At 71.3% G+C, this 57,671-nt stretch carries 54 protein-coding genes, 3 tRNA genes and 1 pseudogene (2 of these 58 cut by a window edge); 42 read left to right on the plus strand and 16 right to left on the minus strand.

All coding sequences use genetic code 11. The features are described 5' to 3' along the window. Window positions 1–137, minus strand: partial view of an FAD-binding oxidoreductase gene (locus D9V37_RS00975; protein WP_121804262.1) — the beginning only. It extends 1,228 nt beyond the left edge of the window; only the first 137 of its 1,365 coding nucleotides appear in the window; its start codon is at window positions 135–137; its stop codon lies off the left edge, out of view. Between the two features lie 23 nt (window positions 138–160). Here D9V37_RS00975 and D9V37_RS00980 point away from each other — a divergent pair, with 23 nt between their 5' ends. After that, window positions 161–1,582 (plus strand): amidase, encoded by a 1,422-nt coding sequence (locus tag D9V37_RS00980; RefSeq protein ID WP_121804263.1) that lies wholly within the window; start codon window positions 161–163, stop codon window positions 1,580–1,582. Window positions 1,583–1,600: 18 nt separating this feature from the next. On the opposite strand, the gene D9V37_RS00985 is transcribed toward D9V37_RS00980, so the two are convergent. Next, a complete protein-coding gene (locus D9V37_RS00985; RefSeq protein ID WP_121804264.1) occupies window positions 1,601–2,401 on the minus strand; it encodes a thioesterase family protein in 801 nt (266 codons plus the stop codon). Between the two features lie 66 nt (window positions 2,402–2,467). On the opposite strand from D9V37_RS00985, the gene D9V37_RS00990 reads away from it, so the two are divergent. The 6 genes from D9V37_RS00990 to D9V37_RS01015 all read left to right on the plus strand — a co-directional run bounded on the left by D9V37_RS00990 (window position 2,468) and on the right by D9V37_RS01015 (window position 4,712). Then, window positions 2,468–2,540: transfer RNA gene (locus D9V37_RS00990), tRNA-Thr, on the plus strand. 66 nt (window positions 2,541–2,606) lie between these two features. After that, window positions 2,607–2,680, plus strand: a tRNA-Met gene (locus D9V37_RS00995). Between the two features lie 38 nt (window positions 2,681–2,718). Continuing rightward, the gene (gene rpmG / locus D9V37_RS01000; RefSeq protein WP_121804265.1) at window positions 2,719–2,889 is read left to right on the plus strand and encodes a 50S ribosomal protein L33; all 171 of its coding nucleotides are present in this window, start codon (window positions 2,719–2,721) and stop codon (window positions 2,887–2,889) included. Window positions 2,890–2,905: 16 nt separating this feature from the next. Further along, window positions 2,906–3,304, plus strand: a complete 399-nt coding sequence (locus D9V37_RS01005) for an FAS1-like dehydratase domain-containing protein (protein WP_121804266.1) — start codon at window positions 2,906–2,908, stop codon at window positions 3,302–3,304. Then, complete coding sequence (locus tag D9V37_RS01010) at window positions 3,301–3,702, plus strand: MaoC/PaaZ C-terminal domain-containing protein (RefSeq protein WP_121804896.1); 402 nt, start codon at window positions 3,301–3,303, stop codon at window positions 3,700–3,702. Before D9V37_RS01005 ends, D9V37_RS01010 begins: the two co-directional genes overlap by 4 nt. Next, window positions 3,699–4,712, plus strand: coding sequence for a UDP-N-acetylmuramate dehydrogenase (locus tag D9V37_RS01015; protein WP_232524671.1), 1,014 nt, complete (start codon window positions 3,699–3,701; stop codon window positions 4,710–4,712). The genes D9V37_RS01010 and D9V37_RS01015 overlap by 4 nt, the downstream gene beginning before the upstream one ends. Before the next feature lie 6 nt (window positions 4,713–4,718). Here D9V37_RS01015 and D9V37_RS20350 read toward each other — a convergent pair whose 3' ends face one another. Genes D9V37_RS20350 through D9V37_RS01030 form a run of 3 tightly spaced genes read right to left on the minus strand, consistent with a single transcriptional unit; the run spans window position 4,719 to window position 7,701 of the window. Then, window positions 4,719–5,402, minus strand: coding sequence for a DUF4190 domain-containing protein (locus tag D9V37_RS20350; protein WP_198412312.1), 684 nt, complete (start codon window positions 5,400–5,402; stop codon window positions 4,719–4,721). Beyond that, complete coding sequence (locus D9V37_RS01025) at window positions 5,399–6,427, minus strand: adenosine deaminase (RefSeq protein WP_121804267.1); 1,029 nt, start codon at window positions 6,425–6,427, stop codon at window positions 5,399–5,401. Before D9V37_RS01025 ends, D9V37_RS20350 begins: the two co-directional genes overlap by 4 nt. Further along, complete coding sequence (locus D9V37_RS01030) at window positions 6,424–7,701, minus strand: aminotransferase class I/II-fold pyridoxal phosphate-dependent enzyme (protein ID WP_121804268.1); 1,278 nt, start codon at window positions 7,699–7,701, stop codon at window positions 6,424–6,426. Before D9V37_RS01030 ends, D9V37_RS01025 begins: the two co-directional genes overlap by 4 nt. Before the next feature lie 148 nt (window positions 7,702–7,849). On the opposite strand from D9V37_RS01030, the gene D9V37_RS01035 reads away from it, so the two are divergent. The 25 genes from D9V37_RS01035 (at window position 7,850) to D9V37_RS20575 (ending at window position 35,755) form a co-directional block, all read left to right on the plus strand. Then, a tRNA-Trp gene (locus tag D9V37_RS01035) sits at window positions 7,850–7,922 on the plus strand. Between the two features lie 51 nt (window positions 7,923–7,973). Continuing rightward, on the plus strand, window positions 7,974–8,237 hold the full coding sequence (gene secE, locus D9V37_RS01040) for a preprotein translocase subunit SecE (protein WP_232524672.1): 264 nt from the start codon (window positions 7,974–7,976) through the stop codon (window positions 8,235–8,237). Between the two features lie 26 nt (window positions 8,238–8,263). Continuing rightward, window positions 8,264–9,163 carry a transcription termination/antitermination protein NusG gene (gene nusG, locus D9V37_RS01045; RefSeq protein WP_158604335.1) on the plus strand — a complete coding sequence of 300 codons (900 nt, stop codon included), beginning with the start codon at window positions 8,264–8,266 and terminating at the stop codon, window positions 9,161–9,163. A 137-nt stretch (window positions 9,164–9,300) separates the two neighbouring features. Beyond that, a complete protein-coding gene (rplK, locus tag D9V37_RS01050; protein WP_121804270.1) occupies window positions 9,301–9,729 on the plus strand; it encodes a 50S ribosomal protein L11 in 429 nt (142 codons plus the stop codon). Window positions 9,730–9,829: 100 nt separating this feature from the next. Then, window positions 9,830–10,543: a 50S ribosomal protein L1 gene (gene rplA, locus D9V37_RS01055; protein ID WP_121804271.1), complete on the plus strand. Its 714-nt coding sequence runs from the start codon at window positions 9,830–9,832 to the stop codon at window positions 10,541–10,543. Window positions 10,544–10,547: 4 nt separating this feature from the next. Further along, a complete protein-coding gene (locus D9V37_RS01060) occupies window positions 10,548–11,399 on the plus strand; it encodes a LolA-like protein (RefSeq protein WP_121804272.1) in 852 nt (283 codons plus the stop codon). 249 nt (window positions 11,400–11,648) lie between these two features. Then, entirely contained in the window at window positions 11,649–12,311 is a 663-nt protein-coding gene (rplJ, locus tag D9V37_RS01065; protein WP_121804273.1) for a 50S ribosomal protein L10, read from the plus strand. 29 nt (window positions 12,312–12,340) lie between these two features. Further along, on the plus strand, window positions 12,341–12,736 hold the full coding sequence (gene rplL, locus D9V37_RS01070) for a 50S ribosomal protein L7/L12 (RefSeq protein WP_121804274.1): 396 nt from the start codon (window positions 12,341–12,343) through the stop codon (window positions 12,734–12,736). A gap of 248 nt (window positions 12,737–12,984) precedes the next feature. Further along, entirely contained in the window at window positions 12,985–13,938 is a 954-nt protein-coding gene (locus D9V37_RS01075) for an ABC transporter ATP-binding protein (protein WP_121804275.1), read from the plus strand. A 4-nt stretch (window positions 13,939–13,942) separates the two neighbouring features. Next, window positions 13,943–14,728, plus strand: coding sequence for an MlaE family ABC transporter permease (locus D9V37_RS01080; protein WP_121804276.1), 786 nt, complete (start codon window positions 13,943–13,945; stop codon window positions 14,726–14,728). A gap of 3 nt (window positions 14,729–14,731) precedes the next feature. Continuing rightward, window positions 14,732–15,559 (plus strand): MlaE family ABC transporter permease, encoded by an 828-nt coding sequence (locus D9V37_RS01085; protein WP_121804277.1) that lies wholly within the window; start codon window positions 14,732–14,734, stop codon window positions 15,557–15,559. A gap of 17 nt (window positions 15,560–15,576) precedes the next feature. Beyond that, the gene (locus D9V37_RS01090; RefSeq protein ID WP_158604336.1) at window positions 15,577–16,929 is read left to right on the plus strand and encodes an MCE family protein; all 1,353 of its coding nucleotides are present in this window, start codon (window positions 15,577–15,579) and stop codon (window positions 16,927–16,929) included. Then, a complete protein-coding gene (locus D9V37_RS01095; RefSeq protein WP_232524673.1) occupies window positions 16,929–18,020 on the plus strand; it encodes an MCE family protein in 1,092 nt (363 codons plus the stop codon). The genes D9V37_RS01090 and D9V37_RS01095 overlap by 1 nt, the downstream gene beginning before the upstream one ends. Then, complete coding sequence (locus D9V37_RS01100; protein ID WP_121804279.1) at window positions 18,017–18,970, plus strand: MCE family protein; 954 nt, start codon at window positions 18,017–18,019, stop codon at window positions 18,968–18,970. The genes D9V37_RS01095 and D9V37_RS01100 overlap by 4 nt, the downstream gene beginning before the upstream one ends. Before the next feature lie 13 nt (window positions 18,971–18,983). Continuing rightward, the gene (locus D9V37_RS01105; RefSeq protein WP_121804280.1) at window positions 18,984–20,162 is read left to right on the plus strand and encodes an MCE family protein; all 1,179 of its coding nucleotides are present in this window, start codon (window positions 18,984–18,986) and stop codon (window positions 20,160–20,162) included. Beyond that, window positions 20,159–21,694 (plus strand): MCE family protein, encoded by a 1,536-nt coding sequence (locus D9V37_RS01110; RefSeq protein ID WP_158604337.1) that lies wholly within the window; start codon window positions 20,159–20,161, stop codon window positions 21,692–21,694. Before D9V37_RS01105 ends, D9V37_RS01110 begins: the two co-directional genes overlap by 4 nt. Next, window positions 21,691–22,986: an MCE family protein gene (locus D9V37_RS01115; protein WP_121804282.1), complete on the plus strand. Its 1,296-nt coding sequence runs from the start codon at window positions 21,691–21,693 to the stop codon at window positions 22,984–22,986. Before D9V37_RS01110 ends, D9V37_RS01115 begins: the two co-directional genes overlap by 4 nt. An 18-nt stretch (window positions 22,987–23,004) precedes the next feature. After that, the gene (locus tag D9V37_RS01120) at window positions 23,005–23,628 is read left to right on the plus strand and encodes a hypothetical protein (RefSeq protein WP_158604338.1); all 624 of its coding nucleotides are present in this window, start codon (window positions 23,005–23,007) and stop codon (window positions 23,626–23,628) included. Continuing rightward, on the plus strand, window positions 23,625–24,545 hold the full coding sequence (locus D9V37_RS20125) for a J domain-containing protein (protein WP_158604339.1): 921 nt from the start codon (window positions 23,625–23,627) through the stop codon (window positions 24,543–24,545). Before D9V37_RS01120 ends, D9V37_RS20125 begins: the two co-directional genes overlap by 4 nt. A 247-nt stretch (window positions 24,546–24,792) precedes the next feature. Next, the gene (gene rpoB / locus D9V37_RS01130) at window positions 24,793–28,341 is read left to right on the plus strand and encodes a DNA-directed RNA polymerase subunit beta (protein ID WP_121804284.1); all 3,549 of its coding nucleotides are present in this window, start codon (window positions 24,793–24,795) and stop codon (window positions 28,339–28,341) included. A 124-nt stretch (window positions 28,342–28,465) separates the two neighbouring features. Continuing rightward, window positions 28,466–32,344 carry a DNA-directed RNA polymerase subunit beta' gene (locus D9V37_RS01135; RefSeq protein ID WP_121804285.1) on the plus strand — a complete coding sequence of 1,293 codons (3,879 nt, stop codon included), beginning with the start codon at window positions 28,466–28,468 and terminating at the stop codon, window positions 32,342–32,344. A gap of 185 nt (window positions 32,345–32,529) precedes the next feature. After that, the gene (locus D9V37_RS01140; protein WP_121804286.1) at window positions 32,530–32,808 is read left to right on the plus strand and encodes a hypothetical protein; all 279 of its coding nucleotides are present in this window, start codon (window positions 32,530–32,532) and stop codon (window positions 32,806–32,808) included. A 4-nt stretch (window positions 32,809–32,812) separates the two neighbouring features. Next, window positions 32,813–33,484 (plus strand): DUF429 domain-containing protein, encoded by a 672-nt coding sequence (locus D9V37_RS01145; RefSeq protein WP_158604340.1) that lies wholly within the window; start codon window positions 32,813–32,815, stop codon window positions 33,482–33,484. Window positions 33,485–33,642: 158 nt separating this feature from the next. Continuing rightward, a complete protein-coding gene (locus tag D9V37_RS01150) occupies window positions 33,643–34,875 on the plus strand; it encodes a geranylgeranyl reductase family protein (RefSeq protein ID WP_121804288.1) in 1,233 nt (410 codons plus the stop codon). A gap of 16 nt (window positions 34,876–34,891) precedes the next feature. Further along, window positions 34,892–35,755, plus strand: coding sequence for a lysophospholipid acyltransferase family protein (locus D9V37_RS20575; RefSeq protein ID WP_121804289.1), 864 nt, complete (start codon window positions 34,892–34,894; stop codon window positions 35,753–35,755). A gap of 40 nt (window positions 35,756–35,795) precedes the next feature. On the opposite strand, the pseudogene D9V37_RS01160 reads toward D9V37_RS20575, so the two are convergent. Then, window positions 35,796–36,899, minus strand: a pseudogene (locus D9V37_RS01160) (acyltransferase family protein); the annotation flags it as partial. Here D9V37_RS01160 and D9V37_RS01165 point away from each other — a divergent pair. Genes D9V37_RS01165 through D9V37_RS01175 form a run of 3 tightly spaced genes read left to right on the plus strand, consistent with a single transcriptional unit; the run spans window position 36,898 to window position 41,527 of the window. Then, complete coding sequence (locus D9V37_RS01165) at window positions 36,898–38,163, plus strand: hydroxyacid-oxoacid transhydrogenase (protein ID WP_121804291.1); 1,266 nt, start codon at window positions 36,898–36,900, stop codon at window positions 38,161–38,163. The pseudogene D9V37_RS01160 and the gene D9V37_RS01165 overlap by 2 nt on opposite strands. After that, a complete protein-coding gene (locus D9V37_RS01170; RefSeq protein WP_232524674.1) occupies window positions 38,160–40,895 on the plus strand; it encodes an FAD-binding and (Fe-S)-binding domain-containing protein in 2,736 nt (911 codons plus the stop codon). Before D9V37_RS01165 ends, D9V37_RS01170 begins: the two co-directional genes overlap by 4 nt. After that, window positions 40,892–41,527, plus strand: a complete 636-nt coding sequence (locus tag D9V37_RS01175; protein WP_121804293.1) for a pentapeptide repeat-containing protein — start codon at window positions 40,892–40,894, stop codon at window positions 41,525–41,527. The genes D9V37_RS01170 and D9V37_RS01175 overlap by 4 nt, the downstream gene beginning before the upstream one ends. A 9-nt stretch (window positions 41,528–41,536) precedes the next feature. Here the strand turns inward: D9V37_RS01175 and D9V37_RS01180 are convergent, their stop codons facing one another. Continuing rightward, window positions 41,537–41,815 carry a hypothetical protein gene (locus D9V37_RS01180; RefSeq protein ID WP_121804294.1) on the minus strand — a complete coding sequence of 93 codons (279 nt, stop codon included), beginning with the start codon at window positions 41,813–41,815 and terminating at the stop codon, window positions 41,537–41,539. Window positions 41,816–42,134: 319 nt separating this feature from the next. Here D9V37_RS01180 and rpsL point away from each other — a divergent pair, with 319 nt between their 5' ends. The 4 genes from rpsL (at window position 42,135) to tuf (ending at window position 46,435) form a co-directional block, all read left to right on the plus strand. Further along, window positions 42,135–42,509: a 30S ribosomal protein S12 gene (gene rpsL / locus D9V37_RS01185; protein ID WP_121804295.1), complete on the plus strand. Its 375-nt coding sequence runs from the start codon at window positions 42,135–42,137 to the stop codon at window positions 42,507–42,509. Next, window positions 42,509–42,979 (plus strand): 30S ribosomal protein S7, encoded by a 471-nt coding sequence (rpsG, locus tag D9V37_RS01190; protein ID WP_121804296.1) that lies wholly within the window; start codon window positions 42,509–42,511, stop codon window positions 42,977–42,979. The genes rpsL and rpsG overlap by 1 nt, the downstream gene beginning before the upstream one ends. Before the next feature lie 80 nt (window positions 42,980–43,059). Then, complete coding sequence (gene fusA, locus D9V37_RS01195; RefSeq protein ID WP_121804297.1) at window positions 43,060–45,171, plus strand: elongation factor G; 2,112 nt, start codon at window positions 43,060–43,062, stop codon at window positions 45,169–45,171. Between the two features lie 70 nt (window positions 45,172–45,241). Next, window positions 45,242–46,435 (plus strand): elongation factor Tu, encoded by a 1,194-nt coding sequence (gene tuf, locus D9V37_RS01200; RefSeq protein WP_121804298.1) that lies wholly within the window; start codon window positions 45,242–45,244, stop codon window positions 46,433–46,435. A 101-nt stretch (window positions 46,436–46,536) separates the two neighbouring features. Here tuf and D9V37_RS01205 read toward each other — a convergent pair whose 3' ends face one another. Further along, window positions 46,537–47,886 carry a transaminase gene (locus D9V37_RS01205; protein WP_121804299.1) on the minus strand — a complete coding sequence of 450 codons (1,350 nt, stop codon included), beginning with the start codon at window positions 47,884–47,886 and terminating at the stop codon, window positions 46,537–46,539. 48 nt (window positions 47,887–47,934) lie between these two features. Between D9V37_RS01205 and trmB the strand changes: the two genes are divergently transcribed. Beyond that, entirely contained in the window at window positions 47,935–48,693 is a 759-nt protein-coding gene (trmB, locus tag D9V37_RS01210; RefSeq protein WP_121804300.1) for a tRNA (guanosine(46)-N7)-methyltransferase TrmB, read from the plus strand. Here the strand turns inward: trmB and D9V37_RS01215 are convergent. The 3 genes from D9V37_RS01215 to D9V37_RS20585 are packed head-to-tail and all read right to left on the minus strand — an operon-like array spanning window position 48,644 to window position 50,693. Then, window positions 48,644–49,054 carry a hypothetical protein gene (locus D9V37_RS01215; protein WP_121804301.1) on the minus strand — a complete coding sequence of 137 codons (411 nt, stop codon included), beginning with the start codon at window positions 49,052–49,054 and terminating at the stop codon, window positions 48,644–48,646. The two genes, trmB and D9V37_RS01215, sit on opposite strands and share 50 nt — an antisense overlap. An 11-nt stretch (window positions 49,055–49,065) precedes the next feature. Further along, window positions 49,066–49,887: an RDD family protein gene (locus tag D9V37_RS20580; protein ID WP_121804302.1), complete on the minus strand. Its 822-nt coding sequence runs from the start codon at window positions 49,885–49,887 to the stop codon at window positions 49,066–49,068. Beyond that, on the minus strand, window positions 49,884–50,693 hold the full coding sequence (locus D9V37_RS20585; protein WP_121804303.1) for a glycosyltransferase 87 family protein: 810 nt from the start codon (window positions 50,691–50,693) through the stop codon (window positions 49,884–49,886). The genes D9V37_RS20580 and D9V37_RS20585 overlap by 4 nt, the downstream gene beginning before the upstream one ends. A 35-nt stretch (window positions 50,694–50,728) precedes the next feature. Between D9V37_RS20585 and D9V37_RS01230 the strand changes: the two genes are divergently transcribed. Beyond that, window positions 50,729–51,724, plus strand: coding sequence for a stage II sporulation protein M (locus D9V37_RS01230; RefSeq protein ID WP_121804304.1), 996 nt, complete (start codon window positions 50,729–50,731; stop codon window positions 51,722–51,724). Between the two features lie 250 nt (window positions 51,725–51,974). Here the strand turns inward: D9V37_RS01230 and D9V37_RS01235 are convergent, their stop codons facing one another. The 5 genes from D9V37_RS01235 to D9V37_RS01255 are packed head-to-tail and all read right to left on the minus strand — an operon-like array spanning window position 51,975 to window position 57,104. After that, window positions 51,975–53,303 carry a DUF58 domain-containing protein gene (locus D9V37_RS01235; RefSeq protein ID WP_121804305.1) on the minus strand — a complete coding sequence of 443 codons (1,329 nt, stop codon included), beginning with the start codon at window positions 53,301–53,303 and terminating at the stop codon, window positions 51,975–51,977. Window positions 53,304–53,306: 3 nt separating this feature from the next. Continuing rightward, a complete protein-coding gene (locus tag D9V37_RS01240; protein ID WP_121804306.1) occupies window positions 53,307–54,296 on the minus strand; it encodes an AAA family ATPase in 990 nt (329 codons plus the stop codon). Continuing rightward, window positions 54,293–55,363, minus strand: a complete 1,071-nt coding sequence (locus D9V37_RS01245) for a DUF4350 domain-containing protein (RefSeq protein ID WP_121804307.1) — start codon at window positions 55,361–55,363, stop codon at window positions 54,293–54,295. The genes D9V37_RS01240 and D9V37_RS01245 overlap by 4 nt, the downstream gene beginning before the upstream one ends. Next, window positions 55,360–56,001: a DUF4129 domain-containing protein gene (locus tag D9V37_RS01250; protein ID WP_121804308.1), complete on the minus strand. Its 642-nt coding sequence runs from the start codon at window positions 55,999–56,001 to the stop codon at window positions 55,360–55,362. Before D9V37_RS01250 ends, D9V37_RS01245 begins: the two co-directional genes overlap by 4 nt. Further along, a complete protein-coding gene (locus tag D9V37_RS01255; RefSeq protein WP_147455831.1) occupies window positions 55,998–57,104 on the minus strand; it encodes a hypothetical protein in 1,107 nt (368 codons plus the stop codon). The genes D9V37_RS01250 and D9V37_RS01255 overlap by 4 nt, the downstream gene beginning before the upstream one ends. A 498-nt stretch (window positions 57,105–57,602) precedes the next feature. Here D9V37_RS01255 and rpsJ point away from each other — a divergent pair, with 498 nt between their 5' ends. After that, a protein-coding gene (gene rpsJ, locus D9V37_RS01265) for a 30S ribosomal protein S10 (protein ID WP_008360994.1) crosses the window boundary here: on the plus strand, window positions 57,603–57,671 show its beginning. The gene runs 240 nt beyond the window's last position; only the first 69 of its 309 coding nucleotides appear in the window; its start codon is at window positions 57,603–57,605; its stop codon lies beyond the right edge, outside the window.

A 57,671-nucleotide genomic window follows, 5' to 3' on the forward strand; every position in this document is an offset into this window, starting at 1 on the left:
GCGCGCACGACCGCGGCAGGGGTTCCGGCGGTGACGTCGTGCGACCAGTCGTGCCGGTAGCGCTCGAGCGCGTCGGGGTCGGTGAGCACGACGCCGTCCGGGAGCGCCTCGGTGAGCTCGATCACAGAGGGGTGCATGGCGCCCCACTATCGTCCGGGGCGTGGCACGAGTCCATGCCTTCGGTGACGACGCGCTGGCCGACGACGACGCCGTGGGGCTGCGCGAACGGCTGCAGGCCGGCACGGTCTCGCCTCGCGAGCTGGTCGACGCGGCCATCGCGCGTGCGGAGCGGGTCGACCCCGAGCTGGGCGCGGTCGCCTACCGGGCCTACGACCGTGCCCGGACCGACGCCGCCGAGCAGCGGCCCGGCTGGTTCTCCGGCATCCCGACCCTGGTCAAGGACAACGCCGACGTCGCGGGCCTGCCCACCCAGCAGGGCTCGCGGGCATGGGTGGCCCGGCCGGCCGCGCGCGACGGCGACGTCGCCCGAGTGCTCGGCGCCCTCGGCCTGGTCACCCTGGGCAAGACCCAGCTCTCCGAGTTCGGCTTCAGCGCCTCCGCCGAGTTCGCCCCGGACTCCGGCTGGCCCCCCGTGCGCAACCCGTGGGACCCCGCCCGCACCGCCGGAGCGTCCTCGGCCGGGGCCGCGGCGCTGGTCGCCTCCGGCGCGGTGCCGCTCGCGCACGCCAACGACGGCGGTGGCTCGATCCGGATCCCGGCCTCGTGCTGTGGCCTGGTGGGGCTCAAGCCCACCCGTGGCCGCACCCCCACCGAGGCGCTGAACCGGCAGATGCCGGTGCGGCTGGTCGCCGACGGCGTCCTCACGCGCAGCGTCCGCGACACCGCCGCGTTCCTGCGCGAGTCGGAGAGGGTCTACCGCGAGCTCTCGCTGCCGCCCGTCGGCGACATCCGCGGCCCGAGCCGCAAACGCCTGCGGGTGGGGGTCGTCACCGCCAGCATCGGCGAGCGGACCGTCGACGCCGAGAACGTCGCGGCCGTCGAGTCGCTCGGCGGCCTGCTCGACGACGCCGGCCACCACGTCCGAGCCACGACGGTGCCCGCGCCCGAGACCTTCGCCGACGACTTCGTGCTGCTGTGGGGCTTCCTGGCCGCGCTCATCTGCGACACCGGCCGGGTCAGCCTCGGCCGGCATTTCGACCGCCGGGCCACCGACCACCTCACGCAGGGGCTGGCGCGCCACTTCCACCGCCACGGCTGGCGCTTCCCGGCCGCCGTACGCCGGCTGCGGTCCTCCACGGCGGTCTCCCAGCGCTTCTGGTCCGACCAGCGCTTCGATGTGGTCCTCAGCCCGGTGCTCGCCCACCCGACGCCGCCGCTGGGCGTGCTCGACCCCGGCCAGCCCTACGAGACGGTGCTGGCCCGCCTCCTCGAGTGGGTCGCCTTCACTCCGTGGCAGAACGCCACCGGCGAGCCCGCGATCTCGCTGCCCACCGCCACCTCGGCCGACGGCACCCCGATCGGCGTCATGGCCTCCGCGCCCACCGGCGGCGAGGCGACGCTGCTCGGGCTGGCCTTCGAGGTCGAGCAGCTCGCCCCCTTCCGGCGGATCCAGGACCGCTGACCTGCCCAGAGGTGCGGCTCAGCGGCCCCGGGAGCCCTCGGCGTTGGGCACCACCAGCAGGGTCTGCCGGGTCCAGCCGACCAGCCCGGTCTCGTCGTAGATCGTCGACGCCGCGACACCGACCGCGCCCGGGCCGAGGGTGGTGACCGCGTCGAGGCAGATCCACTCGCCCTCGGCGGGGCGCACCAGGTGCACGGTGAGCTCGGTGTTGAGGAAGTTCCAGGCGTCCGCGTCCAGCGCCGAGGAGACGCCGGAGGCCGAGTCGGCGCACACCAGCACCCGCTGCAGCGGGCTCAGCGCCTCGCCCTCGAGCAGCGGCAGCAGCGGCCGCATCCACACCACGCCGGGGCCGGGCCGGGAGACCGCGCCGTTCACCCAGCGCCACTCCACCGACTCCATGTAGCCGTCGCGGTGCCAGGTCGCGGGCGGCTCCTCGTGGCGGCCGTCGCCGGGGGCGTGGCCGGCCATCGGGAGGGCGTCGCCGGGGCCGTCCGCGGTCAGCGGCATCGCCCACGCCTGAGCGCGGGCCACGACGCGTCCCGAGGAGTCGGCCAGTGCGGCGCCCACCAGCGCGACCGTGCGGCCGGGCCGGAGCACCTCGGAGGTGACCTGCAGCGGGCCCACGGGCACCGGTCCGAGCAGGTCGAGGGTGAACCGGCCCACCGTGCGGCCGGGCTCGACGAGCGCCTCGACGGCGCGGGCGAGCAGCGCCGCGGGCGGGCCGCCGTGCTGCGCCGCGGCGGTCCACGGACCGGCGGTGCGAGGCGTCGCGACGACCTCGCCCGGGGTGTCGCCGGCGAGGTAGTAGGCGGATTTCACGTTCCTCCGAGGCGCTGTGTAGTCTGGGGCGTCGCGTACGCGGGTCCCCACGGGCCCTGTGTGCCTGCCCCTTTAGCTCAGTCGGCAGAGCGTCTCCATGGTAAGGAGAAGGTCTACGGTTCGATTCCGTAAAGGGGCTCCGGGACGACGTCGGCAGCAGAGGAACCCTCGCGGGAATCTCTGAGGCCGGACGCCTGTTCCACGCGGCGGGGTAGCTCAGGTGGTGAGAGCGCACGACTCATAATCGTGAGGTCGCGGGTTCGAGCCCCGCCCCCGCTACCGACTAGGTCCCACCGCAGCAGGAAGAGGCACCAGAAGTGGCCAGCAAGTCCTCCGACGTCCGCCCCAAGATCACCTTGGCGTGCGTGGACTGCAAGGAACGCAACTACATCACCAAGAAGAACCGTCGTAACGACCCCGACCGGCTCGAGCTGGCGAAGTTCTGCCCGCGCTGCCGCAAGCACACCGCGCACCGCGAGACCCGCTGAACCTGGGGTCCAGCACATGGTCGACAGCTCTCTGGCCGGCCGCACGTTCCCGCCTCCGCCCTCACTGCAGGTGACCGCGGAGGCGGTTCGTGCGTTCGCCGCCGCCACGGGCACGCCGTACGCCGAGGGCGAGCCGGCGCCGGCGACGTTCCCCATCGTCGTGGCCTTCGTCGCGATGCAGGCCCTGATGGGCGACCCGGAGGTCGGCATCGACCTGAGCCACGTCATCCACGGTGAGCAGCGCTTCGCCTACGAGCGTCCGGTCGTGGTCGGCGACGAGCTGACCGCCACCCTCACCGTCGACACGCTGCGCCAGATCGGCGGCGCCGACATCATCGGCACCACCAGCGCGATCACCGACGCCGACGGTGCGCTGGTCTGCACCGCCAAGGCCACCTTGGTACACACCGCATGAGCCTGGAGGCCGGCGAGGAGCTCGCCACGCAGACCTTCCGGGTCACACGCGCCGACCTGGTCGCCTACGCCGCGGCCGCCGGCGACCCGAACCCGATCCACCAGGACGCCGACGTCGCCCGCTCGGTCGGGCTGCCCGGCGTCATCGCCCACGGCATGTACACGCTCGCGCTGGCCGCCCGCGCCGTCGACGGCTGGGCCGGAGCCCCCGGACGCGTGGTCGAGCTGGGGGCGAAGTTCACCAAGCCGGTCGTCGTGCCGGCCGGCGAGGACGGCGCCGAGGTCGTCGTGGCCGGCACCGTGAAGAAGGTCGAGGACGGCCGGGCCACCATCGGCCTCACCGTGACCTGCGGTGCGGACAAGGTGCTCGGCATGCCCACCGCCGTCGTCGCCCTGTGAGGCTCGCCGAGCACACCACCCTGCGTCTCGGCGGCCCGGCCGACGAGGTGGTCGCCGCCACCGGCTCCGAGGAGCTGGTCGAGGCCGTCCGCTCCGCCGACGCCGCCGGCACCCCCGTGCTGCTGCTGGCCGGCGGCAGCAACCTGGTGGTCGCCGACGCCGGCTTCGGCGGCCGGGTGGTCCACGTCGCCACCCGCGGCGTGCAGGTCGAGTCCGACGCGTGCGGCGGCGCGATGGTGCGCGTGGCCGCCGGCGAGCCCTGGGACGACCTCGTCGTCCGGGCGCTCGCCGAGGGCTGGCTCGGCCTCGAGGCGCTGTCGGGCATCCCGGGCTCCGTCGGAGCGACGCCGGTGCAGAACGTCGGCGCCTACGGCCAGGAGGTCGCCCAGACGATCGCCTCGGTGCGCACCTTCGACCGCGTCGAGCGGGCGGTGCGCACGCTGGCGGCCGCCGAGTGCGGCTTCGGCTACCGCACCAGCCGCTTCAAGGTCGACCCGCTGCGCTACGTCGTCCTCGACGTCACCTTCCAGCTCCGGCTCGGCACGCTCGGCGGTCCCGTCGCCTACGCCGAGCTCGCGCGCTCACTGGGCGTGGCGGCGGGGGAGCGGGCGCCGGCCGCCGACGTCCGCGAGGCCGTGCTGACGCTGCGCCGCGGCAAGGGCATGGTGCTCGATGAGGCCGACCACGACACCTGGAGCGCCGGCTCGTTCTTCACCAACCCGGTGGTCGAGCCCGAGCGCGTGCCCGCCGGCGCCCCGGCCTGGCCGCAGCCCGACGGCAGCGTCAAGACCAGTGCCGCCTGGCTCATCGAGCACGCCGGGTTCGAGCGCGGCCACGTCCGGGGCCACGTGGCGATCTCGGGCAAGCACACGCTCGCCCTGACCAATCGAGGCGGCGGCACCACCGCCGAGCTGGTCGCGCTGGCCACCGAGATCCGCGACGGCGTGGAGCTCGCCTACGGGGTCCGGCTGGACCCCGAGCCGACCTTGGTCGGCTGCCGCGTGGGCTGACCCGGCTCAGGAGTTGTAGCTGTAGCTCGAGCTGGAGTTGAACCCGCCGGCGATCGCGATGATCACGATGATCACGATGAACGCCACGATCAGGGCCAGCAGCACCGTGCCGATGATGCCCATGACGAAGCCGGCCGTGGCCGAGCCCTCGCCGCCGAGCTGTCCTCCGGACTCGCGGATCTCGCGCCGGGCCTTCGCGCCGATCCACCAGGCGAACGGCGAGACCAGCACCGGCAGCCCGCACAGGAACGTGCCGACCAGGGCGATGATCCCCAGCACCATGGCCGTGGTGGCCTGCGGGTGGTTCGGCCGGGCCGCGTAGCCGTATCCCGGCTGCGGCTGCCCGTACGCCGGTGCGGGGTAGGCGCCCGGCTGGGCCGGGGGCGGGGGAGGAGGCGGCCCGCCCGACGGCTGCCCGTAGCCCGCCCACGGGTTGTGGTCCTGCGGTTGCCCGGCCTGTTGCCCGGCCTGTTGCCCGGACTGCTGACCGGACTGCTGACCGGACTGCTGACCGGCCTGCTGGGCCGCCTGCTGCTCCCAGTAGCCCGGCTGCTCGGGCTGCTCGGGCTGCTCGGGCGGGGGTGCCGCCGGGGTGGGCGTGATCGGCGCCGTCTCGTCGCTCCCGGGCGCCTGCTCCTTCGGCGGCTTGGCGAACGGGTCGTCGGGATCCGGGCCGGGGTACTGCGTCATGAGGGGGATTGTGCCAACCAGGCGTCGACGTCGGCCAACGCCGTCGCCACCAGGTCGCTCGGGGCGCGGCTGGCGCGAAACGACATCCGGGCCAGCTCGGCCAGGTCGGCGTCCTCGAGCGCGTGGGCGGCGCGCATCGTCGCGTACTGGGCGTTGAGCCGGGAGCCGAACAACAGCGGGTCGTCCGCGCCGAGCGCGACGGTGGCCCCGGCCTCGAGCAGCTGGGGGAGCGGCACCGAGGCCAGGTCGGTGTAGACCCCGAGGGCCACGTTGGAGGTCGGGCACACCTCCAGGGCCACGCCGCTGCTCGCGATGCGCTCGAGCAGGGCCGGGTCCTCGGCCGACCGGACGCCGTGACCCAGCCGCTGGGCGTGCAGGTCGTCCAGGCACGCGCGGACGTGGGAGGGGCCGACGAGCTCGCCGCCGTGCGGGTCGAGCATCAGCCCGGCGCGCTCGGCGATGCGGAAGGCCGGTGCGAACTCCGCGGTGCGGCCGCGGCGTTCGTCGTTGGAGAGCCCGAAGCCGACGACGCCGCGGTCGACGTACTGGGTGGCCAGCCGCGCCAGCGTCCGAGCGTCCAGCGGGTGGCGGGTGCGGTTGGCGGCGATGACCACGGCGATGCCCAGCCCCGTCCGGCGCGAGGCGTCCGCGACGGCGTCGAGCACCAGGTCGGTGAAGGCGGTGACCCCGCCGAACAGGGTCGCGTAGCCGCTGGGGTCGACCTGGATCTCCAGCCAGCGACCGCCGTCGGCGACGTCGTCCTCGGCGGTCTCGCGGACCAGGCGCCGCACGTCGGCCTCGGTGCGCAGCACGGACCGGGCGACGTCGTAGAGCCGCTGGAAGCGGAACCAGCCCTTCTCGTCGGCGGCCGAGAGGGTCGGCGGCCAGTCCTCGACCAGCGCGTCGGGCAGCACGTGACCGTCGCGCTCGGCCAGCTCGAGGAGGGTGGCGTGGCGCATCGACCCCGTGAAGTGCAGGTGCAGGTGAGCCTTCGGCAGCGCCCGGAGCTCCCGCCGCGCGCTCACTCCGCCCGCTTCTCGGCGGCGGCCAGCAGGACGCAGGTGGTCACCGCCTCCATCGCCGCGGTGACGTCGGCCAGCGGCGGGAAGGTCGGTGCGAGCCGGATGTTGCGGTCGCGCGGGTCGTCGTTGTACGGGAAGGCCGAGCCGGCGGGCGTCAGGGCCACGCCGGCCTGCTTGGCCAGCTCGATGACGCGCGAGGCGGTGCCGTCGACCACGTCGAGGCTCACGAAGTAGCCGCCCGCCGGCTTGGTCCAGCTCGCGACGCCCGTGCCGCCCAGTCGCTCGGTGAGCACGCGGTCGACCTCGTCGAACTTGGGGGCGATGATCTCGCGGTGCTTGACCATGTGGTCGCGCACGCCCTGCGGCGAGCCGAAGAACTGCGCGTGCCGCAGCTGGTTGAGCTTGTCGGGGCCGATCGAGCCCTGCGAGAGGTTGCCGACGTACCAGCCGATGTTGTCCACCGAGCCGGCCAGGAACGCCACTCCGGCGCCGGCGTAGGTGATCTTGGAGGTGGAGGCGAACACCAGCGGCCGGTGCGGGTGGCCGGCTGCGGTGGCCAGCGAGGTGATGTCGGCGCTCTTGGTCTCCTGCGGCGTGAGGTGGTGGAAGGCGTAGGCGTTGTCCCAGAACAGCTTGAAGTCCGGCGCCGCGGTCGGCATCGAGGCCAGCCGCTCGGCCACCTCCTGGGTGCACACCGAGCCGGTCGGGTTGGCGTAGGTCGGTACCAGCCACATGCCCTTGACGCTCGGGTCCGACGCCGCCAGCGCGGCCACCGCCTCGACGTCGGGGCCGTCGTCGTTCATCGGCACGGTGACCATGTCGATCCCGAACCACTGCAGCAGCGTGAAGTGCCGGTCGTAGCCGGGGACCGGGCAGATGAAGGTGACCTTCTCCTCCGCGCCCCAGGGCCGCTCGCCGTCGACCGCTCCGCGGAGCCAGAGGAAGCTGAGGACGTCGCGCATCATCATCAGGCTGGAGCTGCCGCCCGCCACGACCTGCTCGGGCTCGACCCACAGCAGCTCGGCGAACATCGCCCGCAGCTCGGCGATGCCCTCCAGGCCGCCGTAGTTGCGGGTGTCGACGCCCGCGGCGTCCGTGGTGCTCGTGGGCAGCGAGAGCAGGCCATCGGACAGGTCGAGCTGGGAGGCGGACGGCTTGCCCCGGGTCAGGTCCAGTCGCAGGTCCGCGGCGCGCAGCTCCTCATAGGCCGACCGGAGCTGGTCGAGGTCGGGCGGTTCGGGGGCAGACTGGTCGGGGGCGGCAGGGTCGAGGCTCACGTCGCCATGCTCCCAAACCCGCGCGCTCGGTTCGACTTCGCCTGGGAGCCGCCCGTAGACTCGCCCGTGGCGATGGTGTGGCCATGCTTCGGCATGCCCCGGAAGCGGCACTGATCCGGGCCAGACTGATCCGGGCCAGACCCGCCGTAGGGCACTAGCTCAATTGGCAGAGCATCGGTCTCCAAAACCGAAGGTTGGGGGTTCAAGTCCCTCGTGCCCTGCAGAGCAGACCACCATCCACCGCGACCGCACGACGACGAAAGGGCAGTGGCGTGACCGACAGCAAGTCCCTGGGGTCCTCCAGCGGACGCTCCGCGCGCGGACGCTCGACGCCCACCGGTCGCGAGCGCACCAGCCCGGCGACCTTCTACCGCCAGGTCGTGGCCGAGCTGCGCAAGGTGGTCTGGCCGACCCAGCAGCAGCTGATCACCTACTTCATCGTGGTGGTCAGCTTCGTGCTGTTCTTCATGGCCGTGGTCTCGCTGCTCGACCTCGGCTTCGGCAAGGCGGTCTTCGCCCTGTTCGGGCACAAGTGACGATCGGAAAAGGTGACTCAGCAACCGTGTCGCAGTACGAAGAGGACCAGCACCCCGCGTCGGCCGAGGCCGAGGCGCTGACCGGGACGACCCCCGTGGTCGAGCCGGTCGTGGAGCTGCCCGACCTCGAGCACGCCGCCGACTCCGAGGGCGAGAGCGACGACGTCGTCCTGGGCGCCTCCGACGAGGAGCTCACCGACGAGGAGTCCCCCGAGGACCTCCTCGCCTCCGAGGAGGAGCACGTCGAGGAGCAGGAGGCCACCGATGCCACCGATGTCGCCGACGTGCCGGCCGACCCGATGGAGGAGTTCCGTCAGGCGCTGCGCGAGAAGCCGGGTGACTGGTTCGTCGTGCACACCTACTCCGGCATGGAGAACCGGGTGAAGGCGAACCTGGAGAACCGCACCACCTCGCTCAACATGGAGGACTACATCCACGAGATCGTGGTCCCCACCGAGGAGGTCGCCGAGATCAAGAACGGCCAGCGCAAGATGGTCAAGCGCACCGTGCTGCCCGGCTACGTCCTGGTGCGCATGGACCTGACCGACGAGTCCTGGGCCGCGGTGCGCCACACCCCGTCGGTCACCGGCTTCGTGGGTCAGAGCCACCAGCCGATCCCGCTGAGCCTGGACGAGGTCGAGGGCATGCTCGCCCCGGCCGTCCGCGCCGAGGCCGAGGCCGCTGCGGTGGCCGTCGCCGGCTCGGGTGAGGGCGGCACCACCACCACCGCCACCCCGCGCAAGCCCATCGAGGTGGCCGACTTCGAGGTCCAGGACTCCGTCATGGTCGTCGACGGCCCGTTCGCGACGCTCCACGCGACGATCACCGAGATCAACGCCGAGTCGCAGCGGGTCAAGGCCCTCGTCGAGATCTTCGGCCGGGAGACCCCGGTCGAGCTGTCCTTCTCGCAGATCGAGCGAGTCTGACTGAGCGCCGGTCGAGGAGGTCGCGCAGCGACCGTCTCGAAATCCCGCAAGGAACACAGCAGCCGGCACCACGGCTGACCAGCACATGTGGAAGGGGCACCAGCCCCGTCATCACCACGAGATAGAGAAGAGAAGCAATGCCTCCCAAGAAGAAGATCGCTGCCCTGGTCAAGGTGCAGCTCCAGGCCGGCGCAGCGACGCCGGCCCCGCCCGTCGGTACCGCGCTCGGTCCGCACGGCGTGAACATCATGGAGTTCTGCAAGGCGTACAACGCCGAGACGGAGTCCATGCGCGGCAACGTCATCCCCGTCGAGATCACGATCTTCGAGGACCGGTCGTTCTCGTTCATCACCAAGACCCCGCCGGCCGCCGAGCTGATCAAGAAGGCAGCCGGCCTGGCCAAGGGCTCCGGCGTCCCGCACAAGGAGAAGGTCGGCAAGCTCACGAAGGACCAGGTCCGCGAGATCGCCACCACCAAGCTCCCCGACCTCAACGCCAACGACGTCGAGGCCGCCATGAAGATCGTCGAGGGCACCGCCCGCTCCATGGGCGTCACCACCGACTGAGCGAGCGTCTCGACACCCAGCACCACCGAGTCATCGATCGCACAGTGGCAGGGCCGCGCTGGCCCGCATCACCACACCTGGAAGAGAAGAGAGACCAGACATGCAGCGCAGCAAGACCTACCGGGCCGCGGCCCAGACCATCGACGCCGACGAGCTGTACGCCCCGCTGGCGGCCATCAAGCTCGCCAAGGACGGCGCGAAGCGTAAGTTCGACGAGACCGTCGACATCGCCATGCGCCTGGGCGTCGACCCCCGCAAGGCCGACCAGATGGTGCGCGGCACCGTCAACCTCCCGCACGGCACCGGCAAGACCGCCAAGGTGCTGGTCTTCGCCGTGGGCGACAAGGCCGAGGCGGCCCGCGCCGCCGGTGCCGACGAGGTCGGCGGCGACGAGCTGATCGAGAAGGTCGGCGGCGGCTACCTCGACTTCGACGCCGTCGTGGCCACGCCCGACCTGATGGGCAAGGTCGGCCGCCTGGGCCGCGTGCTGGGCCCCCGCGGCCTGATGCCGAACCCGAAGACCGGCACCGTCACGCCCGACCCGGCCAAGGCCGTCACGGACATCAAGGGCGGCAAGATCGAGTTCCGCGTCGACCGGCACGCGAACCTGCACTTCATCATCGGCAAGTCCTCGTTCTCGCCCGAGCAGCTGGCCGACAACTACGCGGCCGCGCTCGAGGAGGTGCTGCGGCTCAAGCCCGCCAGCTCCAAGGGCCGCTACATCAAGAAGATCACGGTCTCCACGACCATGGGACCCGGTGTGCAGGTCGACCCGAACCGCACGCGCAACCTCTCCGTCGAGGACGAGGCGTAACACCATGCTGACGCGGGTCTCGGGACGCGTCGTCGCATCGCTGAGCGCCGCCGCGCTGCTCGCCCTCACCGCCGGTTGCGGCGGGGGCAGCAGCGACGGCGGCTCGTCCGCGTCGAGCGGCTCCAGCACCACGGCCGCCTCGCCGGACAGCAGCTCGTCGGGCAGCAGCTCGCCCAGCACCGTGAGCGCCGGCGGCCAGGGGCTGTCGAAGACCGACCTGTTCAGCCGGCTGCTGGCCGCGCAGCAGAAGGCCGGCAGCTACCACTTCACGCTCACCACCGGGGTCGCGGGCCAGACCGTCACCGGTCGGGGCAGCGCCGACACCTCGCGCACCCCGCCGTCGTCCCAGGTGGCGATCGGCGTCGCGAACCAGCAGTTCACCGCGCTGCAGGTCGCCGGCGTCTACTACTTCAAGGGCGGCCCGTTCGGCACGAGCAAGTGGCTCAAGATCGATCCGAAGGCGAGCAGCAACGGGCTCGGCGCGCTCGTCGGCCAGCTCGGCAGCAGCGACCCGGCCTCCGCGCTGGCCGCCCTGCAGGGCGCCGCGAGCGTCACCGAGAAGGGCAGCGCCCAGGTCGACGGCACGAGCACCACCGAGTACGACGTCACGGTCCCCAGCTCGGCGCTGGTGAAGTCCTCGGCCGTGTCCTCCCAGCTGCAGTCCGTGCTGCCGAAGCAGATCACCTACCAGGTCTTCGTCAGCAGCGACGACCTGTTGCGGCGGCTCTCCTCGAGCTACGCCGTCCAGGGCAAGCAGGCGACGACCCGCATCGACTTCTCCGACTACGGCGCGAAGGTCTCGATCTCCGCGCCCCCGGCGTCGCAGACGACCACCACCTTCACCCCGGGTGGCTAGGCCCGGGGCAGCGCGGGCGGATTTGGAGCCGACGGCGTGCTCCCCGTACGCTTGCCCCTCGTAACCGAAGACCGCCGGTCCCTCACCTGGTGAGGCGAAGGCTCCGCGACGCGGGCGACCAGCGCAGGTGACAGAGCCGAGCACCAGCTCCCGCGCCCTGTGGCCCGCGCTGTTCGATGAACACCGCGCCCGGGGCGCCTTCTCGTTCCTGCGGTCCTCACCTGTGACCACAGCGAGGGAAGGAGTGCCATGGCGACGTCTGAGAAGACCGCTGCGGTGGCCGAGATCGTCGAGGCGTTCAACGACGCCAGCGGTGCCGTCCTCACCGAGTACCGCGGCCTCACGGTCAAGCAGCTCAAGGACCTGCGCCGTTCGCTCGGCGAGAACGCCCAGTACTCGGTCGTGAAGAACACCCTCACCAAGATCGCGGCCAAGCAGGCCGGCGTCGAGGGTGTCGACGACCTGCTGGTCGGCCCGACCGCGATCGCGTTCATCAACGGCGACCTGGTCGAGGCGGCCAAGGGCCTGCGCGACTTCGCCAAGGCCAACCCGGCCCTGGTGATCAAGGGCGGCTACGTCGACGGCGCCACGCTCGACGCCGGCGAGATCGCCAAGCTGGCCGACCTGGAGTCGCGCGAGGTGCTGCTGGGCAAGCTGGCCGGCGCCATGCTCGCGTCGCTGAGCCAGGCCGTGTACCTGCTCAACGCGCCTCTGGCCCAGGCCGCCCGGCTGGCGGCCGCGCTGGAGGCGAAGAAGCAGGAGGAGGGCGGCCCCGAAGCCAGCCCCGAGGCCAGCACCGAGGCCAGCACCGAGGCCAGCACCGAGCCGGCCGAGGCGGCCGAGGCCACCACCGAGCCGGCCGAGGCCACCACCGAGGCCACCGAGTCAACCGAATCAACCCCTGAGGCCTGAGGGCCTCCCCAGAAGGAAGGAACGCCACCATGGCGAAGCTCAGCACCGACGAGCTCCTGGACGCCTTCAAGGAGATGACCCTCCTGGAGCTCAGCGAGTTCGTGAAGCAGTTCGAGGACACCTTCGGCGTCACCGCCGCCGCTCCGGTCGCCGTCGCGGCCGCGCCGGCTGCGGGCGGCGCTGCCGGCGGCGGCGACGCCGCTGCGGAGGAGCAGGACGAGTTCGACGTCGTCCTCGAGGCCGCCGGCGACAAGAAGATCAACGTCATCAAGGAGGTCCGCGCGCTCACCAGCCTGGGCCTCAAGGAGGCCAAGGACCTCGTCGAGTCCGCTCCGAAGGCCGTCCTGGAGAAGGTCAAGAAGGAAGACGCGCAGAAGGCCAAGGAGGCCCTCGAGGCCGCCGGCGCCACCGTCGCGGTCAAGTGATCTGACGAACGCATCTTCGAACGGCCGTCCCGCTGTGCGGGGCGGCCGTTCGGCATTCTCGGACGGCTCTCGATGCACAGGTGTGCACAAGCCCGCTCGCGGGTAGGGTCCCGGTTGGACTTTCGTCACACTCAGGCGCAGAATCCGCGTTACTTTACTCGCCGGTAATCGTTGAGACATCGGGCGGGACAGCGTCGCGGGGGAGCCGGAGCCACCCGCGTTCGTCTCGGAGGGAGCAGGCAAGCGTCATGGGCGTCGAGATCGAGATCAAGGACCTGACCAAGAGCTTTGGTCGGCAGCTGATCTGGGGCGATGTCACCTTGACCATCCCTGCCGGTGAGATCTGCGTGATGCTCGGCCCCTCCGGCACCGGCAAGTCGGTGCTGCTGAAGACCCTCATCGGGCTGCTCAAGCCCGACCGCGGCAGCGTCGTCATCGAGGGCGTCGACATCGCCAGCTGCTCGGAGCGCGACCTCTACGAGGTCCGCAAGCTGTTCGGCGTCCTGTTCCAGGACGGCGCCATGTTTGGCTCGATGAACCTCTACGACAACGTGGCGTTCCCGCTGCGCGAGCACACCAAGAAGTCCGAGTCCGAGATCCGCAAGATCGTCATGGAGAAGATGGAGCTCGTCGGCCTGGTCGGCACCGAGGACAAGCTCCCCGGTGAGATCTCGGGCGGGATGCGCAAGCGCGCCGGCATCGCCCGCGGGCTGGTGCTCGACCCCGAGATCATCCTCTTCGACGAGCCCGACTCCGGCCTGGACCCGGTGCGGACCTCGTTCCTCAACCAGCTGATCGTCGACCTCAACGCCCAGATCGACGCGACGTTCCTCATCGTCACCCACGACATCAACACCGCGCGCACGGTGCCGGACAACATCGGTCTGCTCTACCACAAGCACCTGGCCATGTTCGGGCCGCGCGAGATGCTGCTGTCCTCGGAGGAGCCGGTGGTCCGCCAGTTCCTCAACGCCCAGCGCGTCGGCCCGATCGGCATGTCGGAGGAGAAGGACGCCGACGAGCTCGAGGCCGAGAAGGACCAGGAGCTGCCGCCGCTGCCGCCGATCCCGATGCAGATGGAGCCCTCCAACGGCATCCCGCGGCGCAGCCAGCGCGAGCCCGGTTCCTGGTGCAAGGAAAACGGCGTCACGCCGCCCCCCGGGTCGTTCGAGGAGAACATGTCGATGGTGACGGAGGTCTGAGCCGATGTCGTCCTTGACTGCCTCGCGCGTGCTGGCTCCCATCGGGACCGCCGGCAAGCTGTTCGCGTTCGCCCTCGACGTCGCCAAGCAGCTGCCGCGCCGGCCGTTCCAGCTCAAGGAGTTCATCCAGCAGGCTTGGTTCATCGCCTCGGTGACGATCATCCCGACCGCGCTGGTCGCCATCCCCTTCGGCGCCGTGATCGCGCTGCAGGTGGGCGGCCTGATCAAGCAGTTCGGCGCGCAGTCCTTCACCGGCTCCGCCGCCGTGCTCGCCGTCGTCCGCGAGGCGGGCCCGATCGCCACCGCGCTGCTCATCGCCGGCGCCGGCGGCTCGGCCATCGCCGCCGACCTCGGCGCGCGGAAGATCCGCGAGGAGCTCGATGCGATGATGGTGCTGGGCATCGACCCGATCCAGCGGCTGGTCGTGCCGCGCGTGCTGGCCGCGATGATGGTGGCGGTCTTCCTCAACGGGCTGGTCAGCATCGTCGGCGTCATCGGCGGGTACTTCTTCAACGTCGTGCTCCAAGGCGGCACCCCCGGTGCCTACCTAGCGAGCTTCACCGCGCTCGCGCAGCTGCCCGACCTGTGGCAGGGCATGGTCAAGGCGCTGATCTTCGGACTCATCGCCGCCATCGTCGCCGCTTACAAGGGGATGAACGCCGGCGGCGGCCCGAAAGGCGTCGGCGACGCGGTGAACGAGTCCGTCGTCATCACGTTTCTGCTGCTGTTCGTCGTCAACTTCATCGTCACGGCCGTCTACTTCCAGCTCGTGCCACCGAAGACGGGCTGAGCCGTGGCGAGCATCCGCAGCATCTACACCAAGCCGCTGGGCACCCTGGACACCCTGGGCGCGCAGCTCTCCTTCTACGTCCGCGCGCTGACCTGGGCGCCGCGCTCGGTGCGGCGCTACAAGAAGGAGATCCTCCGGCTGCTGGCCGAGGTCACCTTGGGCTCGGGTGCGCTGGCCGTCATCGGCGGCACCGTCGGCGTCATCACCGGCCTGGCCTTCTTCACCGGCACCGAGGTCGGCCTGCAGGGCTACGCGTCGCTGAACCAGCTCGGGGTCGCGGCCTTCTCCGGGTTCGTCTCGGCCTACTTCAACACCCGCGAGATCTCACCGCTGGTGGCCGGCATCGCGCTGGCCGCCACGGTCGGCTGCGGCTTCACCGCGCAGCTCGGTGCGATGCGGATCTCCGAGGAGGTCGACGCCCTCGAGGTCATGGCGGTGCCCTCGCTGCCGTTCCTGGTCACCACGCGCATCATCGCCGGGCTGGTCGCGGTCACCCCGCTCTACATCGTCGGCCTGCTGGCCTCCTACTTCGCCACCAGGCTCACCGTCACGGCGTTCTTCCACCAGAGCGGTGGCACCTACGACCACTACTTCAACCAGTTCCTGCCACCGGGCGACGTGCTGTGGTCGTTCGGCAAGGTGCTGGTGTTCTCGGTCGTGGTGATCCTCATCCACTGCTACCACGGCTACAACGCCTCGGGCGGTCCGGCCGGGGTGGGCGTGGCGGTCGGTCGTGCCGTGCGGACCTCCATCGTGGCGATCAACGTCATCGACCTGTTCTTGAGCATGGCCATCTGGGGCGCCACGACCACCGTGCGGTTGGCGGGGTAGCGGCGATGCGCAACACCGTGCGGTACCGCACCCTCGGGGTGCTGTTCCTGACCCTCGTGCTGGTGGGGGTCTACTGCGTCTACGCCATCTTCGCCCAGAAGTTCACCAGCTTCACCGACGTCGCCCTGCACGCCGACAACTCGGGGCTGCAGCTGCCCGACCGGGCCGACGTGAAGGTGCGCGGCGACATCGTCGGCGAGGTCCGCAAGGTGGTCACCGACAAGAGCGGTGGCGTCACGATGACCCTGGGTCTGCAGCCCGACAAGGCCAAGCAGATCCCGGCCAACGTGTCAGCCTCGATCCTGCCCAAGACGCTGTTCGGCGAGAAGTACGTCTCCCTCGACATCCCCTCGCGGCCCTCGACCGCGCCACTGCGCACCGGCGACAAGATCACGCAGACCAAGCTGCCGATCGAGGTCGAGCAGGTCCTCAACGACATCTACCCGCTGCTGCGCACGGTGCAGCCGGTCGAGCTGAACTACACGCTCACCGCGCTCGCCACGGCGCTGGAGGGCCGCGGGAACCAGATCGGGGAGAACCTGCAGGTCCTCAACAACTACCTGATCAAGATGAACCCGAAGGTCCCGAAGCTGATCGCGGACCTCAAGCTGCTCACCAGCGTCTCCAACACCTACGCCGACGTGGCGCCCGAGCTGGGCCGGATCCTGCGCAACACCGTCAAGACCGGCAACACCCTGCTGACCAAGCAGCAGCGGCTGCACCAGTTCCTGCAGAGCACCACGGCCTTCTCCAACACCGCCACCGGGTTCTTGAACGCCAACGGCGACAACATCGTGCAGCTCGGCCAGCTCAGCGAGCCGACCGTCGCCTTGTTGCAGAAGTACTCCTCGGAGTTCCCCTGCATGCTCCAGGGCATCGTGAACCAGGCACCGAAGCTGGGCAGCACCTTCCGAGGCTTCATCTTCCACATCAACCTGCTCACGATCCCCAAGCAGCCCCGGCAGAGCGCCGCCAACCCGCTCGGCAACGGCTACGGCACCGCCGACGTGCCCGTCTACGCCGACACCCGCGGCCCCTACTGCGGCAAGCTCCCCAACCCGCCGTGGAACCCCTCGAACCCGTTCACGGCCATCCCCAACTTCAACGACGGCGTCGCCGAGGGCAACAACGACCTCAAGCGGGTGGCCCCCTCGGTGGACTCCGGCGCCACCAGCTCGAGCACCGCCGACTCCGGCACGACCACCGCCACCGCCGCCAACGTCAGCGGCAACCCGGCCGAGAAGGCGCTGATGACCTCGCTCGCCGCCCCCGTGCTCGGGGTGCCGGCCGACCAGGTCGGCGACGTCACCACGCTGCTCTTCGGCCCGCTCGCCCGCGGGTCGCAGGTGGACATGGAGGCGAGCAAGTAGTGGCCTCCCTGCTGGACAAGAAGACCCGCTCCGACGGGCTCAAGCTGCTGATCTTCATCGTCGTCACCAGCCTCGCCACCGGCGTGCTGGTGGTGCTGATCGGCAACTTCACCTTCGGCGCCAAGCGCACGTACAAGGCCGAGTTCGCCGACGCCACCGGGGTCACCAAGGGCGACGACGTCCGGATCGCCGGCGTCAAGGTGGGCAGCGTCAAGAGCATCGCCGTCTACCACCGCACCAAGGCACTGGTGACCTTCAGCGTCCTCGACGACGCCACCGTCACCCGCTCCTCGACCGCCACCATCCGCTACCGCAACCTGGTGGGGCAGCGCTACATCTCGCTCACCCAGGGCATCGGCGACACCTCGCGCCTGCCCGACGAGGCGATGATCCCGCTGGACCGCACCCAGCCCGCCCTCGACCTCACGGTGCTGCTCAACGGCTTCAAGCCGCTGTTCGCCGCGCTCTCGCCCAGCGACATCAACAAGCTGTCGTACGAGGTGATCCAGGTCTTCCAGGGCGAGGGCGGCAACATCGAGGGCCTGCTGGCCGACACCGCCTCGCTCACCCAGACGCTGGCCAGCAAGGACAAGGTCATCGGGGAGCTGATCGACAACCTCAACGCGGTGCTGAGCACCGTCGCCAAGCGCGACAATGAGCTGAGCTCGCTGATCGTGCGGTTGCGGCAGTTCGTCGGCGGCCTCAAGGACGACCGGCAGGCCATCCTGGGCTCGCTGGACAGCATCTCCGACCTCACCGACTCCACCGCCGGCCTGCTCACCGAGGCCCGCCCGCCGCTGGCCAACGACGTCACCCAGCTCAAGCGCGTCACCGCCAACCTCAACCAGGGTGCCCCCGAGCTCGACCGAGCGCTGCAGGTGCTGCCGATCAAGCTGACCAAGATCGGCCGGACCGCCATCTACGGCTCGTTCTTCAACTTCTACCTCTGCCAGCTCAACGGCACGATCCAGATCCCCAGCCAGCTGTCCGCCTTGCTCAACACCCTGCCGCTCAACGGCACCCTCGACGGCAACGACATCAAGCTGAGCGTCTTCAACAACACGGCGGCGAGGTGCTCCCTCAACCCATGAGCCTGCCCTTCCGCGAGCGCAACCCGGTGACCATCGGGCTGGTCTCGTTCGCCGTGATCATCTTGTTGATGCTGGCCGCCTTCAAGGCCGACCAGCTGCCGCTGATCGGTGGCGGCGACACCTACTACGCCAACTTCTCCGACGCCAGCGGCATCGTCGCCGGCAACGAGGTCCGCGTCGCCGGCGTCCGCGTCGGCAAGGTCAAGAGCGTCGACCTCTCCCACGGTCACGTCCGGGTCGCCTTCCAGGTGCAGGACAAGCTGGACCTCGGCGCCGACACCGCGGCCCAGATCAAGGTCAAGACGTTGCTCGGCTCGATGTTCTTGGCCCTCGAGCCGGCCGGATCGGGCCACCTGCAAGACGGCGCCACCATCCCGCAGAGCCGCACCAAGTCCGCCTACGACATCGTGCAGGCGTTCAGCGGGCTGGCCAGCCGCACCGAGAAGATCGACCTCGACCAGCTGCGCACCTCGCTCAATACCCTGGCCGGGGTCACCGAGAACACCCCCGAGGAGTTCCAGGGCACGCTCAAGGGCCTCTCCGACCTCTCGGCCAACATCGCGGCCCGCGACGACCAGCTCAACACGCTCCTGGCCAACGCCAAGTCGGTCAGCACGGTGCTCGCCGATCGCAACCAGGACGTCGTGAAGCTGATGAAGGACTCCGACGTGCTGCTGCGGGCGCTGGTCGCGCGGCGCGAGGCGGTGCACCGGCTGCTGGTCTCCACCAGCCAGCTCTCCACGCAGCTCTCCGGGCTGGTCAACGACACCAAGACCACCCTCAAGCCCGCGCTGGACAGCCTCCAGCAGGTGACCCAGCTGCTGCTGAAGAACCAGGACAACCTCGATTCTTCGCTGCGGCTGATGGCGCCCTTCTACCGGGTCTTCGCCAACACGCTCGGCTCGGGCCCGTGGTTCGACACCTACATCCAGAACCTCCCCCCGGTCTGAGCGGCGATGTGACATGACGACCTCGACGCTCTCCAAGGCCCTCGGCGCCCTCATCGTGGCCGCCCTGGTGGTGGCCGGCTTCCTGCTGTTCATGCCGGGCGGCACGAAGATGCACCTCACCGCCGAGTTCCCGCGCACCGTCTCGCTCTACTCCGGCTCCGACGTGCGCATCCTCGGCGTGCGGGTCGGGTCGGTGGACTCGGTGACCCCGGCGGGCACGAAGGTCGTGGTCAAGATGACCTACGACGCCAAGTACAAGGTCCCGAAGAACGCCAAGGCGGTCCTGGTCTCGCCCTCGATCGTCGGCGACCGCTTCATCCAGCTCACGCCGGCCTACACCAAGGGCGCCGTGATGGCCGACCACACGGTGCTCAGCCAGAAACGCACGGCGACGCCGCTGGAGCTCGACCAGATCTACGGCAGCCTGAACGACCTCTCCGTGGCCCTGGGACCCGACGGTGCCAACTCCTCCGACGGCGGCACCAGCGAGGGCGCGCTGACGCGCATCTTGGACTCGACCTCGCGCAACTTCGACGGCCAGGGCGTCCAGGCCCACCAGACCATCGAGAACCTGAGCCGGCTGACCAAGACGCTGGACGACAACAAGGAGAACCTGTTCGGCACGGCCAAGCAGCTCGAGACGTTCGTCAACGCGCTGGCCACCAACGACGACACCGTGCGGCGGTTCAACGACTCGCTGACCCAGGGCGCCGACCTGTTGGCGGGCGAGCGGCAGGACCTCGCGGCCGCGCTGAAGAACCTCGGCACCGCGCTGGTCGACGTACGCCAGTTCGTCGAGACCAACCGCGACGCGCTCACGACGAACATCAAGGGGCTCAACCAGGTCACCCAGATCCTGGTCAAGCGCCGCGACCAGCTGGCCGAGGTGCTCAAGGTGGCGCCGACGGCGCTAAACAACCTCGGCCTGGCCTACAACCCCAAGACCGGCACGCTGGACCAGCGCACCAACCTCAGCGAGAACATCACCAACGGCCTCAACCAGCCGGGCACCGTGCTGTGCGGCTTCCTCGCCCCCGCGGGTCAGGTGCTGAGCACGAGCCAGTGCACCCAGTTCCTCAACGGCATCGGCCTGAAGCGGGCTGGTGCACTCACCCGGTCCTCGACGCCGGACAACCGCTACCAGTACGTCGACCCGACGCTGGCCGGCTTGGTGGAGGTGAAGCACCGGTGAGGCGCTCGATCGCCGCGGTGGCGTTGCTGGTCAGCGGCCTGCTCGTCTCCGGCTGCGGCTCCCTCTACGACGCCCAGCTCCCCGGCGGGGCCAAGGTGGGCAAGAACCCGATCACCGTGCACGTAATGTTCCGCGACGTGCTCGACCTGGTGCCGCAGTCCACCGTGAAGGTCGACGACGTCACCGTCGGGAAGGTCACCGGCATCAAGCTCAAGGGCTACGTGGCCGACGTGACCCTCCAGCTGCCGCGCAACGTCGACCTCCCCGACAACGCCACGGCCCAGATCCGCCAGACCAGCCTGTTGGGCGAGAAGTTCGTCTCGCTGGCCAAGCCGGGCACCGGGGCCTCCGGCAAGCTCTCCAACGGCGACGTCATCCCGCTCTCACGGACCGGGCGCAACCCGGAGGTCGAGGAGGTGCTGGGCGCCCTCTCGCTGATCCTCAACGGCGGCGGCGTGGCCCAGCTGAAGACGATCGCCGCCGAGCTGAACAACGCCGCCGGCGGGCGGGAGTCCGACATCCGCTCGGTGCTCGACCAGCTCCACGAGTTCGTCGGTCAGGTCAACGACAACAAGGAGCAGGTCGTCGCCGCGATCGAGGCGCTCAACCGGCTCTCGGGCTCGCTGCGCAAGCAGGACGGCGCCATCAAGAGCGCGCTGGACGACCTGCCCGCCGCGGTGCGCTCGCTCAACGGGCAGCGGGCCGACCTGGTCAAGACGCTGCAGGCGCTGAGCCGGCTCAGTGCCGTCGGCACGAAGGTCATCGAGGCCTCCAAGACCTCCACGGTCAACACGCTGCGCGATCTCGGCCCGGTGCTGGACAAGCTGGCCGACGCCGGCCAGGCGCTGCCGGACTCGCTGCAGGTGGCGCTGACCTACCCGTTCGTCGACGACGTCGTGGGCAAGGACCCGCAGGTGGCGCGCAACCTGCACATGGGCGACTACGTCAACCTCGCGATCAATCTCAACATCAACCTCACCAGCCTGCCCGCCATCCCTCAGGCGCCGCTCAACCTGCCCACGAACGTTCCCCTCACGGTGCCCTCGCAGGTGGCGAACGCCTGCAAGCAGGTCAAGCAGCAGGTGCAGCAGCTCGTCGTCGGTCAGCTGCAGGCGCTCAACGTGCTGGGCCAGTTCACGCAGACCCAGCTGGCCACCCTGGTCACCGCGGTGCTGGCCAGCATCGACTGCGACCACCCGGGCAACCTGACCACGAAGGTGCCGGCCCTGGTCAACTCGATCCTGGCTCAGCACCTCATCGCCTCGCTGCCCCAGCTGCCGGCCACGGTCCTGAGCTCCCTGCCCACGGTGCCGCTGCCCACGGCCGCGCTCTCCAGCGTCCTCGGCGGTCTCACCGCGCCGCTGACCTCCGGACTCGGCCTTGGCCGGGTGGGGACGGGCCTGGACGGCGCCGTGACGACGAAGAAGGACGGCAGTCTCGACGTCCTCAACGGCCCGACGGGCACGGTGGCCAGCCTGGGCTACAACTCCACGCTCGGCTCGCTGCTGCTGCAGGGGGTGGAGTCGAAGTGATCACCGCGAGGACGAAGCGACAGCTGCTGGTGTTCGTGCTCATCACCCTGATCGGGGTGGCGTTCGTGGGCGCCCGATACGCCAAGCTGAACCGGCTCTTCTACGACACCAGCTACCCGGTGACGGCCAAGTTCGTCGACTCCGGCGGGGTGTTCGCCGGCGCCGAGGTGACCTACCGCGGAGTGCGGGTCGGCCAGGTCAAGGCGCTGGACCTGACGCGCAACGGGGTCGACGTCGTCATGGACATCGACCGGTCGCAGAAGCAGATCCCGGCCAAGACGCTCGCGGTGGTGGGCAACAAGTCCGCCGTCGGCGAGCAGTACGTCGAGCTGCAGCCCCAGACCGACTCGGGGCCCTACCTGCACGCGGGCTCGACGATCGCCCACGCCGACACCCGGATCCCGATCAGCACCACGACGCTGCTGACCAACATCGACCAGCTGGTCAACTCGGTGCCGCAGGACGACCTGCGCACCGTCATCGGCCAGCTCGGCACCACGTTCGAGGGCACCGGGCGCGACCTGCAGCAGATCATCGACACCAGCAACGCGTTCATCCGAGCCGCCGACCAGAACTTCCAGACCACCTCGGCGCTGATCGACGACTCCAACGTCGTGCTGCAGACCCAGGTCGACAAGACCTCCGACATCAAGAGCTTCGCCAAGAACCTGGCGCTGTTCAGCGGCACCCTGGCCGGGTCGGACGCCGACCTGCGCAAGGTCATCGACAACGGGGCGGCCACCACCGAGCAGCTGCGCACCTTCTTGGAGGAGAACCAGGTCGACCTGGGCCAGCTGATCAACAACCTGGTCACCACCGGTCAGATCGTGGTGAAGAAGCTGCCGGGCATCGAGCAGATCCTGGTGATCTACCCCTACATCGTCGAAGGCGCCTACAGCGTGCTGGCCAAGGCCGACAACGGCGCCTACAACGCCGACTTCGGGCTGGTGCTGACCCAGACCCCGCCGGTCTGCCACAGCGGCTACGAGACCACCCAGCGCTCGCCGGTCACCACCGAGGGCCTCTCCGACCAGCCGATGGACGAGAGCGTCAGCTGCAAGGAGCCGGCCAGCCAGAGCGATGCCCGTGGTGCGCAGAACGCTCCCGACAACCGCGCCGCGACGGCGTACCGGGCGCCTACGGTCGCCACGTACGATCGCGGCACCGGCAAGGTCACCTGGACCGACCAGAGCACGGCGCCGGACCAGGTCACCTACACCGGCGGCGCCCAGCGCACCTTCGGGAAGGACTCCTGGAAGTGGCTGCTGCTGCAACCGGTGGCCGACCAGTAGGCGACCGGTAGGAGAGGCGTGAGCGACACCGACACCGGGATCGAGTCCGACCCCGGCGCCCCCGATGCGTTCGCGCGCCCCCGGCGCGGGCCCTCCGCGATGGTGCGCGCGATCATCGCGGCCGTGCTGGTCGCGCTGCTGGCCGCCGCGGCCGTCTTCGCGGTCACCGGGTGGCGCACCCACCGCCAGGACGAGACCACCGCGCGCGACCGCACGGCCGCGGTGAACGCCGCCGAGCAGTTCACGCTGCGGCTCGACGCGGTCGACTACAAGGACCTCGACGGCTACAGCAAGCGGCTGAGGGCGCTGCTGACGCCGAAGATGCGCAGCGACTTCAGCGACAGCTTCAAGACCTTCACGCAGGCCTACCAGGCGATCCAGATCTCCAGCAAGGGCAGCGTGCGGGCCGCCGGTGTCCAAGACATCGACGCCGACTCGGCCACCGTCCTGGTCATCCACGACGTCACCGTGACCACGAAGAGCTGTGTGCAGCCGCCCTACAAGCGGATGAGTGTCGACCTGCGCAAGATCGGCGGGAAGTGGCTGGTGGACGACTTCAAGGAGGACGTCTCGGGCTGCCAGGGCGGCACCACCTCGGGCTCCTCCTCCGGGTCTTCCTCCGACTCCGGGAGCGGGCAGTGACGAGCCAGCGCGCCGGCGCCACCTGGTACGACCTCCTCGGGGTCGACCGTGACGCCACGCCCGACCAGATCAAGGCCGCCTGGCGCGATGCCACCGACCGCTTTGAGCCCGGCTCGGGGACCAGCCAGTTCCGGCTGTTCAACGAGGCCGCCGACGTGCTGCTGGACCCGGCGCAGCGCGCGGCCTACGACGCCGGGCTGGAGCGGGAGCCGGTCGCGGCCCCGGTGGACGTGCGCGACCCGGAGTCCACGACCGCCCTGGCACCGTCCCCCCAGCCGACCCTGGCGCCGACCCCGGAGCCGGCCGAGCCGGGGGAGCAGGAGTCCGAGGAGGCGGAGCGAACCGACGCGGCCGAGGAGTCCGAGGAGGCCGAGGAGGCCGAGGAGGCCGGGCGCACCGAGGCCACGACCGGGCGACGGCTGGCCGCGGTGCCGCTGTGGGTGCTGGCGCTCCTGACCGTGGTGGTCGTCGCGGTGGTGGCGATCGGCGCCGTGCTGGCGGTGCGCAACCACGACGCAGGGCAGTCCGACGACGCCGGGCAGGAGGCGAGCGCCGCCGCCGAGCGGGCGCTCCCGGCCGTCTTGTCCTACGACTACCGGCGGCTCAAGGCCGACAACAAGCGGGCCGACGCCTACCTGACGCCCACGTACCGCAAGGAGTACGACGCGACCTTCGCCAAGCTGATCGAGGCCGACGGCACGACGGGCCCGGCGGTGCAGACCAAGGCCGTGGTGAAGGCGACCGTGCAAAACGTCGGCGTGGTGAGCGCCGAGGCCGACCGGGTGCGGGTCATCGCCTTCGTCAACCAGACCACCACCAAGGGCGACGCCTCGCCGACGCTGGCGCTGAACCGGCTGACGATCTCGATGAAGCGCTCGGGCGACTCCTGGCTGGTCGACGGCATCACCAGCTACTAGCGCCGTCGGGCCCAGGGGGTGGCCGCGCCGCCCGCGTGCTTGACCAGCCCGGGTCGACGCCGCACACTGCTGGACAGCATCAGCCGGTGCCGTCGTCACGACGGTGTCGAGGCTGTTGAAGGGCTCTGTGCGCGTGTGCTATCTTGCACTTTTGCGCCCTCCTTCAAATGCTTCCTGCCTGTCCGGCGGCTGGAATGTGGTGGGTGTGGCGCCTCTCTCACCGACGTGAGCCTCGGAAGGATTCCTCTTGGCCGCCTCGCGCACCCGCACGTCCGCTCCTCGCAACAAGCAGCCCGACACCGCACCACCTCGCCTCTCCTTCGCCAAGATCGCCGAGCCCCTCGCGGTCCCGCAGCTCCTCTCGCTCCAGACCGACAGCTTCGACTGGCTGGTCGGCAACGAGCGCTGGCAGGAGCGGGTCGCCGAGCGCCAGGCGGCCGGCGAGGACGTCTCCACCAAGACCGGCCTGCAGGAGATCTTCGAGGAGATCTCGCCGATCGAGGACTTCTCGGAGACCATGTCGCTCTCCTTCGAGAACCCGGTCTTCTACGACCCCAAGTACACCGAGGAGGAGTGCAAGGAGAAGGACTTCACCTACTCCGCACCCCTCTACGTCTCCGCCGAGTTCACCAACGGCGAGACCGGTGAGATCAAGGGCCAGACCGTGTTCATGGGCGACTTCCCGCTCATGACCCGCAAGGGCACCTTCATCATCAACGGCACCGAGCGCGTCGTCGTCTCCCAGCTGGTGCGCTCGCCCGGCGTCTACTTCGAGAAGACCGCCGACAAGACCTCCGACAAGGACGTCTTCACCGCCCGGGTCATCCCCTCGCGCGGTGCGTGGCTGGAGTTCGAGATCGACAAGCGCGACATGGTCGGTGTCCGGCTCGACCGCAAGCGCAAGCAGAACGTCACGGTGCTGCTCAAGGCGCTGCAGGCGGTCGCGGAGTCCGAGGACTACACCGGCGCGCCGTACGACTACGACGCCGTCATGGCCGAGCTGCGCCAGTTCGAGTCGATCCAGCTCACCGAGGAGAAGGACAACACCTCCACCCCGGACGAGGCGCTGCTCGACATCTACCGCAAGCTCCGCCCGGGCGAGCCGCCCACGCGCGAGGCCGCGCTGACGCTGCTGAAGAACTACTACTTCAACCCCAAGCGCTACGACCTGGCCAAGGTCGGTCGCTACAAGGTGAACAAGAAGCTCGGCCGGCACGAGGCGTTCGACCAGCAGACGCTGACGATCGACGACGTCGTGGACACCATCCGCTACGTCGTGCAGCTCCACGCGGCGGCGTCCTCGCACTTCGTCGACCCCAGCGGCACGCAGGTCACCGACGCCCACGACGAGGCCATCGAGCTGCGCTCGGACGACATCGACCACTTCGGCAACCGCCGGATGCGCACCGTCGGCGAGCTGATCCAGAACCAGCTGCGTACCGGCCTGGCCCGCATGGAGCGGGTGGTCCGCGAGCGGATGACGACCCAGGACGTCGAGGCGATCACGCCGCAGTCGCTGATCAACATCCGCCCCGTGGTGGCGGCGCTGAAGGAGTTCTTCGGCACCTCGCAGCTGAGCCAGTTCATGGACCAGACGAACCCGATCGCCGGGCTGACGCACAAGCGCCGGCTCAACGCGCTCGGCCCCGGCGGCATCTCGCGCGACCGCGCGCAGATGGACGTCCGCGACGTGCACCACTCGCACTACGGCCGGATGTGCCCGATCGAGACCCCGGAGGGCCCGAACATCGGCCTGATCGGTTCACTGGCCTCCTACGGGCGGATCAACCCGTTCGGGTTCGTCGAGACGCCGTACCGCGTGGTCGTGAACGGGCAGGTCACCGACGAGATCCACCACCTCACCGCCGACGAGGAGGAGACCAAGGTCATCGCGCAGGCCAACGCCGTGCTCGACGACGCCGGTCGCTTCGTCGACGAGCGGGTGCTGGTCCGCACCCGCGGCGGCGAGGCCACCGACATCCCGCGCGACGAGGTCGACTACATCGACGTCTCCCCGCGCCAGATGGTCTCCGTGGCCACCGCGCTGATCCCGTTCCTCGAGCACGACGACGCGAACCGTGCGCTCATGGGCGCCAACATGCAGCGTCAGGCGGTGCCGCTTATCCGCAGCGACTCCCCGCTGGTGGGCACCGGCATGGAGTTCCGTGCCGCGGTCGACGCCGGCGACGTGGTCACCGCGGACCTGGCCGGCGTCGTGAGCTCGGTCTCGGCCGACGTGATCGAGATCGCCGGCGACGACGGCACGCACAAGACCCACCGGCTGCAGAAGTTCACGCGGTCCAACCAGGGCACGTGCATCAACCAGCGGCCGCTGGTCGAGGCCGGGCAGCGCGTCGAGGTCGGTACGCCGATCGCCGACGGCCCGTGCACCGACGCCGGCGAGATGGCGCTCGGCACCAACCTGCTGGTCGCCTTCATGCCCTGGCAGGGTCACAACTACGAGGACGCGATCATCCTCTCCCAGCGGCTGGTGCAGGAGGACGTCCTCACCTCGATCCACATCGAGGAGCACGAGGTCGACGCCCGCGACACCAAGCTGGGCCCGGAGGAGATCACCCGCGACATCCCCAACGTCTCCGAGGAGATGCTGGCCGACCTCGACGAGCGCGGCATCATCCGCATCGGCGCCGAGGTCACCACGGGCGACGTCCTGGTCGGCAAGGTCACGCCCAAGGGCGAGACCGAGCTGACCCCGGAGGAGCGGCTGCTGCGCGCGATCTTCGGCGAGAAGGCCCGCGAGGTCCGCGACACCTCGATGAAGGTGCCGCACGGCGAGTCCGGCACCGTCATCGGCGTCCGGGTCTTCGACCGCGAGGACGCCGACGAGCTGCCCCCGGGCGTGAACCAGCTGGTGCGCGTCTACGTGGCCCAGAAGCGGAAGATCTCGGTCGGCGACAAGCTGGCCGGCCGCCACGGCAACAAGGGCGTCATCGCCAAGATCCTGCCGATCGAGGACATGCCGTTCATGGACGACGGCACCCCGGTCGACGTGATCCTCAACCCGCTGGGCGTGCCCCGCCGGATGAACATCGGCCAGATCCTGGAGATCCACCTGGGCTGGCTGGCCAAGAACGGCTGGGTCGTCGAGGGTGACGATGCCGACTGGAAGCAGCGGCTGATCGACATTCACGCCGACGAGGCCGCTCCGGACACGAAGGTCGCCACGCCGGTCTTCGACGGTGCCCGCGAGGACGAGATCGTCGGTCTCCTCGGCTCGGCGCTGCCGAACCGCGACGGCAACCGGATGGTCGGCGAGAACGGCAAGGCCAGCCTGTTCGACGGGCGCTCGGGCGAGCCGTTCCCGGACCCGGTGTCGGTGGGCTACATGTACATCCTCAAGCTCCACCACCTCGTGGACGACAAGATCCACGCGCGCTCGACCGGCCCGTACTCGATGATCACGCAGCAGCCCCTGGGCGGTAAGGCCCAGTTCGGCGGCCAGCGGTTCGGCGAGATGGAGGTCTGGGCGATGGAGGCGTACGGCGCGGCCTACGCCCTGCAGGAGCTGCTGACCATTAAGTCCGACGACGTGCCGGGCCGGGTCAAGGTGTACGAGGCCATCGTCAAGGGCGAGAACATCCCCGACTCCGGCATCCCGGAGTCGTTCAAGGTGCTCGTCAAGGAGATGCAGTCGCTCTGCCTCAACGTCGAGGTGCTCAGCCAAGACGGGTCGCAGATCGAGCTCAAGGACGCGGAGGAGGACGTCTTCCGCGCCGCCGAGGAGCTCGGCATCGACCTCTCCCGCCGCGAGCCCAGCAGCGTCGAAGAAGTCTGAGGTGCGGCGCCTCACGCGGGTTGAGGAGGTCGCGCAGCGACCGTCTCGAAACCACCGTGAGGCGCCCGCCCCGGTCCCTACAACTTTCCCTGAGTTTCGAACCACCTGAAGGGTTGGGAGCCACGTGCTCGACGTCAATTTCTTCGACCAGCTGAAGATCGGCCTGGCCACTGCCGAGGACATCCGCCAGTGGAGCCACGGCGAGGTCAAGAAGCCGGAGACGATCAACTACCGCACGCTCAAGCCCGAGCGTGACGGCCTGTTCTGCGAGAAGATCTTCGGTCCCACGCGGGACTGGGAGTGCTACTGCGGCAAGTACAAGCGGGTCCGATTCAAGGGCATCATCTGCGAGCGCTGCGGCGTCGAGGTGACCCGTTCCAAGGTCCGCCGCGAGCGGATGGGCCACATCGAGCTGGCAGCTCCGGTCACCCACATCTGGTACTTCAAGGGTGTCCCCAGCCGGCTCGGCTACCTGCTCGACCTCGCCCCGAAGGACCTGGAGAAGGTCATCTACTTCGCGGCGTACATGATCACCCACGTCGACGACGAGGCGCGTCACCGCGACCTGTCCGACCTCGAGGGCAAGATCGGTCTGCAGCGCAAGAGCCTGGAGAACCGCCGCGACACCCAGCTCGAGGAGCGCACCAAGAAGCTCGAGAGCGACCTGGAGGCCCTGGAGGCCGAGGGTGCCAAGGCCGACGCGCGCCGCAAGGTCCGCGATGGCGCCGAGCGCGAGATGAAGCAGGTTCGCGACCGGTCCCAGCGCGAGCTGGACCGGCTCGAGGAGGTCTGGAACACCTTCAAGTCGCTCAAGGTCCAGGACCTGATGGGCGACGAGCAGCTCTACCGCGAGATGAAGAGCTGGTTCGGCAAGTACTTCGAGGGCTACATGGGCGCCACGGCGATCCAGAAGCGCCTCGAGACCTTCGACATCCAGGCCGAGGTCGACAACCTGCGCGACACCATCGAGAACGGCAAGGGCCAGAAGAAGGTCCGCGCGCTCAAGCGGCTCAAGGTGGTCGACGCCTTCCACCGCACGGGCAACTCCCCGATGGGCATGGTGCTCGACGCCGTCCCGGTCATCCCGCCGGACCTGCGCCCGATGGTGCAGCTCGACGGTGGCCGGTTCGCGACGTCGGACCTCAACGACCTGTACCGCCGGGTCATCAACCGCAACAACCGCCTCAAGCGGCTGCTGGACCTCGGCGCGCCCGAGATCATCGTCAACAACGAGAAGCGGATGCTGCAGGAGGCCGTCGACTCGCTGTTCGACAACGGCCGTCGTGGCCGTCCGGTCACCGGCCCGGGCAACCGGCCGCTGAAGTCGCTGTCCGACATGCTCAAGGGCAAGCAGGGCCGGTTCCGCCAGAACCTGCTCGGCAAGCGCGTCGACTACTCCGGTCGTTCGGTCATCGTCTCGGGCCCGCAGCTCAAGCTGCACCAGTGCGGTCTGCCGAAGTACATGGCGATCGAGCTGTTCAAGCCGTTCGTGATGAAGCGGCTGGTCGACCTCTCCCACGCGCAGAACATCAAGTCCGCCAAGCGGATGGTCGAGCGCGCGGTGCGTCCGGAGGTCTGGGACGTGCTGGAGGAGGTCATCGCCGAGCACCCGGTGCTGCTCAACCGCGCACCGACGCTGCACCGCCTCGGCATCCAGGCCTTCGAGCCGCAGCTGATCGAGGGCAAGGCCATCCAGATCCACCCGCTCGTGTGCTCGGCGTTCAACGCCGACTTCGACGGTGACCAGATGGCGGTGCACCTGCCGCTGTCGGCCGAGGCCCAGGCCGAGGCGCGGATCCTGATGCTCTCGACCAACAACATCCTCAAGCCGTCCGACGGGCGTCCGGTCACCATGCCGACGCAGGACATGATCATCGGCATCTTCTTCCTCACCACCGACCGCGCCGGTCGGGGCGAGGGCCGGACGTTCTCGTCCACCGCCGAGGCGATCATGGCGCTCGACCACGGCGAGATCGACCTGCAGAGCACCGTCTCGATCAAGCTCACTGACGTCGTGCCGCCCCGCGGCTACGAGGCGCCGGAGGGCTGGACGCAGGGCGACCCGCTGGTGCTCGAGACCACGCTGGGCCGGGCGCTGTTCAACGAGGCGCTGCCGGCCGACTACGCCTACGTCAACTACGAGGTGGGCAAGAAGCAGCTGGGCGAGATCGTCAACAACCTCGCCGAGCGCTACAGCAAGGTCGTCGTGGCCAACTCCCTCGATGCGCTGAAGGAGGCGGGCTTCCGCTGGGCCACCCAGTCCGGCGTCACCGTCTCCATCGAGGACGTCGTCACCCCCGACTCCAAGCCGGAGATCCTGGCCAAGTTCGAGGGCGACGCCGCCAAGGTCCAGAAGCAGTACGACAACGGTCTGATCACCGACGACGAGCGTCGTCAGGAGCTGATCGAGATCTGGACTCAGGCCTCCAACGAGGTCGCCGCCGCCATGGAGAAGAACTTCGACCGGGCCAACCCGATCTTCATGATGGTCGACTCCGGCGCCAGCGGAAACATGATGCAGATGCGTCAGGTGGCCGCGATGCGTGGGCTGGTGGCGAACCCCAAGGGCGACATCATCCCGCGTCCGATCAAGGCCAACTTCCGCGAGGGCCTGTCCGTGCTGGAGTACTTCATCTCCACCCACGGCGCCCGCAAGGGTCTGGCCGACACGGCGCTGCGTACCGCCGACTCCGGGTACCTGACCCGGCGGCTGGTCGACGTCTCCCAGGACGTCATCATCCGCGAGGACGACTGCGGCACCGAGCGCGGCCTGCCCAAGCGGATCGGCGTCAAGACCGACGACGGCCGGGTCGTCAAGGACGAGAACGCCGAGACCGCGGCCTACGCCCGGTCCGCCGCGGTCGAGGTCACGCACCCCGAGACCGGCGCGGTGCTCGTCGAGGCCGGCGGTGACCTGGGCGACCTCAAGATCGCCGAGCTCATCGAGGCCGGCGTCGAGGAGGTCAAGGTCCGCTCCGTGCTGACCTGCGACGCCCGCACCGGTACCTGCGCGAAGTGCTACGGCCGTTCGCTGGCCACCGGCAAGCTGGTGGACATCGGCGAGGCGGTGGGCATCATCGCCGCGCAGTCGATCGGCGAGCCCGGCACGCAGCTGACGATGCGTACCTTCCACACCGGTGGTGTGGCCTCGGCCGACGACATCACGCAGGGTCTGCCCCGTGTGGTCGAGCTGTTCGAGGCGCGGCAGCCCAAGGGCCGTGCCCCGATCACCGAGGACGCCGGTCGCATCGAGATCGAGGAGACCGACAAGGCCCGCAAGGTCCTGGTCACCCCCGACGACGGCGGCGAGGTCAAGGAGTACCCGGTCTCGAAGCGGTCGCGGCTGCTGGTCGCCGACGGCGACCACGTCGACGTCGGCCAGGCCCTGACCCAGGGCTCGCCCGACCCGCAGGACGTGCTCCGGATCCTCGGCGTGCGCAAGGCGCAGGAGTTCCTGGTCGACGAGGTGCAGCAGGTGTACCGCAGCCAGGGCGTGTCGATCCACGACAAGCACATCGAGATCATCGTGCGGCAGATGCTGCGCCGGATCACGGTGATCGAGTCCGGCGACACCCGCCTGCTCCCCTCCGACCTGGTGGACCGCGTCCGCTACGAGGAGGAGAACCGTCGGGTCGTCTCCGAGGGCGCCAAGCCGGCCTCGGGTCGTCCGGTGCTGATGGGCATCACCAAGGCGTCGCTGGCCACCGAGTCGTGGCTCTCGGCGGCGTCGTTCCAGGAGACCACGCGGGTGCTGACCGACGCGGCGATCAACGCCAAGTCCGACAGCCTGCGCGGTCTGAAGGAGAACGTCATCATCGGCAAGCTGATCCCGGCCGGTACCGGCCTGGACCGCTACCGCAACATCCGGGTCGAGCCCACCGAGGAGGCGCGGGCGGCGGCGTACCAGGTCGCCGACTACAGCTCCTACGGCGACTACGACTTCGGTGGCACCAACCAGACGGTGGCGCTGGACGACTTCGACTTCGGGTCGTACCAGAACTGAGCGAAGCGACGTTCTGGGTCTAGCAACCCGGGTTGAGCAGTCGAGGGCCCGGCCGCGCTTGCGCGGCCGGGCCCTCGGCGCGTCGAAACCGGCGACGCGTTCGGCACGACGCCGGCACGACGCCGGCGATGCGTCGACACGACCGTCCGTTGACAACCGTTCACTCAGCAGGTTGCCTCACAGCCATGAGCGACGAGGACGCGCACGAGTCCGAGCAGGAGCCCGAGCCCGAGTCCGACGGCGACTCCGGCTCGCCCGAGGCCGTCGGCACGATGCCGGAGGTATCGGAGGGGGAGCAGGAGCAGATCGAGTCCGAGCGGGAGGAGCGGCTCGACCCCGACAACCGTCCCGACGAGGTCGAGGTCGACAACACCGAGCGTGACTTCGACTCCGAGGCCGGGATGTTCACCGACAACGAGGACTACGAGGAGTCGGAGAAGAAGTTCGACGACAGCGAGTTCTGACCCGGTGCCGCCGCCCGTGCTGGGGGTCGACGCCTGCCGCGCGGGCTGGATCGGGGCGCTGCTCCACGACGGCCGCGTGCGAGTCCTGGTCGCGGCCGACATCGCGGCCCTGGTGGCCGCGGCCGGCATCGACGTCGTGGGCGTCGACATCCCGATCGGGCTGCCCGACGCCGGTCGGCGCACCTCGGACGCGCTGGCCCGCAGCCGGCTGCGCGGGCGCGGCTCGACGGTGTTCCCGACCCTGGCGCGGGCCGCGTTCGAGGCGCCGACGTACGCCGAAGCGCGAGCGGCGAGTCTGGCCGCCACCGGGCTGAGCGCGAGCGCGCAGTCCTACGCCCTGCGCGCGAAGGTGCTCGACGTCGACGGCTTCGTGCGGTCTCGACCGGGGGTGACGGTGCTCGAGGTGCACCCCGAGCTGTCCTTCACCACGATGAGCGGGCTGCGGCTGCCGCCGAAGAAGAGTGCGGCCGGCGCCCGCGCCCGCCGGGCCGCGCTGCGAGCCGCGGACGTGGCGCCGCCTGCGTACCGGCGCGGCGGGGGATACGGCGTCGACGACCTGCTCGACGCCTGCGCGGTGGCCTGGACGGCCCGGCGCCACGCGACCGGCCGCGCCGAGTCGCTGCCGGCCGAGCCCGAGGTGTTCAGCGACGGCATCCCGGCCGCCATCTGGGTCTGAGTCGCGAACCGGGCGCAACGGGCGCCGACCTACCGAAACTCGGCGCGGCAGCGCCCTTATGACCGGAATTTCCCGGGGTTTTGCCGGGTGCCCGGCAACCCCCCCGCCGCGCGAGCGCCCCACCCCCCACCCACCCGCCCCTCTGGGAGAATGAACCCGTGACGCCCACCTCCACCGACGTGCTCGTCGTCGGCGCCGGCCCCGCGGGGTCGGCGGCGGCCGCGTGGGCGGCCCGGGCGGGGCTCGACGTCGTGCTGGCGGACGCCGCTACCTTCCCGCGCGACAAGACCTGCGGCGACGGGCTGACCCCCCGCGCGATCGAGGAGCTGACCCGGCTCGGGGTCGAGGACTGGGTGTTCGCGCGCACCCGCAACGTGGGGCTGCGCGCCCACGGCTTCGGGCAGACGCTGCACCTGCCTTGGCCGGGTGGGTCGCTGCCTGCTCACGGGTCCGCCGTGGCGCGCACCGTGCTCGACGACCACCTGCGCACCACCGCCCTCAAGGCCGGCGCCGTCGGCGTGGACGGCGCGCGGGCGGTCGACGTCCGGCGCGAGGGCGGCCGCGTGTCCGCCGTGGTCTTCGACTCCGGTGAGGGCACGGTCGAGGTTGGCTGCCGCCGGCTGGTGGTGGCCGACGGCGTCCGCTCGCCGCTGGGCAAGGTGCTGGGGCGCACCTGGCACCGTGACACCGTCTACGGCGTGGCCGGGCGCAGCTACGTGCGCTCGGCGGCCGCCGACGACCCGTGGATCAGCTCCCACCTCGAGCTGCGCGACGAGGACGACGCCGTGCTCTCGGGCTACGGCTGGATCTTCCCGCTCGGTGGGGGAGAGGTGAACCTCGGCGTCGGCACGCTGGCCACGGCCAAGCGTCCGGCCGAGGTGGCGCTGCGGCCGTTGATGCGGCACTACGCCGCGCAGCGTCGCGAGGACTTCGGGCTCGAGGGCGAGCTGCGGGCGCCGACGTCGGCGCTGCTGCCGATGGGCGGCGCGGTGAGCAACGTGGCGGGGCCGAACTGGTTGCTGGTCGGCGACGCGGCGGCGTGCGTGAACCCGCTCAACGGCGAGGGCATCGACTACGGCCTGGAGTCGGGCCGGTGGGCGGCCGAGATGCTGCAGGACCACCAGCGCCTGGAGACGGCGTGGCCGGCGATCCTGCAGGAGCGCTACGGCGAGGCGTTCTCGATCGCGCGGCGGCTGGCCGGTCTGGTCACCGTGCCGCGGCTGCTGCCCGCGCTGGGACCGGCGGGCATGCGCTCGACCTGGCTGATGACGCTGGCGCTGCGCTGGATGGGGAACCTGGTCACCGACGAGGACCGCGACGCCGCCGCGCGGGTGTGGCGGTGGGCCGGGCGCCGCTCGGTGCTGCGCGACACCCGTCCGCCCTTCTCCTGAGCACGAACCACTCCTCGTGGACGTGACCTACCGGCTGGCCAACGCGCTCGGTCGCGGCGTGCTCGGCGCGCTGGGCGTCGACGTGCGGCTGCACGGGGTCGAGCGCATCCCGGAGCACGGACCGGTGCTGCTGGCGGCGAACCACTGCTCGTTCCTGGACTTCGTCACGGTCGAGCGGGCGGCGATCGAGCGGGGACGGTTCGTGCGGTTCCTGACCCGCCACGACATGTGGGTGCCCGGGGTCGGCGCGGCGATGGACGCGATGCGCCACGTGCCGGTGGACCGGCAGGCCCCGGCCGCGGCGTACCTGACGGCGCGTCGGCTGCTGCGCGAGGGCGAGGCGGTGGGCGTCTTCCCCGAGGCCGGCCTCAGCCACGCCTTCACCATCCGCTCGATGATGCCCGGGGTGGCGGCCCTCTCGCGGGAGACCGGCACGACGGTGGTGCCGCTGGCCCAGTGGGGTGCGCAGCGGATCACCACCGCGGGCGACCCCACCCGACGTCCCGACCTGACCCGCGGCCGGGTGGTGGACGTCTCGGTAGGACCGCCGTTCACCGTGCCGGCCGACGGCGACCTGCGCGACTGGACGGCCTACCTGGGGGAGGTGCTCACCGGGCTGCTGGAGGAGCTGCAGCGGCTGCCGCACCACCGGCCGCGGCCCCACGAGCACGCACCCTGGCATCCCGCGCACCTGGGGGGTCAGGCGCCGACGCTGGCCCGGGCCGCGGAGCTCGACGACCCGCCGTTCAGCGCAATAGCCCCGACGTGGGGACCTGCTGCACGGGCACCGGGCGGATCGGCGACTGCGCCAGCGGCTCCTCGGGCATCGACGGCCACAGCCGCTGCTTCAGCCAGCCCACGGGATCGACCAGGGCGTTGAGGCGTACGGCGAGCACCGGCTGGGCCAGCAGCGTGGCCAGCCCGACCGCCGCCACCGGCATCAGCAGTAGGCTCACGCCCGGGTGGGCGTCGGCCCAGTCGGGGACGCCGAGGTAGGTCCAGGCCTTGATGACGAAGCCGTGGAACAGGTAGACGACCAGCGACGCGGCACCCAACCGGGTCATCCAGGTCCGGCTGGCGGGCACCAGCGAGAGGAACGCGAAGGCGCCGACCAGGCCGAGCGCGATCACGCCGAGGCGGATCAGCAGGCCGGCCACGACCGGGTCGCCGATCTCGGCGTAGGTGCTGCGGTAGTAAAGGTACTCGGTGCTGACCAGCCGCACGCTCGGCGCAGCCACGAAGATGACGGCGAGCGCGAAGAGTCCGGCGAACCGGACGCTGCTGCGGTGCAGCAGCGCGAGGTGCTCGCGGCGCAGCTTGAGCCCCACCACGAAGAACGGCAGCAGCCCGGCGGCGCGGGCCAGGTCGAAGGTGTGAGGCGCCACGATGCCGCCCACGAGGCTCACCGCGACGGCGACGCCGACCGCGACGAGCAGCGGCATCGCCTTGAACAACGGGGTCACCAGCCGCCAGGCGAACAGCGCGGTGAGGTACCACATCGGCCACTTCGGGTCGAGCAGACTCGTGCTGAGCCCCTCGTGGCCCACGGTGTTGCGGAACAGCACGAGGAGCTCGGAGAAGACGACGTACGGGACGGCGACGGTGCACACCAGCGTCCACAGCCGCTTCGGGGTGTAGGCGAACGAGCGGGACAGGTAGCCCGTCACCAGCACGAAGGCCGGCACGTGCCAGGAGTACAGGAACGTGTAGACCCAGCCGTGCGCCGTGGTGCCCGGCGTGAGGACGAGGCTGTGGCCGACGACGACCAGCGCGACGAGTGCGAACTTGGCGTTGTCGAACCACGGGTCGCGCGCGGAGGGTCGCGAGACCTCCGCAGACGCCGCGTCGGAGGCGGTGGTCGGCGGCGGCGCGGGGGCGGTCGTCGTCGTGGGCATCATTCGAAAGTAAGGGGCTGACCTGAACGCTGCCCCAGAAGTACCTGGGCGAAACGCGTCAGATGGATCACAGGATGGCGGGCGGCTCGGTCGCGACCCTCTCGGGGCACGCAATAGCCTGAGGGACATGTCGGAGACGGTCTTCACCTACGGCGCGCCGAACCTGAAGTTCGGGCCCGGGGCGAGCGCGGAGATCGGGTTCGACCTGTCGACGATGGGCGAGGTCCGGCGGGTGCTGGTCGTCACCGACGCCGGCGTGGCCGCCACCGGCCACCCGCAGCGGGTGGCCGAGCAGCTGGCCGGCTTCGGCCTGAGCGCCGAGGTCTACGACGGCGCGCACGTTGAGCCCACCGACGAGAGCCTCGCCGCAGCGGCCGAGTGGGCCCGGGCGAATGGGCCCTGGGACGCCTTCGTCGCCGTGGGCGGCGGCTCGGCCATCGACACCGCGAAGGCCGTCGACCTGCTCACCACGAACCCGGGGGAGGTGCGCGACTACCTCAACGCGCCGGTGGGGTCGGCCCGCTCGCCCGAGCACCCGCTGAAGCCGCTCGTGGCCGTGCCGACCACCACCGGCACCGGCTCGGAGTCGACGACGGTGTGCGTCCTCGACGTCCTCTCGCTGCGCGTGAAGACCGGCATCTCCCATCCCCGGCTGCGACCGGCGCTCGCCGTGGTCGACCCCGACCTCGTCGGCAGCCAGCCCGCGGGCGTCACGGCGGCCTCGGGGATGGACATCTTGTGCCACGCCCTGGAGAGCTACACCGCTCGTCCCTACACCTCGCTGCCGGCGAAGCGGGCCGAGCAGCGTGTGCCCTACTGCGGCGCCAACCCCGTCTCGGACATGTGGGCGCGCGAGGCGCTGCGGCTGCTCGCGGGCTCGTTCCGGCGGGCCGTGGCCGACGGGGAGGACCGCCAGGCGCGCGCCGACATGGCGCTCGCCGCCACCTATGCCGGCATGGGCATCGGCAACGCCGGGGTGCACATCCCGCACGCGAACGCCTACCCGATCGCCGGCCAGGTCCGCGACTTCCACCCCGACGGATACCCCGACAGCGAGCCGATGGTGCCGCACGGCATGGCGGTGGCGCTGACCGCGCCGGAGAGCTTCCGGTTCACCTACGAGGCCGACCCGGGACGTCACGAGCACGCGGCCGACCTGCTCGAGCCCGGGGTGGTCCACGAGGGGCCCGATGCGCTGCCACGGGTGCTGCTCGCGCTGATGCGCGACATCGCGATCCCCGACGGTCTCGGCGCCGTCGGCTACACCGAGGCCGACACGGCCGGCCTGGCGCAGGGGGCGCTCCAGCAGCAGCGGCTGCTGGCCATCGCGCCGCTCGAGGTCGACGAGGACGTCGTCGCGGGGATCATGAGCCGCTCGATGTCGCTGTGGTGAGCGACCTCCTCGACGCGCTGGGACGGCACGGGGTCGGCGACGTGGACGCGAGCCCGCTCGCCCAGGCGCTCTACGCCACCGACGCCTCGCTCTACCGCGTGCCGCCCCAGGTGGTGGTCCGGCCCCGCGACGCCGACGAGGTGCTGGCCACCTTGGCGGTCGCGCGCGAGACCGGCACGCCGGTCACGATGCGCGGCGCCGGCACCTCCATCGCGGGCAACGCCGTCGGCCCGGGCATCGTCGTGGACACCCGCCGCTGGATGCACGACGTCGTCGGCGTCGACGCCGAGCGCCGGACGGCCGTGGTGCAGCCGGGTGCCGTCCACGCGACGCTGCAGCGCGCGGCCACCGCGCAGGGCCTGCGCTTCGGCCCCGACCCGTCCACCCACACCCGGTGCACCGTCGGCGGCATGGTGGGCAACAACGCCTGTGGCTCCCGCGCGCTGGGCTACGGCCGCACCTCGGACAACGTGGTGGGGCTGCGCGTGGCGCTCGCCGACGGGACGGTGGTCGAGCCCGGCGCCGGTCACGCCGGCGTCACCGACCTCGTGGCCGCGCACCTGGGCCTGGTGCGCACCGAGTTCGGCCGGTTCACGCGCCAGGTCTCCGGCTACTCCTTCGAGCAGCTGCTGCCCGAGCGGGGGACATCCTTCGACCGGTTCCTCGTGGGCACCGAGGGCACGCTCGCGGTGGTGCTCGAGGCCGAGGTCCGGCTGGTCGAGGACGCTCCCGCCCGGGCGCTCGCCGTGCTCGGCTACGCCTCCATGGCCGACGCCGGCGACGCCGTGCCCGCGTTGCTCTCGCATCCGCTGGTGGCCTGCGAGGGGCTGGGACGCCGGATCGTCGACGTGCTCGTGGCCCATGGCGGCTCGGTGCCGGAGCTGCCGGCCGGCGACGGCTGGCTGTTCGCCGAGGTGACCGCGTCGACGGCCTCCGAGGCGGAGGCGCTCGCGGCGGCGGTGGCGCGCGACGCCGGCGTCCCGCACCGGGTGGTGACCGACCCGGGCGAGCAGGCGACGCTGTGGCGGATCCGCGAGGACGGCGCCGGCCTGGCCGCGCGGTCGCTGGCCCGGCAGGCCAAGTCGGGCTGGGAGGACGCCGCCGTACCGCCGGCCCAGCTCGGCGCCTACCTCCGCGACTTCGACGCCCTGCTGGCGTCCTCGGGCCTCGACGGCGTGCCGTACGGCCACTTCGGCGACGGTTGCGTCCACATCCGCATCGACTTCGAGACCGACGACGCCGCGGGTCGGGCACGGTTCCGCACCTTCGTGGAGGACTCCGCCGACCTGGTGGCCCGCTACGGCGGCTCGATGAGCGGCGAGCACGGCGACGGGCGGGCCCGCTCGGAGCTGCTGCCCAAGATGTACTCCGCCGACGCGATCGACCTGATGGGCCAGGCCAAGCGGCTGCTCGACCCCGGCAACCTGCTCAACCCGGGCGTGCTGGTCGACCCGGCGCCGTTCGACGCCTCGCTGCGGGTGGTGGGCCGCTCGCCGGTCACCTCGCTGCGGCTGGTGCACGACGGCGGCTCGTTCGCCGGTGCCGTGCACCGCTGCACCGGCGTCGGCAAGTGCTTGGCCGGGCCAGGGCCCACCGGCGTCATGTGTCCCTCCTACACCGCCACCCAGGACGAGAAGGACTCCACGCGCGGCCGGGCGCGCGTGCTGCAGGAGCTGGTCGACGGCACCGTGGTCCGCGGCTGGGACGACCCGGCGGTGGAGCAGGCGCTGGACCTGTGCCTGTCGTGCAAGGGCTGTGCCCGCGACTGCCCGACGGGCATCGACATGGCCACCTACAAGGCCGAGGCGCTGCACCAGCGCTACCGGGGACGGCGTCGTCCCCGCTCGCACTACACGCTGGGCCGGCTGCCCCAGTGGGCCCGGCTGACCCCGCCACGACTGGCCAACGCCGCGCTGCGGGTGCCGGTGCTCGCCCGGCTGGCCAAGGCGGCGGCCGGGGTGGACCAACGGCGCTCGCTGCCCCGCTTCTCGCCGCGACCGCTGCGGACGTCATACGAACGGGTCGCTGCGGCGACCACCTCGTATGACGTCTGGCTGTGGGCCGACTCCTTCACCGACCGGTTCGCCGCCGACTCCGGCCGCGCGGCCATCGCGTTCCTCGAGGCGGCCGGACTGCGCGTCGGGGTGATCGGCGAGCAGGCCTGCTGCGGGCTGACCTGGATCAGCACAGGCCAGCTCGACGCCGCCCGCCGCATCGTGGGCGACGCGGTGGCGACGCTGCACCCCTACGTCGCCTCGGGCGTGCCGGTCGTCGGGCTGGAGCCGTCGTGCCTGGCGACCCTGCGCTCCGACGCCGTCGAGCTGCTCGACGACCCGCGCGCCGCGGTGGTGGCCGCCGGGATGCGGTCGCTGGCCGAGTTCGTCTCGACGCTGGACCGTGCGGTGCTGCCGGACCTGACCGGGGTGACGGTGATCGCCCAGCCGCACTGCCACCACCACGCCGTCATCGGCTGGGAGGTCGACGAGGCGCTGCTCGCCGCCGCCGGCGCCACCGTGACGCGCGTGGGCGGGTGCTGCGGTCTGGCCGGCAACTTCGGGGTCGAGCAGGGCCACTACGAGGTCTCGGTGGCGGTGGCCGAGCACGCCCTCTTGCCCGCGGTCCGCGCGGACCCCGAGGCCGTGGTCCTCGCCGACGGCTTCTCCTGCCGCACCCAGCTCGACGACCTGGCCGGCGTGCGCGCCCTGCACCTGGCCGAGCTGCTGGCCCGATGAAGGCCGCGAGGCGGCCGGCACTGCTGCTGGAGGACCTCGACGCCGGAGAGGACCTGCGGCTCGAGCGTTCCCACGACGGGGTCCGGTTCGCCGACGTCGATCTCGCGGGGTCGCAGCTGCACGACCTCGACCTGGTCGAGTGCTCGCTCGAGCGGCTGCGCCTCGACGATGCGGTGCTCCGGGGCAGCCGGCTCCGCGAGTCGCGGCTCGTCGGCTGCGAGGCCACCTCGGTGGCCCTGGACCGCAGTGAGCTGCGCGAGGTGGAGGTCGTCTGGTGCCGGCTGGGTGCGCTGGACCTCTACGACGCGGCGCTGCGAGTCGTGCGCTTCGTCGACTGCCGGCTGGGCTACCTCAACCTCCGAGGCAGCGAGCTGACCGATGTGACCTTCGAGCGGTGTGTCATCAGCGACCTGGACCTCGGCGTTGCCAGCGTCGAGCGCGCAGGCTTCGTCGAGAGCCGCGCCGAGTCGCTACTGCTCGGCCAGGCCCGGCTGGCCGACGTCGACCTGCGGGGTCTGGCCATCGAGCGGCTCGTCGGCGTCGAGGGGCTCAGCGGCGCGACCGTGAGCCAGGAACAGCTGCTCGAGCTGGCGCCGCTGCTCGCCGAGCACCTCGGACTCACGGTCGACTGAGCGGTCGGTTCAGAACCCGCCGGTGGCCAGGTCGAGGTCCTCGGCCAGGTGGGAGCCGAGCCAGCCCAGCGCGGCGACGTGCTCGCCGGTGCGTTCGGAGTAGGCCGCCACGGCGCCGGCGAAACCCGCCAGTGGCCCGACCAGGGGATCGGGGCAGGCCTCGGCGCAGGCGTGGCCCAGCCGCCGCAGGTGGGCGCCGGCGGCCTTCACGTCGCGGCCCACCGCCACGAGGTCGACCGCCCCGCTGGCCAACGTGGTGGTCTCGGCGCCGCCGAACCCGGGTCTCATGGCCGTAGGTCTACCCTGACGAGCAGACCTCGACCACCGGCCTGACCGGGCCTGTGGAAAACCGAGCCGGCGACGAGGATCGAGCCGGTCTCGGATGGTTTTGCCTTGTCCGGGAGGCGCCGGTACTGTGGACATCTGTGTCCGGTCTCCCGGACGCGTGCCGCTCGCCCAGGACTGCTCGCCCGAGCAGGACCCCGGTCGGCACTCGGGCACCCGCCGCCCGGTCGCACGGCCAGGGCGGCTGATTCCCCGAAACGATCCACTACCGCGCCGGCAGATCGCTGGTGCGCGAGAGCTGAACACGAAAGGGAACCACTCGGTGCCCACCATCCAGCAGCTGGTCCGCAAGGGCCGACAGGACAAGGTGTCGAAGAACAAGACGCCTGCGCTCAAGGGCTCGCCCCAGCGCCGCGGGGTCTGCACCCGCGTGTACACGACCACCCCGAAGAAGCCGAACTCCGCCCTGCGCAAGGTCGCCCGCGTGCGCCTGTCCAGCGGCGTCGAGGTCACGGCGTACATCCCCGGTGTGGGCCACAACCTGCAGGAGCACTCGATCGTGCTCGTGCGCGGCGGCCGGGTGAAGGACCTCCCCGGCGTCCGCTACAAGATCATCCGCGGTTCGCTCGACACCCAGGGCGTGAAGAACCGCAAGCAGGCGCGGAGCCGCTACGGCGCGAAGAAGGAGAAGGGCTGATGCCACGCAAGGGCCCCGCTCCGAAGCGGCCGATCGACGTCGACCCGGTCTACGGGTCGCAGCTGGTCTCCCAGCTGGTGAGCAAGGTGCTGCAGGACGGCAAGAAGCAGGTCGCCCAGCGCATCGTCTACACCGCGCTGGAGGGTTGCCGCGGCAAGACCGACACCGACCCCGTCGTCACGCTCAAGCGGGCGCTGGACAACGTCAAGCCGGCCATCGAGGTCAAGTCCCGCCGCGTCGGTGGCGCCACCTACCAGGTGCCGATCGAGGTCAAGGGCAACCGCGGCACCACGCTGGCGCTGCGCTGGCTGGTCGGCTACGCCCAGGACCGTCGTGAGAAGACGATGTCCGAGCGGCTCATGAACGAGATCCTCGACGCCTCCAACGGCCTCGGTGCCGCGGTGAAGCGTCGCGAGGACACTCACAAGATGGCCGAGTCCAACAAGGCCTTCGCGCACTACCGCTGGTGACGTCGGTGAGGAACACCGACCACCCGCGCGGTGTTCTTCCCTACGGCGTAAACACGACTAGCTAAGGAACTCAGAGATCAGTGGCTGTTGACATCACCACAGACCTGAAGAAGGTCCGCAACATCGGCATCATGGCGCACATCGACGCCGGCAAGACCACCACCACCGAGCGGATCCTGTTCTACACCGGCATCACGTACAAGATCGGTGAGGTCCACGAGGGCGCGGCCGTCATGGACTGGATGGAGCAGGAGCAGGAGCGGGGGATCACCATTACCTCCGCCGCCACCACGTGCTGGTGGAAGGACCACCAGATCAACATCATCGACACCCCCGGCCACGTGGACTTCACGGCCGAGGTCGAGCGCTCCCTGCGGGTGCTCGACGGTGCGGTCGCCGTCTACGACGGCGTCGCGGGCGTCGAGCCGCAGACCATGACGGTGTGGCGGCAGGCCAACAAGTACTCCGTGCCGCGGATGTGCTTCGTCAACAAGCTCGACCGCACCGGCGCGGACTTCTTCCGCTGCGTCGACATGATGGTCGAGCGCCTCAACTCCACCCCGCTGGTGCTGCAGCTGCCCATCGGCAACGAGGCCGACTTCATCGGCGTCGTCGACCTGGTCGGCATGCGTGCGCTCACGTGGCGCGGCGAGACCACCATGGGTGAGGACTACGAGGTCGAGGAGATCCCGGCCGAGCTCGCAGCCCAGGCCGAGGAGTACCGCGAGAAGCTCCTGGAGACGCTGGCCGAGGCCGACGACGACGTCATGGAGAAGTACCTCGAGGGCGAGGAGCTCTCGGTCGAGGAGCTCGAGGCCGGCATCCGCCGCGCCACCCTGGCCGACAAGCTCAACCCGGTGCTGTGCGGCACGGCGTTCAAGAACAAGGGCGTCCAGCCCCTGCTCGACGCGGTCGTGAAGTACCTGCCTTCGCCGATCGACGTCGAGGGCATCACCGGCCACGCGGTCAACGACGAGGAGAAGGAGATCGTCCGCAAGCCGTCGGACGACGAGCCGTTCTCCGGTCTGGCCTACAAGATCGCCGCCGACCCGCACCTGGGCAAGCTGATCTACGTGCGCGTCTACTCCGGCAAGCTGGAGGCCGGCACCTCGGTGCTGAACTCGGTCACCGGCCGCAAGGAGCGGATCGGCAAGGTCTACCAGATGCACGCCAACAAGCGTGAGGAGATCGGGTCGGTCGGCGCCGGGCAGATCGTGGCCGTCATGGGTCTGAAGGACACCAAGACCGGCCACACGCTCTGCGACGCCTCGAACCCGGTGATCTTGGAGTCGATGACCTTCCCGGCCCCGGTGATCGAGGTCGCCATCGAGCCCAAGACCAAGGGCGACCAGGAGAAGCTCGGCGTCGCCATCCAGCGGCTGACCGACGAGGACCCGACCTTCACCGTCAAGACCGACGAGGAGACGGGCCAGACGATCATCGCCGGCATGGGCGAGCTCCACCTGGAGGTCTTCGTCGACCGGATGAAGCGCGAGTTCCGCGTCGAGGCCACCGTCGGCAAGCCGCAGGTCGCCTACCGCGAGACCATCCGCCGCAAGGTGGAGAACCACTCCTACACCCACAAGAAGCAGACCGGTGGGTCGGGGCAGTTCGCGAAGGTCGTCATGTCGATCGAGCCCAGCATCGACGAGGAGACCGGGGCGGGTGCGGGCTACGAGTTCGTCAACAACGTCACCGGTGGCCGCATCCCGCGCGAGTACATCCCCTCGGTCGACCAGGGCGCCCAGGAGGGCATGGAGTTCGGCGTGCTCGCCGGCTACCCCATGGTCGACGTCAAGGTGAGCCTGGAGGACGGCGCGTACCACGACGTCGACTCCTCCGAGCTGGCCTTCAAGATCGCCGGCAACCAGGCCTTCAAGGAGGCCTGCCGCATGGCCAAGCCGGTGCTGCTGGAGCCGATGTTCGCCGTTGAGGTGGTCACCCCGGAGAACTTCCTGGGTGACGTCATCGGCGACATCAACTCCCGCCGCGGGCAGGTGCAGAACATGTCGGAGCGCTCGGGCGACCGGGTCGTCGACGCGCTCGTGCCCCTGTCGGAGATGTTCGGGTACGTTGGCGACCTGAGGTCGAAGACCTCCGGTCAGGCGTCGTACTCGATGGAGTTCGACTCGTACGCCGAGGTTCCCCAGAACGTCGCCGACGAGATCATCAAGAAGGTCCGCGGCGAGTAACCTCTGCGCGGGAACCCAGCACGGCGACCACCACACGATTCAGTAGAGAAAGCAACAGGAGGAGCCCACCGTGGCTAAGGCGAAGTTCGAGCGGACCAAGCCGCACGTCAACATCGGCACGATCGGTCACATCGACCACGGCAAGACGACGCTGACCGCTGCGATCACCAAGGTCCTGCACGACAAGTACCCCGACCTCAACGAGGCGTCGGCGTTCGACCAGATCGACAAGGCTCCCGAGGAGCGCCAGCGCGGCATCACGATCGCCATCGCGCACGTCGAGTACCAGACCGAGGCGCGCCACTACGCGCACGTCGACTGCCCCGGTCACGCCGACTACATCAAGAACATGATCACCGGTGCGGCCCAGATGGACGGCGCGATCCTCGTGGTCGCCGCCACCGACGGCCCGATGCCGCAGACCCGTGAGCACGTCATCCTGGCTCGCCAGGTCGGCGTGCCGGCGATCGTGGTCGCGCTCAACAAGTGCGACATGGTCGACGACGAGGAGCTCATCGAGCTCGTCGAGATGGAGGTGCGCGAGCTCCTCTCCGAGTACGAGTTCCCCGGTGACGACCTGCCCGTCGTCCGCGTGGCCGCCTTCCCGGCGCTCAACGGCGACGAGAAGTGGGGCGAGTCGGTCCTGGAGCTGATGAACCAGGTCGACGAGTACATCCCGCAGCCCGAGCGCGACACCGAGAAGCCGTTCCTGATGCCGGTCGAGGACGTGTTCACGATCACCGGTCGTGGCACCGTCGTCACCGGTCGTATCGAGCGCGGCATCGTCAAGGTGAACGAGACCGTCGACATCATCGGCATCCGCGACGACAAGCAGACGACGACCATCACGGGCATCGAGATGTTCCGCAAGCTGCTCGACGAGGGCCAGGCCGGCGAGAACGTCGGTCTGCTGCTCCGCGGCACCAAGCGCGAGGACGTCGAGCGCGGCATGGTCATCATCAAGCCGGGCACCACCACGCCTCATACCAACTTCGAGGCCAGCGTCTACATCATGTCCAAGGAGGAGGGTGGCCGTCACACGCCGTTCTTCAACAACTACCGTCCGCAGTTCTACTTCCGGACCACGGACGTGACGGGCGTCGTGACGCTGCCCGAGGGCACCGAGATGGTCATGCCCGGTGACAACACCGAGATGTCGGTCGAGCTGATCCAGCCGATCGCCATGGAGGACGGCCTGCGCTTCGCCATCCGCGAGGGCGGCCGCACCGTGGGCGCCGGTCGGGTCACCAAGATCACCAAGTAGTTCCCAGCACCAGCGCGCAAGCCCCCGGGTCCTCGGATCCGGGGGCTTCGTGCTGTCCGGGCCAGGTGTGGAGTCGGTGCACCGCCCGGCGCCGAGCGGACTCAGCCCATCAGCGCCTCGACCGCGCCGCCGAAGACCTCGGTGTGCCGGTCGACGTCGCCGGCGGTGTGGGCCGGCGAGAACAGCGCCATGTTGTGGAAGGGCGTGAGCAGGACACCGCGGTTGAGGGCATAGAGGTGGAAGAACCCCTCGAATTCCTCATCGACCGCGGCCGCCGCGGCCGCGCCGTCGCGCGGCGGCGGGCAGAACCAGTACTCCGCACGGCAGCCCAGCCGCTGCACGTGCCAGGGCAGGTCGTGCTGCTCGATGACGTCGGCGACGCCGTCGGTGAACCGCTCGGCCAGCGGTGTGGCCACGGCGAAGTCGTCGTCGCGCAGGCTGGTCGACAGGGTGGCTCGGGCGGCGGCCAGCGCCAGCGCGTTGGCGGTGAGCGTGCCGCCGACGCCGGCGACGTCGATCTCGTGGCCCAGCATCGAGCCCGCCAGCCGGGCGGCCACCTCGGCGCTCATGCCGTAGGCCGCCAGCGGCACGCCGCCGCCGATCGGCTTGCCCACCACCAGCAGGTCGGGCTGGAGGCCCCACGCGGCCGTGGCCCCGCCGGGGCCGGCGCACAGCGTGTGGGTCTCGTCGTTGACCAGCAGCACGCCGTGCCGCCGCGTGATCTCGCGGACCTCGGCCAGGTAACCGGGCTCGGGCAGCACGATGCCGATGTTGGTCAGGGCCGGCTCCATGAGCAGGCAGGCCACGTCGCCCTCGGCGAGCCGCCGTTCGAGGGCCGCGGCGTCGTTGAACGGCACCACCGCGGTGGTGGCGGCGACGTCGACCTGGGGACCGAGCGCGCCGGGGCGCGGGACGACGCGGCCGCCGTCGAGCACGGCGAGCGTCTCGTCGACGGTGCCGTGGTAGCACCAGTCCATGACGGCGATCCGGGGCCGGCCGGTCAGGTGGCGGGCGAAGCGGAGCACGAAGCGGTTGGCGTCGGTGGCCGACATCGCGAACTGCCAGCTGGGCAGGCCGAACCGGCGCGCCAGCTCGGCGGCCACCCAGGTCGCGTCGGTCGACGGCAGCATCGTGGTCAGCCCGGTGGCGGCTCGGCGGGATATCGCCTCCGCGACCTGGGGCAGCGCGTGGCCGGTCATCGCGCCGGTGTCGCCCAGGCACAGGTCCACGTACTCGATGCCGTCGACGTCGACCAGGCGCGCCCCCGACGCCGAGTCGACGGTGAGCGCGAACGCGCCGGGCCAGCGCGTCATCCACGGCATCGGCACGCCGGCGAGCAGCGGTCCGGCCGCGTCCTCGGCCAGTGCGGCCGAGCGGGGGTGCAGGTCGCGGAACCGCTTCTCCTCGGTGGCGCGGAGGTCGGCGAGGCGGCACCGATCGGGCGTGGGCACGGCGACAACATAGGGCGTGGCCGCGACCGTGGGGAGGTGTCTGGGAGCATGGCGCGGGTGTCCGCCCGCCCCACTCCCGGCGTCCGCCCCGCCCGGCCGCACGCGAGCTTCACGCCCGAGGGTCGCCGGGTGCGCGAGGTGCTCTCCTACTCGCGCCGCGGGGCGCGGCTGAGCGAACGCGAGCAGGACGCCTGGGACCGGCTGGCCGAGCGGTGGGTGGTGCCGGAGGAGCGGGTCGAGGACACGCCCTGGTCGCACTGGTTCGGCCGTGAGGCGCCGCTGGTGGTCGAGGTTGGCTCGGGCGTCGGCGAGACGCTCGCCGCCGTCGCCCCGCGTCACCCCGAGCTGGACTTCCTGGCCTTCGAGGTCTGGCGCCCGGGAGTGGCCGGCGCGCTGTGGCGCCTAGAGCAGGCCGGTGCCGAGAACGTCCGGCTGGTCGACGTCGACGCCGCGTGGTCGCTGATGCACCTGTTCCCGGCAGGCTCGGTGGCCGAGCTGTGGACCTTCTTCCCCGATCCCTGGCCGAAGAACCGCCATCACAAGCGCCGGCTGGTGCAGCCGGCCTTCGCCCGCGCGGTCGCCTCGGCGCTGGCGCCGGGTGGCTGCTGGCGACTGGCCACCGACTGGGCCGACTACGCCGAGCAGGCCCGAGCGGTCATCGACGCCGAGCCGTCGCTCAGCGGAGGCGTCACGGCTCGGTGGGCCGAGCGGCCGATGACGCGGTTCGAGCGTCGCGGCGTCGAGGAGGGCCGCGCGGTCACCGACCTGACGTACCGGCGGGCTCCAGCGGCATCCCGCGGGCACTGAGCGCGGCCTCCACGCGGACCCGCTCGGCGTCGAGCTCGGGCCCGGCGGGCAGCACCGTGAGCAGGTGCTCGACCCGCAGGGCGGCGCAGGCCTCCGACAGCGCGTGGTCGTAGGCCTGCCGCAGCGCCTCCAGCTTCACGAAGCGGGTGCCCGGTGCGGGCTGGCGGTAGCGATGCCGCAGCCGGCGCACGTCGAAGGCGACGTCCTCGATCGGCCGGGCGGACACCGCGGCCTGCCGTCGCCGGCGCGGCAGATGGTGATCCCAGGCGCTAAGCAGCTCGACGTAGTGGGTGACGGCGGCGAAGACGAGGCCGAACACCGCGCAGGCCAGCAGCACCTGCAGCGTGCCCACCAGCCCCATGCCCGACGACGCTACGCCTGGCGCGCCGGGTCGCGCCATCGGTCCTTCAGCCGTTCGCGCAGCTGCGCCTCACGCGCCAGCCGGCGGGCGTCGCGCTCGCGGCGCTCGGCCTGGACCGCTGCGAGGAACGCCTCCGGTGCGGTGCCCCGCGGCGGCGGTGGGGCCACGTACGCCGCCACCTGACCGGCGAGCTCGGCGACCAGGCGGGTGCGCGACTGCGGCGAGAGCGAGTCACGGCGGGCGACCAGCTGGCGCACCGCCAGGGCGAGGTGGTCGGGCAGCGGGGCGACGTCGGCCGCGGCCGCCCAGCCGGCCAGCTCCGGCGGCATCGCGACTGGCGGCGGCAGCACCAGGCGCACCCGGGTCCGCACGACGTACGTGCCGGCGACGTGGTCGCCCACCCGCTGCCCCTTGCCGCTGACCAGCCCGCTGATCAGCGCGGGCACGCCGGAGAGCACGAAGACCTCGACGAAGCCCACGAGCGCCCGGATCAGCGCGTGCCGGAACGAGATCGGACCCGCGTCGCTGCGCACGGTGCGCAGTCCCAGGCAGAGCTTGCCCAGGCTGCGGCCGCGGGTCAGCGTCTCCACCACCGTGGGGAGCACCACCAGACAGCCGACCACGGCGACGATCGAGCCGACGGCGAGCAGGGCCTCGTCGGAGGCCAGGGCGGTGGCGGCGAAGATCGCCCCGACCAGCAGGGCCACCTCCGCGACGATGTCGATGAGCCCCGAGGCCACGCGCAGCCCGATGGAGGCCGGCGGCAGGTCGAGGGTGACCGCCTCGCCCGTGACCAGCTCGTCGAGGTCGAGCGCAGCGTAGATGTCGCTCACGGGTCGAGCGTAGGTGCGTTGCGCACGACGCGCGGGATCGCCGCCAGCATCGCGACGTCCTTCAGCTTCAGGCCCAGGTGCGGGGCCAGCAGCAGCATGGCGACGGGGACCGTCCACGCGCGGCGGGTGCGTGCGCCCCAGACCGCGACCGCGAGCCCGAGCGCGAACCGCAACAGCCGCAGCCACCACGGCTCGTCGTCTTGCCCGTGCAGCAGGAAGTCGACGTAGGAGTGCCACAGCCCCGGCGCGAGCACGGCACTGAGCACCGCCAGCCCCGCCGTCCACGCGGACGCCCACAGCAGTGCCGCCCGGTCGCGACGCACCAGGAACCACACGAACCCGGCGGCACCGCTGCTCACCTTGGTCAGCGCGGGGAAGGCCCAGAACCCGGCCCGTCGCACCCCGAGCGCGGCGGCGACGCCGAGGAAGCCGTAGACGTTGCCGAAGATCAGCTCGGGCACGCACATCAGCAGCACCGGCACCCGCCAGCGCACCGGCAGCGGCCAGGTGAGCCAGCACAGCGCCGCCGCCTCCAGGGCGAGCCACGCGCCGTAGAAGACCCCGAACGGCACCACGGCGAGCGGGCGCATCGCCAGCGCGAACGCGGGGGAGTATAGGAACGCGTCGCGGTCGCCCGGCACGGCGTGGGCGTACGGATGCGCGCTGCGCCCGGCCAGCCAGTAGGCGTGGGTGTCGTAGCCCAGGCCGTGCGGCACGTAGGCCTGCAGGTTGAGGAACGCCAGGTAGCCGGCCACGGTCCAGGCCAGGGTGACCAGCGTCGTGCGCACGAGCTGGCGGGCGGTCACGGGTCACCATGATGGGGCGCCGTAGCCTCCCAGGTGTGGACCTGGACGCCTACGTCGCCGCGCACCGCGATGCGTGGCGTCGGCTCGAGGAGCTGGCGGGCCGTCCCAGCGCGGGTGGCGCGGAGGCCGACGAGCTGGTCGACCTCTACCAGCAGGTGGCCACCCATCTCAGCGTCGTGCGCAGCAGCGTGCCCGACGCCGCGCTGGTCGGGTACCTGAGCGCGCTGCTGGCCCGGGCCCGGGTACGACTGATCGGCAGCGAGCCGGCGCGCTGGTCCGACCTCTCGGACTTCCTGGTGCGCCGCTTCCCGGCCGCCCTGTACCGCACCCGGCGCTGGTGGCTGAGCGTGATGCTGGCCAGCTACGCCGTCACCGCGGTGATGATCTGGTGGCTGCTGCAGCACCCGCAGGTCGAGTCGGCGCTGCTGACGCCTCGACAGGTCGACCAGCTCGTGAACCACGAGTTCTCCGCCTACTACCAGCAGGCCGCTGCCTCGCACTTCGCCGCGAAGGTCTGGACCAACAACGCCTGGGTGGCGGCGCTCTCGATCGGCCTCGGCGTCTTCGGACTGCCCGTGCTCTACGTGCTGTGGCAGAACGTCGCCAACCTGGCGGTGGTGGGGTCGATCATGATGCGCCACGGGCACACCGGCGAGTTCTTCGGGCTGATCCTGCCCCACGGGCTGCTCGAGCTCACCGCGGTCTTCGTCGCCGCCGGCACCGGGCTGCGGCTGTTCTGGTCCTGGGTCGCGCCGACCTCCCGCAGCCGCGCGGAGTCGCTGGCCGCGGAGGGGCGCTCGGCGGTGGGGGTGGCGATGGGGCTCGTGCTGGTGCTGTTGGTCTCGGGGCTCATCGAGGGCTTCGTGACGCCCTCGCACCTGCCCACCTGGGCCCGCCTCGGCATCGGCGTCGCGGCCGAGATCTGCTTCCTGGGCTACGTCTTCGTGCTCGGTCGCCGCGCCGTGCGCGTGGGCATCACCGGCGACCTCGACGCGAGCCTGCTGGAGGACCGGGTCGCCACGCGGGCGTGAGGGCCGGGTTCCCCGCCTAGGCGCGGAAACCGCCCACCCAACTGGACGAACTGCCCCACGCGAGGGCGGTTTCGTCCACTTGCGTGGCCGATGTGCCGGGTTCCGCCGGGTGCCGGTGTGCACTGGAGCGGGATCCGCGACCCCGGCTGCGCCCGGACCCGAGTGGGGCGCGCCCGGCCGGGCCGGACGGCCGGGGCGACGGAAGCGACCAGCCAGTCGCCGGTGCCACCGGGCACCGCCTCGCTCGCTGTCAGAGCCGGCCGGCGGCCTTGAGCGCGAGGTAGTGGTCGGCCAGACCGGCCGCCAGCCGGTCGGTGTCGAGGTCGAGGACGTCGACGCCGAGCGCGCCGAGGAGGTCGGCGGTGGCGGCCCGCCTGGCCAGGGCCTGCTCGGCGGCGGCGGCCTGGTAGACGTCGCGGACGTCGTCGCGCTGGCGGGCCAACCGCTCCAGCGCGGGATCGCGGACGGAGGCCAGCACCACGCGGTGCCGCGTGGTCAGCGTAGCGAGCGTCGGCAGCAGTCCCTCCTCGATCGCCGAGGGCTCCAGGGGCGTGAGCAGTACGACCAGGGCGCGGTGACGGCCCAGCGCGGTGACGGCGGCCGCCAGGCGGTTCCAGCTCGTCTCCACCAGCGCGGGCTCGACGCGGGCCAGGGCGTCCTGCACGCGCGGCAGCACCTCGCGACCGGCCCCACCGGCCACCTGCGCGCGCACGGTGCGGTCGCCGGCCACCAGGTCCACGCGGTCGCCGGCGCGCGAGGCCAGGGTCGCCAGCAGCAGGGCCGCGTCGAGGGCGGCATCGAGGCGGGGCACGGCGTCCTCGGATCCCTCGGTCGCCGGTGCGGTGCCCGAGGCGACCCGGCCGGCGCTGGTGCGCCCGGTGTCGACCACGACCACCACCCGCCGGTCCCGCTCGGGACGCCAGGTGCGCACCACGACGTCGCGGCTGCGGGCGCTGGCCCGCCAGTCGATGCTGCGCACGTCGTCGCCGCGCACGTACTCGCGCAGCGAGTCGAACTCCGTACCCTGGCCGCGGGTCAGCACCAGCGACCGGCCGTCGAGCTCGCGCAGCCGCTCCAGCCGGCTGGGCAGCAGCCGCCGGGAGGGGAACGCCGGCAGCACCCGCAGCGATCCGGGCGCCGTGAGCGAGGCCTGACGCGCAGCCAGGCCGAGCGGGCCGGGCAGCCGCAGCGTCACCCGGTCGGTCGGCCGGTCGCCGCGGCGGGTGGGCAGGAGCGTCGTGGTCAGCAGCCGGCTGCCGCCGGCGGGCACGTCGAGCCGGTGGCGCTCGCCGACCGCCCCGGCCGAGGGCACCCAGGCGTCGCGCAGCACCCCGCGCACCCGGCGTCGGCCCGGGTTGGTCACCTCCAGGTCGGTCGTGGTCGCCTCACCCTGCCGGGTCGCCGGCGTGGCCAGCCGGCGCAGCTCGAGCCGCCGCGGCGAGGGCGCCAGCACGAGGTCGACCCCGACCAGGAGCACCACCAGCGCCAGCCACACCCACACCGTGCTGCCGGCCGGACGCAGCACCACCAGCACCACTCCGGCCAGGAGCAGTGCGGGGGTGCGCCAGGTCAGCGACATGCGCTACCGCGGCACCGGCACCGACGCGACGGCGGTGGCCAGCACCTGGTCGACATCGGTGCCGTCGAGCTCGGCCTCCGGGCGCAGCTGCAGCCGGTGCGCCAACGTGGCCTGGGCGAGCGCCTTGACGTCGTCGGGCGTCACGAAGTCGCGACCGACCAGCCACGCCCAGGCGCGCGACGTACGCAGCAGTGCGGTGGCGCCGCGCGGGCTCACGCCCAGCTGCAGCGACGGCGACTGCCGGGTGGCTCGCGCGATGTCGACGACGTAGCCGGCCACCTCGTCGGAGACCCGGACCCCGCCGAGCGCGGCCGCGCCGGCGAGCAGGTGCTCGGGCCCCGCCACCTGGCGCACCCCCGACGCCGCGACGTCGCGCGGGTCGAAGCCGTCGGCGTGGCGCCGCACGATCGCTACCTCGTCGTCGCGGCCGGGCAGTGGCATCCGGACCTTGAGCAGGAACCGGTCCAGCTGGGCCTCGGGCAGCGGGTAGGTGCCCTCGTACTCGACGGGGTTCTGCGTGGCGGCCACCAGGAACGGCGTCGGCAGCGGGCGGGTGACGCCGTCGGCGGAGACCTGGCCCTCCTCCATCGCCTCCAGCAGCGCCGACTGGGTCTTCGGCGGCGTCCGGTTGATCTCGTCGGCCAGCAACAGGTTCGTGAAGACCGGGCCCTCGCGGAAGGCGAGGCCCTGCTCGCCCCCGGTGCCGTCGATCACCAGCGAGCCGGTGAGGTCGCCGGGCATCAGGTCGGGGGTGAACTGCACCCGCTTGGTGTCGACGGCGAGCGCGGTGGCCAGGGTGCGCACCAGCAGCGTCTTCGCCACGCCCGGGACCCCCTCCACCAGCACGTGCCCGCGGGCCAGCAGCGCCACCAGCAGTGCCGAGACGGCCGCGTCCTGCCCGACGACGGCCTTGGCCACCTCGGTCCGCACGGCGGCCAACGCGGCCCGGGCCTCCTCGGCGCGAGCGTCCTCGGCCCGTTCGTGGGTGGTCACAGGTCGTCCTCCAGCTGGGTCAGGCCCCGGCCGAGCTCGGCCAGGGCGGCGTCGTCGCGGACGGGGGAGTCACGGAGCAGGGTGCCCTGATCGGCCAGGGCAGCGGGTAGGGCGTCGGCCGCGCGGTCGGGGTCGGACAGCGCCAGCCGCTCGGCGACCCGGCGCCGGGTGGCCGAGCGCAAGATGGCGGCGGCGTGGTCGCGGTCGCGGGCCCGGCGGTAGAGCCGGCCGCGGCTGCTGGTGGCCTCGGTGGCGCGCACCACCACCGGCACCGGCTCGCTGACCAGCGGACCCAGACGCCGGCCGCGCCAGAGCAAGAACGCCACCAGTGCCGCGGCCAGAAGCCACAGCGCCGGGATCAGCCAGTCCGGCAGGAAGGTACGCACGGACACGGCGTCGGCGGCGACGGTGTCGGCCGGGTCGGCGACGTACCAGACCAGGCGGGGCTGCTGGCCGAGCAGCCGCAGCGCCACGGCCGCGTTGTCGCCCTGCAGCACGCGGTCGTTGCGGAACAGCTCGGGCGCGGTGACCAGCCAGATCCCGCGGGCCGGTCGCGCGACCACCACCCCGCCGCCGGCGCGGAAGCAGCCGCGTCCCGAGAGCGCCGCGGCGTCGTGCAGCCGGGCCACCAGGCCCTGCAGCACGCGGGTCCGGCAGCCGGAGTCCACCAGTCCCGACGCGGCGCCGCTGGCGTGCAGGTCGAAGGCCGTCAGCAACGTGCTGGAGGTGCCGACCAGCACCAGCGACCGCGCTCGCGACGCATGCGAGCGCAGTCGCTGCAGGGTGCTGCGTCCCAACGTGTCGGCGTTGGTGACGACCACGCTGGTGCCCGCGTCGACGTCGTCGGCCAGGAGGGCGGACTGGCCGCGGGCGATGTCCACGGCGACCCCGCGGTCGGCCAGCACCCGTGCCACCGCCTGCGCGCCGGTGGGGTCGGGGTTGCGCGGGTCGAGGGCGCCGTCGTACTGCGCACGGTCGCGCTGCAGCCACGACACCCCGGCCACGAGGACCACCACCATCAGGAGCAGCACCAGCGCCGTGCGGTGGCGCCGTGCGAAGTCGGTCACCGGGGCACCGCCACCACCGGCTCGCCGGCCGACGCCGAGGTCGCCGGCGTCGCGGCGGCCAGCGTCGCCTCCAGGTCGAGCACCTCGCCCGCTCGTTCGCGACGTGCGGGTCGGGCGCCGTAGCGGGTCTCGTCGAAGGCGAGCGCTGCGGCACCCAGCCGCTCGGCGAGGTCGGGGAACCGGGGCCGGGCCAGCGCCACCACCTCGTAGGCCGTCGCGGCCGGCAGGTCCGCCACCAGCCCGCGCTCGACCAGGCCCGCGGTCAGCGCCCGCACACCCTCCACCACTGCGGTGTCGAAGTCGCCGGCCGCGTACGCCGCCTGCGCGAGCGCCCGGTGCTGCTGGGCGCTGCGGCGTCCTTCGTCGAACACGGTGCGCTGCCCCGGCTCGGCCGCTGGGTTGCGCCGCAGTCGTGAGAGCACGAAAGCGAGCACCGCCACCAGGACGACGCTGAGCAGCAGCAGAGCAGGCAGGCCGAGGTCGGAGAGCCGCCCGGGCCCCTGGCCGGCGCGGTCGAGCAGACCGCGCAGCCAGTCGGCCAGCCGCTGGGTCAGGCTCGCGTGGTACTCGCTGCGGTCCAGCTCGCGTCGCAGCCACTCCTCGGCCCGGTCGGGGCCCGGCAGCAGCGGGGTGCTCACCGGTCGCGACGCTGCACGTGCTCGATGAGCTCGATGTCGAAGCCTTCCTTGCGGAACCGCTGGTCGAGGTACTGCAGCACCGCCACCGAGCCGACGAAGGGCGTCACGATCGCGCCGGAGACGATGTTGGCCAGGTTCGAAGAGACCAGCAGGCCGAGGAAACCGCCGTGGTCGGGGAAGGCCGCGAGGAACAGGGCGCCGACGATGGTGAACGGCAGCGAGATCACCTGCTGCACCACCCCGGTCACCAGCAGCAGGAGCAGGAAGAGCCCGAGGATCCGCCAGAACTGCCCGCGGGAGAGGCGCGACGCGCGGCGCACCGCCGCCAGGACGCCGATCCGCTCGGAGACCAGGGCCGGTGCGGCGAGCTGGAACCAGCGGACGTGGATCGACAGCGCCGCCACCGCCGCGAGCACGGCGCCGAGGAACAGCAGCGCGATCCCCACGCCGAGCCCGGTGCCCGAGCCGCCGGCGGTGAAGATCACCACGACGGGCAGGCCCACCAGCACGGCGAACACCAGCGCGACCACCAGCCCCTCGAGCAGGGAGAGGCCGACCAGCCGCAGCAGCGACCCGCGGGCGCGGCGCCACGCGTCGCCGGGGGAGATGTACTCGCCCAGGCTGGCACGCGTCACCACCGGCACGACCAGCCCCGCGATGACGATGTTGGCCGCTGCGGTGAACAGCCCCGCCACGAGACTGGCGCCGACCAGCCCGACGTCGAGGCCGATCGCGTCGGTCGCACTGCTCGAGGTGCCGGTCCCGTCCAGCAGCCGGTCGGGGTCGAAGAGTGTCGAGGCCACCACGGAGAACACGATCGGGATCACCATCGCCACGGCCAGCACCAGCGCCGCCAGCCCGATGGTGGCCCGGGGGTTGCGACGCACCGTGCCGAACGCGCCGTCGAAGAAGTCCCCCAGCGTCAGCGGTCGCAGCGGCACCGTGCCCGGCTTGTGGGGGGAGCGGCCGTACGCCGGGGACGAGGACGCGCCCGACGGCGGGGGAGCGTAGGCGCCGCCCCCGGCGTACGGCCCGGGTGGCGGCCAGGAGGCCGGAGGCTCGTCGGATGCGCCGGGAGCACCGGGCGGAGGCGGGAGGGACATCCGGGTCATCCTCGCATTCCGCCCCCGCGCGCCCCCGCTGATCGAGGATGACTCGCAGCGACCGGTGGTAGGAACCGAGGGCCTTCCCCGCACGCCCGACCGGACACCGCACCGGTGTCGGGACGCCGCGGGCCCGGTCCACGCCTTCCCAGGCTCAGGCGTGAGGCCGGCGGATTTGGCCCGTGCGGAGATCTCTGCCAAGATGTTCAGGTTGCTCCGGCGGGCTCGCCGGGCGCGCGCATGTTGACCACTGAACAGGTTCTCCTTCGAAGTCAGGTCAGCGCTGTGCGCGCTGAGGTCGGTGAGCCCGTTCAGATGCAGAGCCTCGGACGCCCTCACGGGACGGCCGGCTCGGCCAGGTGGCAGCCACCAACCGAAACCCTCCAGATTCACGCCTGTCGTGCGTCCAGCACCCACGACACGCCCGACCGCGGGGGTGGGAGCACCAGCATGAACCAGAGCCAGCGCAGCACCGAGCAGTAAGGACGAACGGGACCTATGGCGGGACAGAAGATCCGCATCAGGCTCAAGGCCTACGACCACGAGGTCATCGACACCTCGGCGCGG

Origin of the sequence: Nocardioides mangrovicus, from assembly GCF_003674065.1 — a bacterium.
Lineage (GTDB): Bacteria > Actinomycetota > Actinomycetes > Propionibacteriales > Nocardioidaceae > Marmoricola > Marmoricola mangrovicus.

Coding starts and splice junctions, on each gene's coding strand:
- rplK (WP_121804270.1), top strand. CDS start 9,301: ATGCCTCCCAAGAAGAAGATCGCTGCCCTGGTCAAGGTGCAGCTCCAG.
- D9V37_RS01010 (WP_121804896.1), top strand. CDS start 3,301: ATGAGCCTGGAGGCCGGCGAGGAGCTCGCCACGCAGACCTTCCGGGTC.
- rplL (WP_121804274.1), top strand. CDS start 12,341: ATGGCGAAGCTCAGCACCGACGAGCTCCTGGACGCCTTCAAGGAGATG.
- D9V37_RS01140 (WP_121804286.1), top strand. CDS start 32,530: ATGAGCGACGAGGACGCGCACGAGTCCGAGCAGGAGCCCGAGCCCGAG.
- D9V37_RS01165 (WP_121804291.1), top strand. CDS start 36,898: ATGTCGGAGACGGTCTTCACCTACGGCGCGCCGAACCTGAAGTTCGGG.
- D9V37_RS01215 (WP_121804301.1), bottom strand. CDS start 49,054: ATGGGGCTGGTGGGCACGCTGCAGGTGCTGCTGGCCTGCGCGGTGTTC.
- D9V37_RS01255 (WP_147455831.1), bottom strand. CDS start 57,104: ATGTCCCTCCCGCCTCCGCCCGGTGCTCCCGGCGCATCCGACGAGCCT.
- rplA (WP_121804271.1), top strand. CDS start 9,830: ATGCAGCGCAGCAAGACCTACCGGGCCGCGGCCCAGACCATCGACGCC.
- D9V37_RS01105 (WP_121804280.1), top strand. CDS start 18,984: ATGACGACCTCGACGCTCTCCAAGGCCCTCGGCGCCCTCATCGTGGCC.
- D9V37_RS01075 (WP_121804275.1), top strand. CDS start 12,985: ATGGGCGTCGAGATCGAGATCAAGGACCTGACCAAGAGCTTTGGTCGG.
- rplJ (WP_121804273.1), top strand. CDS start 11,649: ATGGCGACGTCTGAGAAGACCGCTGCGGTGGCCGAGATCGTCGAGGCG.
- trmB (WP_121804300.1), top strand. CDS start 47,935: ATGGCGCGGGTGTCCGCCCGCCCCACTCCCGGCGTCCGCCCCGCCCGG.
- D9V37_RS01180 (WP_121804294.1), bottom strand. CDS start 41,815: ATGAGACCCGGGTTCGGCGGCGCCGAGACCACCACGTTGGCCAGCGGG.
- D9V37_RS01005 (WP_121804266.1), top strand. CDS start 2,906: ATGGTCGACAGCTCTCTGGCCGGCCGCACGTTCCCGCCTCCGCCCTCA.
- D9V37_RS01100 (WP_121804279.1), top strand. CDS start 18,017: ATGAGCCTGCCCTTCCGCGAGCGCAACCCGGTGACCATCGGGCTGGTC.
- D9V37_RS01235 (WP_121804305.1), bottom strand. CDS start 53,303: ATGTCGCTGACCTGGCGCACCCCCGCACTGCTCCTGGCCGGAGTGGTG.
- rpsG (WP_121804296.1), top strand. CDS start 42,509: ATGCCACGCAAGGGCCCCGCTCCGAAGCGGCCGATCGACGTCGACCCG.
- D9V37_RS20350 (WP_198412312.1), bottom strand. CDS start 5,402: ATGACGCAGTACCCCGGCCCGGATCCCGACGACCCGTTCGCCAAGCCG.
- D9V37_RS01060 (WP_121804272.1), top strand. CDS start 10,548: ATGCTGACGCGGGTCTCGGGACGCGTCGTCGCATCGCTGAGCGCCGCC.
- D9V37_RS01080 (WP_121804276.1), top strand. CDS start 13,943: ATGTCGTCCTTGACTGCCTCGCGCGTGCTGGCTCCCATCGGGACCGCC.
- D9V37_RS01175 (WP_121804293.1), top strand. CDS start 40,892: ATGAAGGCCGCGAGGCGGCCGGCACTGCTGCTGGAGGACCTCGACGCC.